The sequence below is a fragment of the Flavobacterium akiainvivens genome (assembly GCF_001278115.1).
Lineage (GTDB): Bacteria > Bacteroidota > Bacteroidia > Flavobacteriales > Flavobacteriaceae > Flavobacterium > Flavobacterium akiainvivens.
Genome location: NZ_LIYD01000005.1, coordinates 1 through 57,671, shown reverse-complemented (window position 1 = coordinate 57,671; position 57,671 = coordinate 1). Strand labels below are relative to the sequence as shown.

Sequence of the window (57,671 nt, the reverse complement as noted above, 5' to 3'; positions counted from 1 at the left end):
GCTTCATACTCGCCGTTTACCTTAATGTAGGTATCCTTGATTTTAGATGCGCTCCATTTTTCAATTTCCTTCATTTGCTTTTCCTGTAGGGCGAGGTCTTTAATCTTGGTATAATCACGGGCATAGTCTGCCGGGTGCTCTTCATAACGGTTAGTAACCGTCATTAGCTTGAAGCTAAGGCCATAGCGCGGGTCATCGCTTTCAATAGGCTTAGACACCTCATTATCTTTAAGGTTAGAAACGTCGTTATAAATAGACGGGTCCATTTTAGTAAGCTCAAAACGCGTATCAAGCGTATAAGGGTTTATAAGCTGGCCACCACTTTGCCTGGTTTCTTTTTCCATACTCTCGTTCCTTGCAGCTTCGGCAAAGCTAATTTCGCCGCTAACAATTCTTTGCCTTATCAGTGCTATTTTTTCCAAAGCCTTACGTTTTGCATCATCGCTAACGCGTGGCTTAAGCAGTATGTGCCTTACATCAAGCTCCTGGCCCCTTACCTTTTCTACATATATAATATGGAAACCGTATTCTGTTTCAAACGGCTCAGATATTTCGCCCTCAGATGTACTAAATGCCGCCTCCTTAAATTCCTTAACCAGCTTGCTCTTGCGGTTTACCGGTATATAACCACCACTTGAACCGGAGCCACGGTCTTCGCTATACAGTACCGCCTTGCTGTAAAAGCTTGAGCCTGCCTGTACATCTTTCTTTATCTGCCTCAGGCGCTCGCGGGTTTCTTCCTTAGCTGCGTCAGAAATTTCGGGCTTTATAACAATTTGTGCCACCTCCATCTCAGCACCAAATACCGGCCTTTCCTCGGGCTTGAATTTTGTATAAAACTGCCTTACCTCCTCCGGGGTAATTTCTACCTCTTCTACAATCTTTTTACGCATCCTTTCGGTAAGCTGCTGCATTTTAAAGATATCAAAAAGGTCGGCCTTCAGGGTTTCAAGGTCGCGTTTTTTAAAGTATTCCACTACTTTCTTTTCGCTGCCCAGCCTTTCCACAAAGAAATCCATCCTGCTGGCTACCTCTGCATTAATTTCAGCATCTGTTACAATAATACTGTCCTGAATGGCGTGGTGGGCATACATCCTGTCTTCCATAAGCTTGCCCAAAATCTGGCAACGGGTAATTTCTGCCGTAGGGATACCCTGCTGCTGTAGTTCGATAAGCGAGAAATCTATATCGCTTTCCAGCACTACAAAATCACCTACTACCGATACTACACCGTCTATCTTAAAACGGCCCGTTTGCGGCAGCTTTGGCTTTACCGAATCCTGTTGTTTAACGGGTTCGGTTATAATTTCCTGGGCCATGGCAGGCTTGCCAAAAACTACCAGTAACAGCACAAGGGCTGCCTTATTTATAAACTTCATACTTCTTGTCTTTAGTAGCGTCATCTGTAATTTCCTTTTGAAACTTCTTAATTAACTCCAGTTTCCTGTTATTTATTATAAGCTGTTTTATAGTAGGCTTAATATAATCATACGGGGCGGCCTGGCTGGGGCCCATAACCTGCACTACCTTAACCAGGTACACATCTGTACTGTCAGGATATTGGTAGGTTATACCACCCGAAACATACTTATCGCGGTTTTCGGGGGTTATAAACGGCAGCTTTTGGTACACATCATTCATACTGGTCCAAACGCTGTCGTTAAAGGCATAGCTTTTAAACTGAAGTGCCATATCAGTAAGGGCTTTTATATTCTTTTTGCCCCCGCCGGTAAACTTCTGGTTAACGGCACTAAACCTAGGGTGCCCTTTTTCCATACGGATGTAACGCAGCTTTACCAGCGTTTCGGGCGTACGGAAGTTGGCCTTGTTTGCCTTATAATAGTCTTCAATCTCTTTTTCTGTAACCAGCGTGTCTACACTTTGCTTTACCATTTCTTCAAGGTAAGCTTTGGTATACAGGTCGGTCTTATACTGCTCTATAAGATGCTCCAGCTCCTGTTGCTTTTCATCGCCTATGTTTACAAGGGCGGCATCATACAACAGCCTTTGCGATGCCCAGCGGTCTATATAGGCTTTTATAATGGCAAGGCTGTCTTGTTTAGATGTGCCTGCCGGTACAATACCCGTTAGCTCCTGCTTATCAAGGTAGGCACTGTTTACCCGGGCAGCAGCCGTTTCCGGCCCCGCCTGTTCTTTACCCCCGCATGCAGCAAGTGTAAAGGCAAACAGCAACAATACCCAGGTTTTAGCCATTATTTTTGGTTAAGCTCTTTTTTTACTTTTTCAAAAACAGCCTGGTTTACCTTAACGGCACTTTCTTTTTTAAGGTCTTCTACCCACGTGCTTTCAAGATACTGCTGGTAGTCGTTTATAACGCGGCCTTTTGCTTCATCAAGCGTTTTGGCGCCGGCAGGCAGCAGCTTGTTTATTTTAACCACATAGTAGTAGTTACCGTCTTTTACCACGTCGCTAACACCTTCTTTCCAAACAACCGCTTTAGGTATAGCATTGCTGTCCTGCTCATAAACGCCGGTTTTTTCCATAACGCTTACTTTTTGTTTGGTATTCAGTTTTTCTTTTATGGCAGCAACATCCTGGCCTTTTAGCAGCATTTCGCGTGCCTGCTTAACATCGGCTTCTGCGGTAGATGAAAACACCTCAGCATCTGCCCTGTTTTTCCATTGGTAATCTGCCTTGTGGGCATCATAAAACTTTTGTAGCCCTATAGTATCATTTTTAGATTTATCCCATATTTCCTTTTGCATAAGGTCATACAACAAAAGGCCGTCGCGGTACTCATCCATTGTATAGCCAAACTCAGGGTACAACTGCTCAAGGTGAGCATCATAATACTCTGTAAGCTGTTCTTTTTCAAACTTATCATAAAATGCAGCAGCGGCAGCAGCAACCGGCTTGGCCGTTTGTGCGGCAACACGTTGCTGGGCATTTACATAAGTAAGGAACGTTTTAGCCGTAACCTGCTTATCGTTATTAATAGTAAGCAACGTCTTATTGTTATACTCTTCAATATTTTCAGGAAGCGACCATTTACCGGTATACACACTGTCAGTAAGCGTGGCTACAGCCTCGTCATATACCTTTTTGTCTTTTTTAGACTTGTATTTCTTTCTGATTTTTTCGGTTACAGATGTTTCAATAAGCCTTGAGCGCTCATCGCGTTTTACCCTGTTTTCATAATCGGCTTTTACCTGTGCAAATGCCGGCACCGGGAATTTTTCAACCAGCTTTACAATGTGCCATCCAAAAGAAGACTCAAACGGCTCTGTAATGTCCCCCGGGTTTTTAAGGGCAAAAGCCTGGTCTTCAAACTCGGTAGATGTAAGTTCGCCTGAGCTGAATTTATTTAGTTTACCGCCGCTGTTTGCGCTCGACTTGTCATCGCTAAACTGCTTGGCAAGCTCTGCAAAGTCTTCACCCTGCTGTAGCTTTTTATAAATGTCGTTTATTTTAGCCTTGGCTTTAGCAGCCTCTTCGGCATTTTCTTTTTTAGGCTTCATAACCATAATGTGTGCCACAGTTATATCGCCACGGTTATCCCTAACATCGGTTACTTTAATAATATGGTAACCAAAACGGCTGCGCACCGGCTGGCTTATCTCGCCTTTAGGGGTATTAAACGCACCACTTTCAAACGGGTACACCATCCTGAATACCGAAAAATAGCCCAAATCGCCACCGTTTTGCTTTGCAGACGGGTCTTGTGAAGCCTCTCCGGCAAGCTTGGCAAAATCTTCGCCGGCTACTGCCCTTTTGCGCACCTCAACGGCTTTATTATACGCCTTTAACGTATCGGCCGGCAGCGCGTTTTCATCAACGGTAAATAGTATGTGGCTGGCACGTATTTCTTTTAATGAACGGTCATAAGCCTCTTTTACAAGCTCATCGGTCACTACGGTATCGGTCATGTAGTTTTTGGCATACTGGCTGCGGTAGCTTTTAAACTCACCCTGGTAGCGCTTGTTTTCGTTAAGGCCCAGCTTGTAAGCCTTGTTTACTTTAAGCTTGTAGCCCACAAAAAGGTCAAGGTAATTGTCAAGGTCTTTTTGCGATTCGTCTTTTACAAGGTTAAGGTTCTTTTTATATACCCTTACAAACTCATCTGTATAATACGGTTTGTCATCTATAGTAAAAAGTACGTCTTTTTTAACAGCTGCATCCTGAGATGATTTGCAGCCCGAAAGTACTACGGCCGTAAGCAACAGGCCTGAAAGGACTTTATTTAACTTCATTATTTGGGTTGTTTATAATGCAATAATACCGTTAGTAAACGCCATGCGGCACAAAAAATTATGGGTGCTGGCTTTTTGCAACCCACAAAAGTAAAAAAATGGCAGTATTGTGCAAGGATATATTTAAAGTTTTCGGTTGGCGGCTCAAAACGCAACAGGAATAATTGCAAAAGCCAAAGTACTGGCATCTAAATTTTTCTAACTTTAGACTTTATTCTTTGTTTAAACGTTAGTAGTAAAATCCCAACCAACCTCCATGCCTCAAAACGTTAGCCAAACTTGCAAAGGCGGCTTACTAAAACCAATTACTATGAAAAACGTATTACCTTTACTATTTACTTTTTACCAGGCTATTGCCTATGGCCAACCCGACAGCTTAAAACTCCAACAACCCCTATATTTTATTGGGCCCGACCATCTGCAAACTGTTTTTCCTAAAGATGACGGATTAACTTACAACCAATTTCTTGGGGAAACAATTGCCGGCCATAACCTTGCAGATGGCTGGAGAACAGACACCCTAAATGGCGGATTCAATAAAGGAATTTACGATAACCCTTACATTGAGTCTAATGGAGAATATATTTGTTTAAAAAAAGAAAATAAATCCTTTGTATTGTATAAATACAATAATGGTAAAAAGTTTAACGGTAAAATTGTTGATACTTTGATGCTTGACTACACTCCTCCTGTTATTCGCGGCATATTGTACGGAAACCCTTATTATGAGAGCAGTACTATAAAAGTTATATTTCAAGCTGATTGCACAGAAGGCTTATTACAAGGAAAGGCAATCATTACTTATTTAAATGGAAAAGAAATAATTGCAGAATGTTATTTTGAAGATGGCGAAATCGTAGGAAAATCTGTAAGTAAAGGACTTTATTCAAATAATATTTACACGGTAAGTTATGAAAAAGGAAATGGAAAACCGTTAAACCAAAAAGAAACAGATAAAGACGGCCATGAAGTTATTTATAAAAACCCAAAAGATGAGTTTACCCTAAAATCAGCATATCTCAGGCTGTCTGAGCCAAATCAATCAGATATCCTGTCAATAATTAATAGTTCATCACTTAAAAACCCATTAACAATTGCCTTACACCATATTTTCTATGCAAATACCCTAAAAGAGGCTAAAGAATACCAAACAGAGCATTTTGAAATCAGGGAGGTAGTATATCAAGACCTCAAAATTGTTTATCATAAGTTTAAACATAGCACTAAAGAGGATCCTGCCGCTATAACAGAGTGCTATGACAAAAACAAAAATATAGTCTTTATTTTATATGAAAATGTTTTATTGGATGAAATAAAGAGTTTAAACTACCGTGAGTATAACGGTTTTTTTGGCCAGTTTATAAATTTTAACCAGTACTACAATGATGAAGTTTATGGAACTTTTTTACTGGCTTTTAAATTTGACAATAAGGGCGCTTTAACCAAGGCGTCAAAGTTTGGTTATTTTTCCCGATCCTATGTAAATGGAAGTACGCAAGGCTGGACGTATAATGACTTTACCGATAAAGTTAAATTAAATTCAAAAAAACATCCTTTTAGTATTTCTAAAACCGATTGAAATAAATGGCAGTATTGTGCAAGGATATATCTTTAAAAACAACTGCTTACAAACTATTTAAAGGGTAGTTTACACTGTTTTGAGAGCGAATGGATTTTTAAAACGCTAACATACACGTTTACAAACCTATAAAAAAAATTAAAATAACTTAATATTTGGCCGCGCAACCCTTTTTGGTTTATACCATCTTTGATAAAAAAACCATTAATTACAATGAAAAAGATTGCACTTTTTATGGCTGTTGCAGCCACCATTCTTGCATCATGCAGCGATGATGACTCAACACCTACACCAACTATTGAAAAAGCATTTTTTGCCGGCGCCTGGAACGAAACAGCCCCTGATGCCAACCACCGCACCTTAAACTTTGTGGGAGACAGCGTTACCCTTGCCCGCGAAGACGGTCTTAACTTTAAAGACAAGTACACCCTGACAGGAAACTCCCTTAATTTTGGTGCTGCACCTAACAACAACCACATTGTTCAGGTTATAGACAGCGTTACTATAAAGCTAAGCCACATTTACATTGCTGCACCTAACGAAAACGGAACTCCACAAACTGTTACGTTTAAAAAGGTTGTAGCAGCTCCACAAGATTAACCCCCTTGCCCCTATTTACAACTAAGGCATCCTGTAACGGGATGCCTTTTTTATTGTTTTATATTTTTACTTATTTCTTTACTATGATAAAATCACTGCGGCGGTTAAGCTGATGTTCCTCTTCAGTACACTCCACCCCGTTGCTGCATTTATTGAGCAGGCGGGTTTCGCCATAGCCGTGTACGCTTTCAATGCGTTTGGGGTCTATACCTTTGCTTACAATATAGCTGTACGTGCTTTTAGCGCGGTCATCACTCAGGCGCAGGTTGTAGTCGTCTTTGCCCCGGCTGTCGGTATGGCTTTCAATTTTAATGATTACGTTAGGGAAGTTTTCCATTACAAACACCACCTTATCAAGTTCGGCAGCAGCCTGTGGGGTAATGTAATACTTATCGAAATCAAAATATATAGGGTTTATGTCTATCAGTTCTACATCGCCGCGCTGTTTCACCAGGTCCTGGTAGGCAATCAACTCAACATCTTTGCTTTTACCGTCAAGCGGAATTGTACCGGGCACATAACCGGGCTTTACAGCCTCTAACACACTTATCTGCGCATTACACGGAATAGTAATGCTGTAGCTGCCGTCGGTTTTACTGATATCCTGGTAGGTTTTGCCATCGGCCTGGGCTTTTATCTCCACCCCTTCAACCGGTTGCCCGCTCTTGGGATTGGTTACTTTACCGGCAATGAGCCTGCCGCATTGTTCGTCTTTCTCAAAATAATAAATATCGTCATCGCCCTTGCCCCCTGGCCTGTTGCTTGAAAGATAGCCGTATTTGGCATCTGCCGAAAGGATATAGGCAAAATCATCGCGGTTGCTGTTTATAGGCCTGCCCAGGTTTTGCGGCAGGGTAAAAGTTTCACCTGTAGCCTTTTCAGGATGGGTAAATGCATCTGCATCCATAACACTTACAAAAACATCGAGCCCACCAAGGCCATAATGGCCGTTACTGCTAAAATAAAGCGCATTGGCCGCAGCAAACGGAAACATCTCGTCTCCCTTTGTGTTTATGGTTTCGCCCAGGTTTATGGGTTTGCCAACCCTGCCATCGTTAAAAATAGGCGCCCTGTAAATATCGGTACCGCCATAACCCCCGGGCATATCGCTCACAAAAAACAGCCAGTTTCCGTCAGTGCTCACCGCCGGTTGCCCCACATTATAATCCGGGCTGTTAAACGGTGCCAGCTTTTTATTGATAAGGGTTTCGGCCTCGATAGTGCCATATACCAGCTGAATGGTATTTGAGCCGTCTTTGCTGTTTTTAAGCTTATCGTTTTTGCCTACATTGTTTACACTTACAAACACCATCTTATTGTTGGGCGAAAACGCCACAGCCGCATTGTGGTAGCCCGTTTGGGCACGGGAAAGAAATTTCTTCTCGTTTTTGAATGAACCATCGGCATTACGGTCGGCTACATACAGCTCGAGGTAGGGCTGCTCGTTCCATGCGTATGTTTTGGCACCATCGCGCACGCTGTCTTTGGCAGAGGCATATACTATCTTATCTTTATAGAATACCGTACCAAAATCGGCCACAACGGTATTGCTGTCCAGGTTGGTGACTTTAAATTTTGGTTCGGTTTTGTTGAGGCTGTCGAGATGTTTTTTTTGATTACGAAGTTTTAAATCCCTGTCTTCATCAAACCTGTAATGGATAAACAGTACAAAATCTGCTTTATCTTCATACCCTTCTATACGCAGTGCATCGGCATAATGCAATTCAGCTACTGGAATAGGACCCGTTGGTGCTGTATCAATATACTTTTCATACCATTTTATAGTAGCAGCCGTATTGCCTATATGATAATTGGCCTCAGCCGCTCTTAGCAAAACCTCTCTATCAGGGTTTTCCTTATCAGATAAATACTTTTCATATTCGGCAGCAGCCTCAGTATAGGCAAGGGCTTCATACAGCCTGTCAGCCTTTTTTAAAACCGACTGCCCCACGGCGCTACCGAAACATACTATAAGGAGTAAGGATAAATATCTCTTCATAAGATGGTTTTAAAAGAAACGTGGTGAATGTATGCGTGTTGCCTTGGGCGCAAGCGTAAACCGTACTATGATTTCGTGCGAGCCGTTGTTGTACTTATTAAGGTCGGTTACCGAATAATCATAGCTATAGCCCGCAAAAATGTTTTGGGTAATCTGCACGCCGGCCAGCGCACTAACCGAATCGTCCCACCTGTAGGAAGCACCCAGCGTTACGGTTTCCTGCAACAAAAAGTTAGCCGAGGCATCTACCGTAATGGGTGCTCCGTTAACAATTTTGCCTAATACGGCAGGCTTAAACTTTACATTGTCTGACAGGTTAAACACGTAGCCGCCCATAACATAATAGTGCAGCCTGTCGGCCATCATGCTTTCCTGCACATCATTATAATAATCGTTACGGATAAAATTGGGCACGCTTACACCGGCATACCACCTGTTAGTATAGTAGTATATACCTGCACCTATATTAGGATTTAGGCGGTTGTTAATATTACCATTAAGCAGCGGGTCGCCCGGCTGGTAGTAGCGCCCCTTGCTCCAGTCTATACTCAGCGAGCGCAGGCCTGCCTTAAGGCCAAATGCCAGGCGGCTCTCATCGGTTATTTGCAGGGCATAACTAAAGTTGGCATCTACATATATCTCATTGCTTGGCCCCAGGTTATCGTTAACCACGCTAAGGCCAACGCCTATATTATCATAATCCTGAGACCACGGGCTGTGCAAGGTAAATGCCTGAGTGGTGGGTGCTCCATCTATGCCCACCCACTGGCTGCGGTGTTGCAATGTGGCTTCAAGATAGCCGGGCGAACCCGTATAGCCCGGGTTTACCGTAAGGGTGTTATACATATATTGTGTATACTGCGGCTCTTGCTGGGCATACAGCCCTCCTGCGGCCATTAGTAACAATACACTATATATTTTATAGAATGCAGTAGTGCACTTCATTAGCTGGTTGTTGGGTAAGATTTGTAAAAATAGTGTTTTTTATTTAGATGCAAATACTGTTGGGAGTTGCGTGTTTAGGGTTGTCTTTAAAGTTTCAATATAAGCTCAGTACGAAAGCGCATATTAACTTTAAAAAACAACTCCCAACCCACAACATGCAACTTTAAACTAAAACCCTATCTTTGCACCCTCAAACAAACAATAGCAATGAGTTTTATAGACGAGATAGAAAAAAGGCGTACGTTTGGCATTATATCGCACCCCGATGCCGGTAAAACAACACTAACTGAAAAGCTCCTGCTTTTTGGTGGTGCCATACAGGAAGCAGGTGCAGTAAAAAGCAACAAGATTAAAAAAGGCGCTACGAGCGACTTTATGGAGATTGAGCGCCAACGTGGTATATCGGTAGCTACATCGGTACTTGCATTTAACTATAAAGGTAAAAAGATAAACATTCTTGATACGCCCGGCCACAAAGATTTTGCCGAAGATACCTTCCGCACGCTTACGGCCGTAGACAGCGTTATTGTAGTGATAGACGTTGCCAAAGGTGTTGAGGAACAAACTGAAAAACTGGTGGAAGTATGCCGCATGCGCAGTATACCCATGCTGGTATTCATCAACAAGCTTGACCGCGAAGGTAAAGATGCGTTTGACCTGATGGACGAGGTTGAGCAAAAGCTGGGCCTTACCGTTACACCGCTGAGTTTCCCTATAGGTATGGGGTATGATTTTCAGGGTATATACAACATTTGGGAGAAAAACATTAACCTGTTTAGCGGCGACAGCCGTAAGGATATTGAAGACACCATTGCGTTTGAAGATGTTAACAACCCCGAACTTGATGAAATAATTGGCGAAAAGCCTGCTACCCGCCTGCGTGAGGAACTGGAACTTATAAGCGAGGTATACCCTGCGTTTGATCGCCAGGCCTATCTTGACGGTAAGCTGCAACCGGTATTTTTTGGTTCGGCATTGAATAACTTTGGTGTACGCGAACTTTTGGACTGCTTTATACAAATAGCCCCTACCCCGCGCCCTAAAGAAAGCGACACACGCCTTGTAAAGCCCGACGAGAAAAAATTCAGTGGGTTTGTATTTAAAATACACGCCAACATGGACCCCAAGCACCGTGACCGCCTGGCGTTTGTTAAAATTGTATCGGGTACGTTTGAGCGTAACAAGCCGTATTTGCACGTGCGCCACAACAAAAACCTGAAATTCAGCAGCCCGAATGCGTTTTTTGCTGAAAAGAAAGAAATTGTAGACATATCATACCCCGGAGATATTGTGGGGCTTCACGATACGGGTAACTTTAAAATAGGCGATACCCTTACCGAAGGCGAAAACATGAGCTTTAAGGGTATACCAAGCTTTAGCCCTGAGCATTTCCGCTACATAAACAACGCCGACCCAATGAAGGCCAAGCAGCTTGAAAAAGGCATTGACCAGCTTATGGACGAAGGTGTGGCACAGCTCTTTACCCTTGAAATGAACAACCGTAAGGTTATAGGCACCGTAGGAGCACTACAATATGAAGTTATACAATACCGCCTTGAGCATGAGTATGGCGCCAAGTGTAGCTATGAGCAATTCCCTGCTTATAAAGCGTGTTGGGTAAAGCCCGATGACCCTAAAAGTGAGGAATTTGCCGAATTCTGCCGTATAAAACAGAAGTTTATGGCCCGCGATAAGTTTGGCCAGCTGGTATTTTTAGCCGATTCTGAGTTTTCTATACAAATGGCACAGCAAAAATACCCGAGCGTAAAACTCTTCTACACATCTGAATTTGAATAAGTTACAATCCCGCGAAAGCGGGATTTTTTATTTACAATTATTGTTCGTTTAAAAAATAGGGTTTCCCCTACTTTATTTGTCACATAAAGTTGTAATTTTAACTATACCGTTGTAGTAACCGTCCCCTAACGATTTAAGACACGTAGAAACTGAATATTAACTAATGAAACGCTTATGAAAAAATAGATATAACACTACTCCCCCCATGTTTAAACACATCCTTATCGTTGAAAGCCTCGACAGTATACTGCTTGGGCTCACAACAGCATTGCAAAATAATTTTGCAGCGCAAATTGACACCGCCCTGAATGGTGATGCCGGTATTGAAAAAATAAAAAAGGCTGTACATGAAAATGGCTATGACCTTATTATTACCGGCCTGGATTATGCAAATCCGGAAACCGTAGAAAGCGGAGAAGCATTTATAGATGCAGCGCGGGCAGTATTGCCGGGCGTTAAGGCTATGGTATATTCTAACGATACCAGGCCGTACCGCATTCATAAACTATTTCATAACCACAAAGTTAATGCTTTTGTGGCCCACAGCCCCGATAGTATGCCACAGGTTATTGATGCGCTAAAGATGATATCAAAATCTGAAGTGATTTTTGTATCTCCGCGCTATTTGCCATTTCATGAAAACAATCTGGGTATAGAACTTTCTGATTTTGATATACGCCTGCTCAGGCATCTTTCTGCCGGTAAAAGCCAACCCGAAATAAGCCGCATTTTTACTGATGAAGGTATTGCCCATGCCAGTGTAAGCACCATAGAAAAACGCATTAATAAACTGCGTTATCAGCTTGATGCCAAAAACACCATCCACCTTATTACTATAGCCAAAGAAGCGGGTGTTATTTGAACATTTGTTAAATTTAACTTGTGTTTAACAATTTTGTTACGGAATTCCACAATCTTAAAAAAATAATTATTATTAATTTTATACTACACTTAAACGACAAAATCACACTTTTATCGATTTATTACTGAAGTAATTTAAATTTTGAATTTATTTGATGTCAAATTAAGGACAAGTACGATTTAACAAATTTAATCTCTAATCCCCTATGAGATATGTGATTGTGAAAGGTGGAAAGAGCTCCGGAAAAGCTACCACCATAAACGAAGTGTGCAGGCGGCTTGCGCCTGAAAAGGTTACTAAGGTTATTCATGACGAAAACGGAAGTACCAGGTTATCTCCCGTATCCTCTCTTGAAGACCTTACAGACGGTAATTACATTATACGTGTAAAGAACAAGAACATCCTGGTTGTATCAGGTGCCCCTACCCAGCAAAAACAAAGCATAACTACCATTATTGAATCGGTACAAAAGCTTGAATTTGAGCCGGAGTTTGCCCTCGTTGCTATGAGCGGACTGGAAAAATTTAAAAACTTTAAAACGGCAGAAGAATTACAAAAATTTGGTAAATGCATCCATGAAACTAAAATATGGCGCATACCATCGCACAATTTTATCAACACAGATGAATGGAAAAAGCGCATTGCTTACCTAACTGCAATAACGCTGCATAACATCTAACAGCACATCAACAACAAAATCAATCACCTTGCTTAAAAAGATAAAGGCCCCGCAATTGCAGGGCCTTTATTTATTTTGTAATGGGCTTATTCTTTTACCACTTTAAGCGTTTGCATGCCGTTTTGTGTAAAAGCTTTTACAATATAGTTGCCCGCAGCAAGCTGAGACATATCTATACTAAACTCAGTGGCATTTGGCAACTGGCTTATTACAGCCTGGCCCAGCAGGTTATAAACTTCAACCGATGTTATATCGGCAGTGCCTTTAAAGTAAAGTACATCTTTAAGCGGGTTAGGATATACCACAATATTGTTTTTTACTGCAACACCGGCGCTTAGCACTTCATTTACAGTTATGGCAAGAACCTCGCTGTTGCAGTCTCCGTTAACCGCTACTACATAATAAGTAGTTTCATCTTCAAGCTCAGTATCAGCAGGCAGCTCATCAGTTAAATCTTCATCGGCATACCAAACAAGGCCTGTACCGGTTACATCAAGGTCGGCCAGCGTATCGCCTTCCTCAAAATCCTGTGTAGCATTACCCACAGGGGCAGTTGGTGTATTGGTAACGGTAACGTTAACCTCAGCACGTGCGCTTTCGCAGCCGTTTACCGTTTGAGATACAAAATAAACACCTGTAGAAACAGCAGCATCAGCAGCAAGGGCTGTACCGCCTGTTTGGGCTACATACCATTGCAGGGCAGTACCTGTGGTAACTGTAAGGTCGGCCACGGTAGCGCTTCCACAAAAAGAAAGGTTGGCAGCAGTAGGTGCCGCAGGAAGTGTATTTACCGTAACCGCAACAGCAGTACGGGCACTCTCGCAGCCGTTTACGGTTTGCGATGCATAGTAAGTACCTGAAGTAAGGGCAGCAGTACCTGCAAGGGCTGTGCCACCGGTTTGGGCAGCATACCATTGTACAGAAGTGCCTGTAGTAACAACAAGGTTAGCCACAGTACCGCTTCCGCAGAAAGATTGTGCAGCAGCTGCAGGCGCAGCAGGAAGTGTATTTACGGTAACCGCAACAGCCGTACGTGCACTCTCGCAGCCGTTTACGGTTTGCGATGCATAATACGTACCTGAAGTAAGGGCAGCAGTACCTGCAAGCGCTGTACCACCGGTTTGTGTAGCATACCATTGCACAGCAGTACCTGTAGTAACAACAAGGTTAGATATGGTACCGCTTCCGCAGAAAGCCTGGGCAGCAGCTGTAGGCGCAGCAGGGATTGCATTTACCGTAACCGCAACGGCAGTACGTGTACTCTCGCAGCCGTTTACGGTTTGCGATGCATAGTAAGTACCTGTAGCAAGGGCAGCAGTGCCTGCAAGGGCTGTACCACCGGTTTGGGCAGCATACCATTGTACAGAAGTGCCTGTGGTAACAACAAGGTTAGATACGGTACCGCTTTCGCAGAAGGCCTGTGCAGCAGCCATAGGTGCAGCCGGGATTGCATTTACGGTAACCGCAACGGCAGTACGTGTACTCTCGCAGCCGTTTACGGTTTGCGATGCATAGTAAGTACCTGTAGCAAGGGCTTCGGTAGCGTCAAGGGCTGTGCCACCGGTTTCGTTAGCATACCAAAATACGCCCGTACCTGTAGTAACAACAAGGTTAGCCACAGTACCGCTTCCGCAGAAAGATTGTGCAGCAGCCGTAGGCGCAGCCGGGATTGTATTTACCGTAACTGCAACGGCAATGCGTGCGCTCTCGCAACCGGTTACGGTTTGCGATGCATAATAAGTACCTGTAGCAAGGGCGATGGTGCCTGCAAGTGCTGTACCACCGGTTTCGGCAGCATACCATTGTATAGTTGTACCTGTGGTTACTGTAAGGTCGGCAACAGTGCCGCTACCACAAAAAGTTTGTGCAATTGCGGTGGGTGTAGCAGGAAGATCATCTATTGTAACGGCAACGGCAATACGGGTACTTTCGCAGCCGTTTACCGTTTGCGATGCAAAATAAGAACCTGTTGTAAGGGCCGTAGTGCCTGCAAGGGCTGTACCCCCGGTTTCGTTGGCATACCATTGTATGCCGGTACCTGTTGTAACAACAAGGTTAGCCACTGTACCGCTTCCGCAGAAAGACTGGCTAACGGCTGTTGGCGCAGCAGGAATTGTATTTACCGTAACTGCAACGGCCGTACGTGCACTCTCGCAACCGTTTACAGTTTGAGAAACATAGTAAGTGCCTGTAGAAAGGGCTGTAGTACCGGCAAGGGCTGTACCACCTGTTTCGGCAGCATACCATTGCACGGCAGTACCTGTAGTTACTGTAAGCTGGCTTACTGTAGCGTTTCCGCAAAAGGCCTGGGCAGCAGCTGTAGGCAATGCCACAGGTGCACAAGGCACAGATACAGTACCGTTAAAAACAAAGTCGTTTATACTAAACGTACCGGCATCGCCACTACCGCCCCATCCATAAATGCGGAACGTAATGGCCGATGTTACACCCTGAAAAGCAGCACCCGAAAGGTCTACCTCAAGATCAAAGTTATTTCCTTCCGGAGAGAACGTATATACACTTGCCACATAATTATCAAGGCTTGACCTTACAGCAAACGAAACAGGCCCTGTGTTTGACTTTTGTGCCGTAAACTGGGCACCGGTAAAATTAAGGGCGTAACCTGTAGCTGGAGTTATGGTAAAGGTAAAATAATCGTTGGCATCTAAAGCAGTAAGGCTCCAGTCGCGGGCATTGTAGCGGTTATTGGCATTGTTGCCGTTTATACCCGTGCCACGGCCTATACCCGTAGCGGTAGCGTTAGCCGCAACCACCTGCCCTGATGTGTAAGGATTATCGGTATTGGGGTTTGTACCGGTAATTTCATTAGAAAAAATGGTTTGGGCATAAAACGCTACAGGCAGCGCCAAAGCCATAAACACAGTAAGGAAAAGTTTTTGTGTAAAATTCTTCATGTGCAATTTGTATTTAGTTAGTATTTGGTTGGCAAGTATCAATCGTTAAAACAAATAATAAAACTGTCAGAGCCATAAAAAATGCCTCCAAAGTTATGATTATGAACCGTCTGCCGGGGCTTATCCCTATAAACAAAACATTAACAATTTGTAAACCTATAAATATTCTTTTCTGTAACTACAGTACTTTCCATACCTGTATGCCATAAGCAGGCATATTTATACTCCTGCCGCCACGCATAAAGGTAACCTTTTCATTACCCGAAAGCAGCCTGAGTTTCCTGAAGTTAACTATATCATTGCCTTCAAGCAAAACGGCTTCGTCTTTACCCGAAAGGTTTATTACCACCAGCACCTGCCCTATTTTAGAAGTCCGCACAAAAGACAGTACATTCTCACTTCTGTTAGGCACATTTTCATAACGTCCGTTAATGAGGGCTTCTTCTGTACGGCGCAGGTACAGCAGCTTTTTGTAATAATTGTAAAGCGAGTTAGGGTCGGCTTCAGCTTCTTCTAAAGATATGCCATCATTAGGCTTCATATTGCGCTTGTCCCACCATTCGCCGGTATTTTTATACCACAATGCCATGCCCGGGCCTTCGCCTGCAGCATACCATTCAAACCCCTCACGAATTGGTATATCGTTACCATCGGTCTTGCCGTCGAGCCTGGTGCCTTTCATACCTAATTCCTGACCGTAATAAATAGAAGGCACCCCGCCAATAAGCAGGTTGAGTGCTGCGGCAATTTTAAGTTTGGGCAGCTCCACACCAGGCTCACTCGCAAAACGGTTGGTATCGTGGTTTTCTATAAACACAAACGGCAGCTTATGCTCCGGCAGGTAGTTAAATGTGCTGTCGGCAGCTGCAATAATACTCTCTTTATCAAAAGTGCCTATGGCCTGCTTAAGCCTGAAAGCAAAAATGCGGTCTACGCTGCCTTTGGTAAGGTAGTCATAGCCATAAGAGCCCCAGTCTGCCTGTTCGGCTACAATTTTAAGGTTGGGGTTTACCTTTTTAACCTCAGCCAGAACCGGTGTCCAGAAATCTTTAAACAGGTTGGTTAGCTTATTGGCATTATCAAGGTTATCCATCATGTGGTCCAGCCTGTAGCCGTCTACCCCATCGGTAAACTTACCGTCGCCATTTGGGTCGGCCCAGTATTTCAGCATTTTAACGGTATAGTCTTTAACTTTCTGGTCTTTCATGTTTACCACAATAATCTGCTCTTTGCGGTTATTGTAGGTAGTAAATTCTGGCACATCATAAAAGTAGCCCGGCTTTTCATTCTTTGCATCGTTATACATAAGGTACTTGCTGTATGCAGATGCCGGGTTTTTATAAGAATCTTTAAACCAGGGGTGTGTGCCTGCCACATACTGCATTTCTACATCCTGGTAAATTTTCATTTTGCGTTTGTGCACCTCCTCTACAAGGGTGGTGTATTCGGCCAGAGTGCCATATTCGGGGTCTATCGTCTCAAAGTCAGAAGCAAAATAGTTGTGGTAAAAATCGCTGGCATACAGCGGTGTGAGTAAAATACTTGTAGCCCCAAGTTTTTGAATGTAATCCAGCTTTTGGCGTATGCCTTCCAGGTCGCCATGGCCATCGCCGTTGCTGTCAAAAAAGCTGCGCTGAAAAACATGGTAAATTACTTCGTTGTTGGGGTTGCCCTGCGCAGAAAGGGCATTAAAGGCCAAAAGGCCGGTTATAGTAAGGATGAGTTTTTTCATAGCTAAATGGTAAGCACCAAAGGTTTGGTTTCCAAATATAACGTTTTTACCCAATTAACACTTAACCCAAATTTTATAAACAGATATAGCCCCATGCTATTGCCACCCGCCTAATATTGCTATTTTTGCAAAAAAATAAAACAGTCAATAATGCTTATTATAGGAATTGCAGGCGGCACCGGTAGCGGTAAAACCACAGTAGTACACCAGATTATGAACCAGCTGCCCCTTACCGAGGTGGGCGTGCTGAGCCAGGACCATTACTACCGCGAAACGCACCACCTGAGCTATGAGGAGCGTGCCAAAATAAACTTTGACCACCCCCGCGCTATAGACTTTGAACTGCTTACCGAGCATCTAAAAGAACTGAAAGCCGGTAATGCCATTGAGCAGCCTGTATATTCGTTTGTAACACACAACCGTACCGAAGACACCATACACACCCACCCGCGCAAGGTTATGATTGTAGAGGGTATCCTGATTTTGGCCGACCCTAAAATACGCGAATTGTTTGACATTAAAATATTTGTACACGCCGACCCCGATGAGCGCCTTATACGCCGCCTTAAGCGCGATATTGCCGAGCGTGGCCGCGATATGGAAGAGGTATTAAGCCGCTACCAAAGCACATTAAAACCCATGCACGAACAGTTTATTGAGCCTACCAAGGCTTATGCCGATATTATTATACCAAACGATAAGTATAATACTGTGGCTATTGACGTGGTGAGGGCGGTAATAAATCAACGTATTTTATAGTTTACAGTCGCAGTCTCAGTTTACAGAAAAAGCCGTAACGTTTAGGCATTCAACAAAATTAGTTTTACATTGCATTGATGAATAAATTCAAGAAAATAACCTCTAAGTACCCTTTCCTTAAATTTATAGGAAACCGCTATGTGCTGGTTATTATTTTTGTGGGTGTGTGGCTACTGTTCCTTGATAATTATTCGTATTTTGAACACCAGCCGCTTAATAAAAAGCTAAAGGAGCTGGAAGATAACCGCGATTACTATATTAACGAAATCAGGAAGGACAGCACCAGTATACAAAACCTTAAAAATGCCGATAAAACCGAGCATTATGCGCGCGAAAAATATTATATGAAGCGCGAAAACGAAGACATTTATATTATTGATTACCCGGGCGACTCAATTGAAAAACAAAAGCGTACGCCGCATTAAGATATGGACGAACAACTGTTTAACGAATTTAACCCTGTGGTTTCCAAACAATGGAAACAGCTTATACAATATGAGCTTAAAGGGGCTGATTATAACGAAACACTGGTATGGCAAAGCCCGGAAGGCATTGGCGTTAAGCCTTTTTACCATGCCGATGAGGCCGCACAGCCGCTTGCCGCTACTGCCACAAAACCCGGCTTTTTTATAGGCCAGGATATTTTTGTGCAGGATGTGGAAAAAAGCGCCAACCGTGCCGCCGGCCTGCTGCAACGCGGTGCCGAAGCCATTCATTTTACCATTGCCGATGCTACTGTTAATGCAGAGGCCCTGGTATCTCAATTGCCTGCTGCTACCCTGGTGTATTTTTATTTGCGTTTCACTTCAATCGATTTCGTAAAAAAACTCAATGCTATTGCACAGGCTAAAGGCTACACGTTTTATGTGCTTCAGGACCCCGTGGGCTACCTGGCTAAAGAGGGCAACTGGGCACAGGGCGGGGATAACTTTGAGGTGCTTACCAAAACAATTGAGGCGTGCCCTGACATAAGTTGCGTGAGTATTGATGGTGCATTATACCAAAACGCTGGTGCTAATATGGTGCAGCATCTGGCCTACATGCTTGCCCATGCCAACGAATATTTCAATCGCATCGCTATACATAAAAAATCACTTGTATTTCAGGTGGCAGTGGGTGGCAACTACTTTTTTGAGATTGCCAAACTAAGGGCGCTACGGGTATTGTATTCGGCTTTAGCCAAAGAATATAGCCTGCCCACTGATTGCCATATTATAGCGCGCCCTACCCGCCGCAATAAAACCCTGTATGATTATAACGTAAACATGCTGCGCACCTCAACCGAGTGTATGGCAGCTGTTTTGGGTGGTGCCAATACGGTTATTAACCTGCCGTATGATGCGCTGTACCACAAAAGCAATGAGTTTGGCGAACGTATAGCCCGCAACCAGCTGCTCATTTTAAAGCACGAAAGCTATTTTGATAAGGTAGCCAACCCGGCAGACGGCGCTTATTATATTGAAGAACTTACCAACCAGCTTGCCGAAAAAGCCCTTGCATTGTTTAAGGAAATAGAAGCCGCCGGTGGTTTTGTGGCCAAGTTAATGGACGGCACCATTCAGCGTAAAATACACGAAAGCGCCGAAAAAGAACAGCTGCTGTTTAATGAAGGTAAGGAAGTGCTGATAGGCACGAACAAATATCCCAATAAGGCCGACCGCATGAGCCACGACCTGGAGCTGTACCCTTTTGTAAAGGCCAAACCCCGCAAAACGCTGATAACGCCTGTAATTGAAAAAAGGCTGGCCGAGAAGGTGGAACAGGAAAGGCTGGACGCTGAAATACAGCCTGCTGCACAATAATTTGAAAGATATGGATAGAGATTTTGAGCTTACAGAGCAGATGAAGCAGATTCTTGATGAAAGGATAAATGAGAGTACAGAAGACTATCTTACCGCTGAAGAGTCTATAAATGAACTGAGAAAAAAATACTTATGGGTAGAGGTGAAGAAAAAATAAATGAATTTCAGATTAATGAGGTTAGGAAAAGAACTGAATTATACTTGAAAAATCCTTCATCAGCCCGTGACTTTGATGAAGCCATAAAAGAAATTGAAAAATCATTAGAGCATTAGTTTTCTGATATGAACAGAAAAAACATCCAACATATAAAACTGTCGCACAACGCGCAACCCGCAGTTCACAATAGCGAAACAGATTTTGTAACTGCCGAGGGCGTTGTTGTTAAACCTGCCTATACCGAAACGGATTTAGAAAACCTGGAGCACGTTGATTTTGCTGCGGGTATAGCACCGTTTCTGCGTGGGCCGTATGCCACTATGTATGTGCGCCGCCCGTGGACCATTCGTCAGTATGCCGGGTTTAGTACGGCTGAGGAAAGTAATGCGTTTTACCGCCGCAACCTCGCCGCCGGGCAAAAAGGCTTATCAGTAGCGTTTGACCTTGCCACGCACCGCGGCTATGATTCAGACCACGAGCGTGTGGTGGGCGATGTAGGCAAAGCCGGTGTGGCTATAGACAGTGTGGAAGACATGAAGGTGCTGTTTGACCAGATTCCCCTAAACGAGATGTCGGTTAGTATGACCATGAACGGTGCCGTGCTGCCCGTTATGGCCTTTTATATTGTAGCGGCAGAGGAACAGGGCGTAAAGGCAGAACTGCTTTCGGGCACCATACAAAATGATATCCTTAAGGAGTTTATGGTGCGCAACACCTACATTTACCCCCCTGCCCCGTCTATGAAAATTATTGCTGATATATTTGATTATACCAGCCGCAATATGCCCAAATTCAACTCCATAAGTATTTCGGGATACCACATGCAGGAAGCCGGTGCCACTGCCGACATTGAACTGGCTTACACCCTTGCCGATGGCCTGGAGTACATACGTACCGGGCTGGCAGCCGGCATGAAAATTGACGATTTTGCCCCGCGCCTGTCGTTTTTCTGGGCCATTGGCATGAACCATTTTATGGAAATTGCCAAAATGCGCGCCGGGCGTATGCTGTGGGCAAAACTTTTAAAACAGTTTGAACCGAAGGATGAAAAATCGCTGGCACTACGCACACACTGCCAAACCAGCGGCTGGAGCTTAACCGAACAGGACCCGTTTAACAACGTTGCCCGTACCTGTATAGAGGCGGCGGCAGCAGCTTTTGGCGGAACGCAATCGCTGCATACTAATGCGCTCGATGAGGCCATTGCATTGCCAACGGACTTCAGCGCACGAATAGCCCGTAACACGCAGCTGTACCTTCAGGAAGAAACCAAAATTACCAAAACGGTAGACCCATGGGCCGGCAGCTATTATGTTGAAAGCCTTACTAATGAAATAGCCCGAAAAGCCTGGGCGCTTATTGAAGAGGTAGAAGAACTGGGTGGCATGACCAAGGCCATTGAGGCGGGCATACCCAAGCTGCGCATTGAAGAAGCCGCAGCTCGCAAGCAGGCACGTATAGACAGCGGACAGGACGTTATTGTAGGCGTAAATAAATACCGCCTTAAAAAGGAAGACCCGCTACACATACTTGAGGTAGACAACCAGACGGTGCGCCGCCAGCAGCTTGAAAAGCTCGATAAAATAAAGGCTACCCGCAACCCTGCCGAGGTAGAATGCTGCCTTACAGCCCTTACCGAAGCGGCTAAAAACGGCGCGGGCAACTTACTGGAACTGGCTGTTGAAGCCGCACGCCACAGGGCCACCCTGGGCGAAATAAGCAGCGCTTTAGAAAGCGTATATGGCAGGTATAAGGCACAAATTAAATCGTTTAGTGGCGTGTATAGCAAAGAGATAAAAAACGACGAAAGCTTTGCAAAAGCAAGGCAGCTGGCCGATGATTTTGCAACATTAGACGGCCGCCGCCCCCGTATTATGATTGCCAAAATGGGCCAGGATGGTCATGACCGCGGCGCCAAGGTGGTAGCTACCGGTTATGCCGATGTGGGCTTTGATGTAGACATTGGCCCGCTGTTTCAAACCCCGGCTGAGGCTGCCAAACAGGCAGTTGAGAACGACGTGCATATACTGGGCGTATCATCTTTAGCGGCAGGGCATAAAACCCTTGTGCCACAGGTTATTGAAGAGCTTAAAAAATACGGCCGCGAAGATATTATGGTTATTGTAGGCGGGGTTATACCGGCGCAGGACTACCAATACCTGTTTGATGCCGGTGCTGTGGCTGTTTTTGGCCCGGGTACCAAAATAAGCGAGGCAGCCATTAAAATACTCGAAATACTGGTTAAAGGGTTTGAATAACCCTTACATCATATACTACAACCCCGCCCTGTGCGGGGTTGTTTGTTTAACGGGTGTCCCAATTATACAATTGCGGTTAAAGGTTGACACCGATATTTGTGGCTCAATTATCACATCATGAAAAAAGCCACAATCCTCTTTTTACTACACGCCGTTTTGGTTTTTGCCCAGGACAAGGAAAAGTATCTTTCGCAACATAAAAATGTGCTTGATGCATCGTATACCCTGCCTGAACCAAAAGCCCGGATTATAGGCTTTGGTGCTTACCACGGTTCGGCGAAGACCGAAGACGCCGAAGTGTTTATACTACAATCGTTATTAAAGCAGCAGGGCGTTGACTATTATTTTGCCGAGACCGATATAAGCATTGCCCATTATTTTAACCTATACCTCAGCACCGGGGATGAAGCGTTGCTTAAAGACCTCATCATCCACTACGGTACCCGTGTGCCACAGGAACGTACTGTTAACGTTTTGGAGAAATGGAAACGCATTAAAGCCCTGAATGACAAACTTCCTAAAAATAAAAAGATTACCGTTTTAGGTCCGGACATTATTGTCAGCTACAAATACACCTACAGGCATTTGCTTTCGCTGATAAAGAATACCAAAAACTGGCCGCTGGCTCAGGAACTTCAAAAAACGGTGGATGTAGATACTACAGATTACTCTGCTAAATACGACAGCTTTTCTGCTAAACAGCTGAAGGATTTTGTGGCGGATTATGAGGCTGACCCGGCTAAATACAACAAACTGATAAAGGACAAAAAGATGTTTGCCTATATTATTTCAAACATTAAAACCCGCCAGCAAAAAGAGTTTAACCGTGAAAAGGAACTGTATGAAAACTACCTGAAACTGCGCGATATGTACAGTATAAAAGGCAAAACCCAGTTTTTCCGCCTGGGGTTTTTCCATATCATGAAGCATAAGGAGGGTAATAATGCATCGTTTTTTTCTATCCTGATAGATAACGGCATTTACAAAAAACAGGAGGTGGTTACGGTTATGGGCTACTTTACAAAATCAGAGGTAATTTGGGATGATATTTTTGACGATAACGGCAAGTACCTGCGCTCTACCACCGAAGGCGATTTTGGTATTGGCGATGCCCCTAACGAGTATTTTAAAGGCATAGAAGCATTGAAAAAGGAGTTGGTAGATGATTGTACCATTTATAGGTTAAACGCGCCCGGGAGCCCTTATAATACGGCAAAATGTACTGATATGATTGAGGTGGTGTATGACCCTCCGCAAAAGGCAGATTATGGTACTGCCTGCACGGCCGATTTTATTGATTATGCGGTTTTGATTGGCAACTCTCCTGCTTCAATTTCGGTTTATACTATAATGCAACCTTAAAAATAAGCTGTTCAGGTAAGATTGTTTTTACTATTTTTGATGAAACAACTTAAAAACTAACAACTATGGATATTAAACAGGTTTTTGAAAATAACAGTACCTGGATTGCCAAGCAGCTTGAAATAGACGATAAGTATTTTGATACTCTGGCTGCAGGCCAAACGCCTGAAATTTTATACATAGGCTGCTCAGACAGCCGCGTTACCGCCGAAGAGCTTATGGGTGTTAAGCCCGGTATGGCCTTTGTGCACCGCAATATTGCCAACATGGTGCCCAATACCGACCTTAACGTAATGTCGGTTATAAACTATGCGGTAAGCCACCTTAAGGTAAACCACGTGGTGGTATGCGGCCACTACAACTGCGGCGGCGTTAAGGCTGCCATGGAACAAAGCGACCTGGGTATACTAAACCCATGGCTACGCAACATTCGCGATGTGTACCGCCTGCACCGCAAAGAGCTTAACAGCATTGAAGACATGGCTAAACGCTATGACCGCCTTGTGGAGCTTAACGTACAGGAGCAGTGTATTAACGTAATTAAAACTGCCGAAGTACAAAAGGCCAAAGATGAAAGGGGCATTACCGTGCACGGCTGGATTTTTGACATACGCAGCGGTAAGCTGGTTGACCTTGAAATTGATTTTGATGAAGTTACCAGCAACATTGTAGATATTTACAAAATTGCGAGCGAGTAATTTGTAACAGTAAATGTATAGAAGCTGCCCCATGAGGCAGCTTTTTTTATATACCATAAACGGAATATTAAGCAACTACAGTATCAATAACTCTAAAGGCAATTAAATATCTTTTTTGGGCATGTGGGCATATACAAATGCTGTGGCCGTATATTTATCTGCAAACGTCATTTTTGCTTCAATTACCATTGGCCCATAATATTGATAAGCTATACAAAAATTAGGATTTGTATCAAAATTTGCTATTTGCTTTTTCTTAAACTTCGGACCTGCTGACCATTCAACTTTAACCAGTTGTTCATCTTGTTTTTGTTCCCAATGTGAAGCTATCCAAGCACGTGCTTCAAAAGCCTGTCCAGGGACAAGAGAAGGAATCAATTCAACAACAGGCATAGAGCCTCGCAATTGCTTATAATATTCAATTCTATCATCACTATCCCAATCAAATGTCTCTACAAATTTAGGCTTCGGCAAATTCATATGAGTTGCAATAGCCTTATCAGTTACATTAACTTCTTTCCATTTCCATAAACTTGGCAGCAATTTACCATTAGGCCCATAATTTTCAAGCCCTCTTGTTTCAACCTTTATTCTTGCCTGTTGGCTTTTTGGATGCCATTTTATTTTTATAATCCCATAAGTATTACACCTTGCCATCCCATTTGGCAACTCGGAACTCCCACAACTGCCTCCTGATACAACCAATTGAGGTATGTTATTTTTGCTCTTTCCCCATAAAGGTAATGGATCATAAGAAAAGATCTGAGGATAATGTTTATGTCCGTGAAGTATTATATGAAAGCCATAATCACTTAAAACTTCCAAAAGATAATTTGCATTCATAATTGAGTCAACTCCTCTACCCGGCTCAATAAATGAAGGCAATAAAACCACATGGTGATGAATCATTGCTATTTTTATATGATCGTCAAAATCAGATTCTTTACTATAATTCTCCAAAACTTCCTTTAGTTTTGTTATAGCATCAATTCCAACTTGCCCCCGACTTTTATCAACGGTATCATTTTGCACATACATGCAACAATTAATCTCTGCAAACAAAATCTTATTGCCATCCTTATTCAGCTTGTGAACTTGAGTTAGAGACAAAGATTCATTTGGTCCAATATTCTCTCTAAACCCTTTGTAAAATTTATTGTAAAAATTACAATAAGGCTGAAATCTTTCTTCAGCATGTGAGCTATTGAAAACCACATCGTGGTTTCCCGGAACCATAAAAACATCTGATTTATTTAGTTTTTCAAAAGTTTTTGATGATAGCACTTTATTAAGAAAATCATCTGCCTGAACAAACTCTTTATATTGACAGGCTTGAGTAAAGTCGCCCGAAACAGCAATAATTACAGGAGAATCTTTCACTTCATTTTGCAAATCGTTTGATACCAATTCCCCTAAGCTGGGAATACCATCATTATGTGCAGTTGGATCATCGGGATTACAAATATGATATTTACCAAAATGTAGATCTGAAAAATGATAAATAGTAATTTGGTTTATATAATCAGTTTCCATATTAAATTCTTTCAGCAATTACAAGTACACCAATAGCCGCAAAAGACTCTTCGTTAAAAGTCTTTTTATGAATAGCTGCTCTTATTAAAGAACCAGAAACGATTCTTTCATTACCAGGTCTAAGCTCAAGACTATAATTAGCTTCAGAATTCTCATATCCTCCCCTCTGTTTGCCTTTCCAATTATCCCAAGCCTGAACCTTAATAGCAGCTGGACCCGCATTAAATATAAGTACCTGTGTTTTAATACTACCTTCAACTACAATAGGATTGTAATCATCTGAAACTGGAATAACTGTATGATACATAAATTTGAGATTAATTGGTTGATTAATACAAATTTAAAAAAATTAATACAATTTTTCTGTAATTACTTAACAAAAAAGCCCCACAAAAGTGAGGCTTTCTATCAATATAAAAGTCTAAAAATTAAAAGTCGCGCTTAGGGTCAAACGCTTCAAGATATTCGGCAACGCGTTTTACGAAAGAGCCACCCAGTGCGCCGTCTACCACACGGTGGTCGTAGCTGTGCGACAGGAACATTTTTTGGCGTATGCCTATAAAATCGCCATCAGGAGTCTCTATAACAGCAGGCACTTTGCGTATGGCGCCAAGGGCTAAAATACCCACCTGCGGCTGGTTGATGATAGGCGTACCAAACACACTGCCAAACGTACCCACGTTGGTAACGGTATACGTACCGCCCTGTGTATCATCGGGTTTTAGCTTACCGGCCTTAGCACGGTTGCCAAGGTCGTTTACGGCTTTGGCCATACCTACCAGGTTAAGCTGGTCGGCATTTTTAATTACGGGCACTATAAGGTTTCCGTTAGGCAGGGCTGCCGCCATACCCAGGTTGATGTTTTTCTTTTTAATGATGTATTCGCCGTCTACACTAATGTTCATACCCGGGAAGTCTTTAAGCGCCTTGGCTACGGCTTCCATAAATATAGGGGTAAACGTAAGCTTTTCGCCCTCACGCTTTTCAAAGGCTGTTTTAACCTTATCGCGCCATTTTACAATATTGGTAACGTCTACCTCTATAAACGACTGTACGTGGGCCGAGGTTTGCACACTCTGCACCATGTAGCCCGAAATAAGCTTACGCATACGGTCCATCTCTACAATCTCGTCCTGGCCGTTAACCGAAGGCGCTGCCTTCGGTGTTTGTGGTTGCGGGTTGAGAGTTGCGGGTTGAGAGTTGGCGGCTACAGTTTGTGATTTGGCATTTGGATTTTGTGATTTTTCTTTCACATACCCCAGTATATCATCTTTGGTAACACGGCCGTCTTTGCCGGTGCCGTTTATGCTTTCAAGCTCGGCAAGGGTAACGCCTTCTTCTTTGGCTATATTTTTAACCAGCGGTGAGAAGAATTTTTCAGAGCCCGAGAAATCTTCGGGTGTAGCCACGGCTTCTTTAGCTGCGGTAACCGTTTTTTCTATGGCCTGTATGTTTTCTGTAACGGCTGGTGTAGCTTCAGACGGGGCATCTACCACCACGCCGCCTTCGGTTTCTATATGGGCAATGGTTTGGCCCACCTGAACCACATCATTTTCTTTAAAAAATATTTCGGTAAGGGTGCCGCTCACTTCGCTGGGCACTTCAGAGTCTACCTTATCGGTTGCTATTTCCAGTACGGCTTCGTCGGCCGCTATGTGGTCGCCCACTTTTTTAAGCCAGTTGGTAATAGTTGCCTCTGCAACGCTTTCCCCCATTTTCGGAAGCTTGAGTTCGAATTTTGCCATATTGTTAACCTAAAGGTAAAATAAGTATTTATACTTGCGAAAATAATAAAAAAATAGTTCTATAAAAGCATTTTGTGTAAAATAAAACTACAAAACAGCCTCAGCAGTGCTTTTTTGCAACAGGATTACCTCTCCCCTGTCGTTACTGCTGTTGCTGCCCAGCATAAAGTCGCTGCCAGCGGGCTTTATCTTAAAAGTAAAGCCTTTGTGGGTAAAGCGCTCCATGGCGGCAATTATATCTCCAAAGGTAAGCAATTCGTTATCGAATATTATCTCTGTATGCGCACTTTCTGCATCAGGGATTGAGGCCAGTGTAGCATCAGCATATGTTTCATACTGTTTTACATCATGGTTAAACTGTTGCGAAACAAGCGTTTTCAGGCCGGCATTGGCACTAAAAAGTATGTAGTGGTGCGGTTTTTCAACAGCGCCATCGGTAATTTTTTTGGTTTTGGAAAAGAACAGCGTACCGGCATCCATCATTAAATCAAATAAAGGCGACCTGCGGAAATGCTTTTGGTAAAAACGCTGCATACCCTGCTTAAAGCGCACCATGTAAGTACCGTCTTTAACGGTGCTCTCCCCTTTATAATGTATAACCGACGTGACAGGCAGATAATAGTTGCTGCACCCGGTTTTGAGTATGGTGTACGACAGGTCGAAATCTTCTATATACATAAAAAACTCCTCATCAAAACCGCCAACACTGTTGTAAAGGCTGCGTTCCATAAACATAAATGCACCTACCACAATACCCACCTTGCCGGCCTCATGGGGCTGCAGGTGCATGGCATAGTAACGGTTAACCAGCCTCCACTTAGGGAATATTTTGTACAGGCCTAAAATTTTGGTTGCAGCCACCCATGGTGTGGGTATGCCCATTTTGCTTTCGGGTAAAAAACGCCCCCTGCCGTCTACCAGCTTAACGGTAGCAATACCCATATCGGACTTATGAGGAGCAAGGGCCAGCAGTTTGGTAAACGTATCGTTAGACACTACAGTATCAGGGTTTAGTATGCAAATGTATTTGCCCTTAGCCACCGCCACACCTATGTTATTCCCTTTTGGGAAACCGGTGTTTTCTTTATTTTCAATCAGGGTAATGTGCGGGAAACGCGTACGCATCATGACACAACTGTCGTCGGGCGAATTATTATCAACCACAATAACCTCTGCCTCAATACCTTTAAGGGCTTCCTGTACACTAAGCACGCACTGCTCTAAAAAATAGCGTACATTATAGTTAAGTATGATGACCGACAACTGCATGCGCAAATATATAATTTTAGTAAAAATTACCCCAATAAAAAAGCGCCCCCGTGCTACGGAGACGCTTTTCAACTAACTAAACTCAATCATTATGAAATTACAATCTGCCTTTTTTCTTTAGGCTGCTCTTCTTCTTTTTTAGGCAGTGTAAGGGTAAGTATACCATCGGCATATACTGCATTTATATCTTCTTCATTAACCGTTTCAGGTAGTGTAAACGCCCTTTTAAACGAGGTGCTTACAAACTCCCTGCGGGTAAACTTACCCTCTTCCTGCCCTGTATTTTGGGTAGATGCCGTGTGCGAAATGGTTAGCACGCCTTTATCTACCTCTATATTAAAATCTTCTTTTTTAAGGCCCGGGGCTACCAGCGCTACGCTGTAAGCCGCATTGGTTTCCTTAATATTTACCGGCGGAACCCTGTGCGCCACCTGGCTGCCACCCGCCCAGTCTTTAAAAAATTCGTCTATAAAAAAATTCCTTGGGTTACGTTTTACTGCATTCATGATTTTATGTTTTTTGATTTTAAGATTATTACTCATTTGCTATGTATAAGGCAACAAATATTCCAAACCTTAAAATAATGACAAAATGACGCTTTTGCAGACAAAAAGACAGCTTAAGCAATTCAGGGTTCATTGTTCAGGGTTCATTGTTAGCGCTCAACACCGAACAATGAACCCTGAAACCACGAACAACAACCTTGTTAACAATTTTATAAAATACTTAAAATGGTCACAATTATATTAAACTATTCTTAATGAATGTATACTTAGTTTTTTTATATCGCAAAATGTTTAGAAATTCGTTCTACTAAAAAGTAACAAAAAATCCATAACAACCATGAAAAATCTAAAAGTAATGCTGGGTGCTGCTGTTGTAGCCGTTGCCCTTACCTCTTGTAAAGATGAGGCCAAAATGACTGCCGAAAAGAACGTTGATACCTATGTAGTATATGTAGATTCGGTTAATAACCTTGATGCCGCTACCAAAGCCAAAGACTGGGAAGCCATACAGGCCGGATATGAAGCGCGCCTTGCCGAAGCCGAAGCCGCCCTTGCTACCCTGGAAAATGAAGCTAAGGCCAAAGAAAGGATAGACGACAGCAAAGTGAAATACGACGGTGTTAAAGCCCAGGCTGAAGCTGAAGCTGCTAAACAAAAACAAACTGAGGCTGCCGCAAGTGGCAATGCATTGGCCGACTCGCTTTTTGGCGCCGGTACTGTAGTAGGTAACGATATGACGTTTGCATGGGTAAACAAAGACAACATCCTTTCGGTTTACCAAAACTTCTACGAAACGTTTAAAACTAACAAAGATTCTTACAGCCGCCAGGACCTTGATAAAATCAAGGCATGGTATGAAGCCCTTGACTCACGTAAGAATACGGTAGAGAAAGAAGGCCTTACCAGCTCTGACAACAACAAGATTGCAGGCCTTAAACTTAAATTTGCCCCATCATTTAAATGGGAGCGTATGACCGCTAAAAGCGAAGAAAATAAAGACGCCAAAGAAAAGGCGAACTAAGGATTTTAGAAATTATAAAGGTTTTTACATACATTCTGCTGAAAGGGGCACGCCACATGGTGTGCCTCTTTTTTTTAGCGTTTGCTTAAGGGTTTTTAACCCGCGGTTAACGGGTGTTCAAAACACTGATGCTTAACTTTATAACAGTAATTATTTTAAATTCCCCCGCAGCCGCATGCTTACAGTATGCCTGTGGGGTTTTTAAAGGATGGTTGGATTTTTGGATTATTCGATGGTTCGATGGTTCGATTGTTCAATTATCAGGAATTTTAGAAATCAAAAAAAAATAAAATTATGCCGGGAAGAAAATCACCGGGCCCGCAGGTTAAGGATAAAGACCAGTATGAGGCCCTTCGCGACAAAGGCTACAGCAAAGAAAAAAGTGCGCGTATAGCCAACAGTAAAGGTGCTGAGCACCGCGGCGGAAAAGCCGAAAAATATGAAGGACGCACCAAACAAAGCCTGTATGACGAGGCTAAAAAGGTAGGTATTGAAGGCCGCAGCAAAATGACTAAGGCGGAGTTAGCGCATGCGCTACGGAATAATTAGGTTATTCGATAGTTCGATTATTGGATTATTCGATGGTTCGATGGCTTGGTTAATTGAGTGCAGTCGAAAAATCCAAAAATCCAAAAATCGAATAATCCAAAAATCAAATTCTAAAAAAGCCCCCATAAATTCTTAGCCCCTAATAAAGCATCACGCAGAACCCGTTTATCGGGGCGCACCGCAAAATGCTGGTTGGCCTGCCCTTTCCTGAAGAACACAAGCCCCACATGATAGGTATCTATGGTAACGGTAACGTTAGGCGCGTTTTTAATCTGTGCCCATGCTGCTTCCATAAACGGCGTTGTATGGATGTTTGGCACTGCAACTATGGTATTGTTATTACTGTCCTGATGGGCACGCTGTAGCTGCTCTAAAAGGCTCTCAGCGCCCTTACCGGTAAGTATTGCCATATCAAGCCCACCGGGCACCGACGCGAGTTCACTAAAAAACCATACCTGCCCGTTTTCCTGCCCTGCTACTTCGCGTATGGCTTCAGTTACCGCAGGGGCTTCATTGCCCAGCACCAGCAGCTTAAACGCCTTACGGTTGGTTATTACCTTGTACAGGGTTTCGAGTGCGTGGCGGTCAAGGCCTGCGGCGGCTTTTACATTTTTGGGCTTTCTGCCTTCATAAAAAGTGCTGCTTACAAATGAGTATACAAACGGCGAATGCAACCCGTGGTCACTAACGGAGTTCCAGAGAAATGAATTGTAGGTTTGTGGTTTCATATTGGCCTCACCCCCACCCCCTCTCCAAAGGAGAGGGGAGGGAGCTTCACTCGTAGTTTAATTTAGTAATGCCTTAGTAATATCCATCATTATGTCAACAGTCCGAATTCCCCCTTTGGGGGTTAGGGGGCTTATTCCATCTTCGCGCTAAGCTCAAACCAGCGTTCGGTTTTGGTGTCTATATCGGTTAGTATGCGTTGCAGTTCATCAGCTTTTTTAGAGATGTCGGCTTCAGCAATGGTACCGTCGCTAAACTGCTGCTCTATAGCCTCTTTATTGCGCTCCAGGTCTTTTATTTCCTTTTCTATCTTGTCGTATTCCTTTTGCTCGTTAAAGGTAAGGCCTGCCTTAACGTTGCCCTGCTTCCAGTTCGATTTTACGTTTTTAGCATCTTCACCTCCCCCTTTGGGGGCTGGGGGGCTACTGTCTTCATAGGTACGCCAGTCGCTATAGTTACCGGGGAAATCTTCAACCTCGCCCTCACCACGGAACACAAACAGGTGGTCTACAATCTTATCCATAAAATAACGGTCGTGGCTTACTACCAAAAGGCAACCGGGATAGTCTAAAAGGAACTGTTCCAAAACGTTTAGCGTTACAATATCAAGGTCGTTAGTGGGTTCATCGAGAATCAGGAAGTTGGGGTTCTGTATCAACACCGTACACAGGTACAGGCGCTTAAGCTCGCCACCGCTTAGCTTTTCTACAAAATCGTACTGCTTTTTACGGTCAAATAAAAAGCGCTCCAACAGCTGGCTCGCACTAATTATACGACCTTTTGCAAGGGGGATAAACTCGCCAAACTCCTTTATGATGTCTATAACCTTTTGCTCCGGCTTGGGGTTAATGCCCGCCTGGGTGTAGTAGCCCAGCTTTATGGTTTCGCCCACCACCACCTTGCCGCTATCTACCGGCAGGGTTTGCGTAAGCAGGTTGAGGAATGTTGACTTACCCGTTCCGTTCTTGCCGATGATACCTATGCGCTCGCCACGCTTAAAGTTGTAGTTAAAGTTGTCGAGTATCTTTTTGTTACCAAAGGTCTTAGATATATTATGCAGCTCCACCACTTTGCTGCCCATACGCTCCATGTTGATTTCGAGCTCAACCTGGTGCTCTTTACGGCGGCTGTGGGCTTTTTCCTGTATTACATAAAAATCGTCCTGGCGGCTCTTGCTCTTTGTGGTACGCGCCTTGGGCTGGCGGCGCATCCAGTCGAGTTCTTTAACATACAGGTTCTTGGCCTTGTCTATACTGGCGTTTTCGGCAGCAATGCGCTCTTCCTTCTTTTGCAGGTAGTAGCTGTAGTTGCCTTTGTACTGGTACAGTTTGCCGTTATCGAGCTCTATAATCTCGTTACACACGCGCTCCAGGAAGAAACGGTCGTGCGTAACCATAAACAGGGTCATGTTTTCTTTAGCGAAGTAATTTTCCAGCCACTCAATCATTTCCAGGTCAAGGTGGTTGGTAGGCTCATCGAGTATCAGCAAATCAGGCCTGCTGATAAGGATGATGGCCAGTGCAAGGCGTTTTTTTTGCCCGCCACTCAGGTTTTTAACCTTCAGTTTCAGGTCCTCCAGCTTTAGTTTAAACAGGATTTGCTTGTACTGGGTTTCAAAATCCCACGCGTTGTGCAGCTCCATACGCTCAAATGCCTTTTGGTAGGCTTCCTCGTTCTCGGGGTTTTCAAGCGCTTTTTCGTACTGCTCAATCACCTTCAGGATTTCGTTATCGCTGGCAAAGATGCTCTCCTCAATGGTAAGTTCAGGCTGCAGGTTGGGCTCCTGGCTCAAAAACGCCATTTTTATCTCCTTACGGATAACCACCTGGCCGGTATCGGGCTGGTCTTCGCCGGTTATAATTTTAAGGATGCTGGTTTTGCCCGTGCCGTTCTTGGCCACAAAGGCTATTTTCTGGTCTTTGTTGATGCCGAAAGAAATGCCCTCAAACAGGGTACGCTCGCCAAAGGACTTTGATATGTTTTCTACTGAAAGGTAATTCACTGCGTGGTTTTTTGCAAAAGTAGGATTTTAATTTTTTTGAGCCACGAATTTCACGAATTTGGACAAATCAATTTCATGAAATTTGTGGCTCAACTATTTTTATACTTCACACCGTGAAAATGAATTCCGAAAGTGAAAAATTAGCGTTAAAATCGTGTTAAATTGAAAGAATTTTCTGTAACCGTTAAATATAGCTGAGCCACCACTTTTTGTGCGTTGATTTATAGTTGTTATACCACCTCGACGGAAAATAACAAAGTACAAGCACCAACACCCAAAGCAGGTAGGTAGCCGCTAACGAAACCCCGAAACTTTCCCTCGGCCGGAAGGCAAAAGTAACGAAGTTTTCCCTGAAATTATCTTGAAAATCAAAGCCTTGCATATAAAACATAACTACGGTAAGCAGGTGGATAACGTATATGTGCAGCACATAATAGAAGAACGGCACCCTACCAAACACATTGAAAATGTTGGTTATACGGTTTTGCATCCCCTCTATTGCGGCAAGCACTAACAGGCTCGGCCCCAGCGTCATACAGGCATACATAAGCGATGGCGGGTACTTGGTTACATTAAGGAATGCTATAATGGTTTTGGTGGCGGTGTCGCGGGGTATCCATGGAGAAGGGTCACCATAACTATTTGAAAATCTTAACAATACAAACAAAGTACACAGCAAAAGCCCAAAGCTGACCAGTACTTTTTTGCGATGCTGTGGTGTTACAAGCCTGGTATTGAACCATCTACCCACAGCAAAGCCCAGGAGCATAATGCCCGTCCACGGCAGGATGGCGTAGCCAAACATAACTCCCGAAGAACCAACAACATACACCTTATGATTGGTCATAATCAGGGCATTGGCAGCCATTTCGGCGGTTGGGTTAGTTATAGGGATATAGTCTACAGCATTATGGCCCAGGGTAATAGCAACACCCAATGCAGCCAGTACCCAGTACGGGCAAAGCACTAATACTGAAAGGATTATCATACTCCACCCTATGGCCCAGATAACCTGCAGGAAGAAAAACCGGAACATATAATCAAAGCTCCACCCGAAGCCCACAATGGTAAGTTCTGCCAAAACAAGCCATAAACCACGCGTTAACAAAAAGAAAGCCAGCTCTTTAGGTGTTTTACGCAGGCTTTGCAGATAAATACTCGTACCCGATAAGAACACAAACGTTGGCGCACAAAAATGGGTTATCCACCTGGTAAAGAACAACATAGGTGTTGTGGTTTCAGCATCTAAAGGGTCGGCCGTCATGGCTGAAACGTGGAAGAAATCACGGCTGTGATCCAGTGCCATAATAGCCATAATAATGCCCCGGAGCACATCAATACTCTGGATTCGCTTGGTAATGGTATCCATAAAAGGTTGGTTTTCAGCCGTAAATATAGCAAAAGTTTGCTACTGCCAATATTTCAACAAGAGATTTCTCAACTCCGCTAAAGCGCTGTTCGAAATGACAAATCAGCCGTAACTAATTAATACTTAAGCCATTTGAATATCTCTTTGTAAGTAGGCTTCTTGCCATACATAAGGATACCTATGCGGTATATTTTGGCGGCAAACCATACTACGCCAAAAAACGTAGCGTAAAGTATTGTTAACGAAGCTAATACCTCCCATATTGAAACCCCAAACGGTATACGCATCATCATTACAATGGGAGAGGTAAGCGGTATATAGCTGAAAATCACGGCTACAGTACCGTGCGGGTCGGTTACTACAGAGAAGAAACCTACGTAAACCGCTAGCATTAAAGGCATTATGATAGGCAACAGGAATTGCTGGCTGTCGGTTTCGCTGTCAACGGCTGCGCCAATGGCGGCATAAAGTGAGCTGTACAGAAAGAAACCACCTATAAAATACACTAAGAATGAGATCATTATACTTAAAAGCGGTAGTTTAGACAGTTCAGTAAAAATAACCTGAATGCCCTCTGCGCCCTCCTGTGCTGCCTGCGCCTGAACCTGGCCTGCTGCACCGCCCATCTGCATACCTAAAAACAAGCCCAACACCATAAATAGCGCGATACCCAGTACACACCAGATGGTAAACTGCAATACACCAGCCAGTGATGTACCCACAATCTTGCCCATCATAAGCTTAAATGGCTTAACAGACGATACAATTATCTCGATAATACGGTTGGTTTTTTCTTCTATAACACTGCGCATCACCATGTTACCGTAAATAATTACAAACATCATGATAAGGTAGCCTGAGCCTGCACCAATAATAATACGTATTAGTGTTGCCTTTTTATTGGTCTCTTCACCGTCAAATTTGCTCAGCTTTACTGTAGCCTCAGCCTGGGCCTTTTCTATTTTATCGTAGTCAAAATTCAGGGCCTTAAGGTTGGCACGGGTTACTTTATCACCAATAACCCCCTCTAAACCAGACACAAAGTCCATATTTGGGCTGTCTGCCGATATGTATTGCACCTTGCTTTTCAGCTCAGTAATATCTTTTAGTTCAGGCACATATATCAGGCCGGCATAGTCTTTTGAAGCCACTTCGCGGGCTTTATCAAAAGGCATGGCACTCAGGTCAGTATACTTAGTTTTGGCATCGCTCTTTAAGTCGCCCGAAAGTTGTTTAAACTGGTCATAAACAGCCACTTTAACCTCTTCATCGTTATTTACACTTACCAGGTAGCCTATCAGAGCCGCCATTGCCACAATAAGTATAGGGCTAAGGAACGTCATGACAATGAACGACTTATTGCGCACTTTGGCAATAAATTCCCTTTTTATAATCAATGATAAGCTCATGTTATTTCTTTTGGCTAACGGTTTGAATAAATATGTCGTTTACGCTGGGGATTTTCTCCACAAAGTAGGTAACTTCCCCGTGCTGAAGCAAATACTGCATCAGTTCGCGCGGTGCGTGGCCCTGCGGCAGGTCTACCTCCAGCTTCAGTTCGTCGTCTAATGTCTTGAAATTAGCCTGACGCGTGGTAAATTTGGTACTGATATCGGCCAGCAGCCCCTGAAAGTTATGGGGCGCTATACCCACCTGGAAAGTATTGGTGCGGTATTGCTTTTTAACCTCATTAAGGCCTCCCTCAATAAGCTTGTTGCTCTTGTGTATCAGCGCAATATAGTCGCACATATCTTCTACGGTTTCCATCCTGTGGGTAGAAAATATTACGGTAGTACCCTTGTCGCGCAGCTCAAGTATCTCATCTTTAATAAGATTGGCGTTAACAGGGTCAAAACCACTGAAAGGCTCATCAAGTATCAGTAGCTTAGGGCGGTGCAGCACCGTTACCACAAACTGAATTTTTTGGGCCATACCCTTGCTCAGCTCCTGTATTTTTTTGTTCCACCAGCCTGTAATCTCCAGTTTTTCAAACCAATAGTCAAGCTGCTCTTTGGCCTCTTTTTTGCTAAGCCCTTTTAATTGAGCCAGATATAATGCCTGCTCACCCACTTTCATGGTTTTGTACAGGCCACGCTCTTCGGGCATATAGCCAATATGACCTACGTGGCCGGGATTTAACCTCTCGCCGTCAAGCAGTATCTCGCCGCTATCGGGCATGGTTATCTGGTTAATGATGCGTATAAGGGATGTCTTTCCGGCACCGTTGGGGCCCAAAAGCCCGTAAATGCTGCCTTGCGGCACAGAAAGAGAAACATTGTTAAGCGCCGTATAATTGCCATACTGCTTAACTACGTTTTTTACTTCAAGTATTGGTTTCATGCTGTTTTATTGCGGAGCGTAAAGATACATATTTTAGTTTCAGGTTTAAAGTTTCAAGTTCAAAGTTGCTAACTCAACCTGCCAAAAATAAAAAACCCACCCTTATTTGCATAGGGGTGGGAAAAATTGCTATGAAAAAGAAAAATTCACTAGTTACCTAGTGAATTTCAAATGTATAAATATTTCTTAAATTATGAAAACATATCTTTAACTTTTTCAAAAAAAGATTTTTCGGTCTTTTCCGGCTTTGGTGTAAAGTTGTCTTCTGTAAGGGCTTTCTCAAAAAACTGGCGCTGTTCTTTGGTCAAATTCTTTGGCGTCCAAACGTTTATGTGTACTAAAAGGTCACCCGTACCGTAGCTGTTTATGCTTGGCAAACCCTTGCCTTTAAGCCTTAAAATCTTGCCGCTTTGTATGCCCTCTTCCAGTTTTATACGTGCCTTTCCGCCTACAGTTGTAATATCCTTAGACGTACCCAGCGCTGCTTCGGCCACGCTTATGTATAAATCAAGGTGCAGGTTTTCACCTTCACGCTTAAGTGATTCGTGCTCAACTTCTTCAATAGCCACAATAAGGTCGCCCGGAATACTGTTGCTGCCCGGGGCGTCATTACCCTTTCCGCTTACTTTAAGCTGCATGCCATCGGCCACACCGGCAGGTATTTTTATGCTTACGGTTTCATCTTCCATTACCATACCCTGAGCATCCGCGTGGTTAGGCTTACCGTCTATAATCTGGCCTGTACCGCCACACGTATGGCAGGTGCTGGCAGTTTGCATACGGCCCAAAATGGTGTTTGTAACCTTCATTACCTGGCCCGCACCATTACAGGTTGGGCAGGTCTTGTAGCTTACACCCTTAGCCTGTATTTTACGCTTAACCTTAACCTTTTTCTCAACACCGTTGGCAACTTCTTCAAGGGTAAGCTTTACTTTTATACGAAGGTTGCTGCCTTTCATGCGGCGCTGGCCTGCGCCGCCGCCAAATCCGCCGAAACCGCCACCGCCAAAGGCACTGCCAAAGATATCGCCAAACTGGCTGAAAATGTCATCCATATTCATACCGCCACCGCCGTGGAAACCACCGCCGCCGTCAAACGCCTGGTGGCCAAACTGGTCATAACGCGCCTTTTTATCGGCATCGCTAAGCACCTCATAAGCTTCGGCTGCTTCTTTAAATTTTTCCTCAGCAGCCTTGTCTCCCGGGTTTTTATCAGGGTGAAACTCAACAGCTTTCTTGCGGTATGCTTTTTTTATTTGCTCAGGCGATGCGCTTTTATCAATGCCCAATATTTCATAATAATCTTTCTTTGCCATCTTTGCCCGTTGTATTAGTTGCCAATAACCACTTTAGGGAAACGTATAATCTTGTCTCCCAGCTTGTAACCTTTTTCAATAACATCTACAATCTTGCCTTTAAGGTCTTCGGTAGGTGCCGGTATTTGGGTGATAGCCTCTGCAAAATCGGCATTAAAGGCATCACCGGCCTTAATTTCTACCTGCTCAAGGCCTTTGCCTGTAAGGGTGTCTTTCAGTTTATTGTGTATAAGCTCAACACCTTTAAGCAGCACCTCATCTTCAGATTTTGCAATTTGTGCCATAGCCCTGTCAAAATCGTCCATTACAGGCAGCATAGCCTGTAAAACCTCCTGGTTGGCAGTCTTAAACAGCTCTACTCTTTCTTTAGATGTACGCTTTTTATAGTTTTCAAACTCGGCAAAAAGACGCAGGAATTTGTCTTTTTCATTAGCCAGCTCTTCCCTAAGCTTTTCTTCTTCGGTAAGGGCTTCAGCGCTTGCAATTCCTTCGGCAGCAGCCTCGTTTTCAGCCGTTTCAGCTTCGTTGATAATTTCTTGGTTCTTTAAGTCCTTTTCAGCGTTTTCAGCTTTATCGTGGCTCATATTTTTAAATATTTTCTTAAACATTATTAGTGGTGTTCGCTAAAGCGAATTGCAAAAGTATTGCCAAAATGCGTAAAATGTCAAATTGGCAGAAATAAAAAAGCCGCCCTGACGCAGGCAGCTTTATACTATATGTTGTTCTGGTTAAGAATGTAAAGCGTTTTTAATGGCTTTTTCAAGCGAAAGAAATTTGAACTGGTAGCCTTCGCCAATGATTTTCTTGGCGCTCACATTTTGGCTGGTTACCAGCAATGTATTCATTTCGCCTAATGCAGCCTCTATGATAAACTTAGGAATATTTGGCATAAAATAAGGCTTATCCATAACTTTTGCCACCGTTTTAACCAGTGTGTCCTGATCTACAGGATATGGCGCTACGGCATTAAAAACACCTTCAAGTGTATGTGCCAGCACAAAATGGTAAATACCCACCAAATCGCGGATGTGAATCCACGACTGCATTTGCTTACCGGTACCAAAAGCTGAGCCTACACCAAACTTTACAGGCCCTGAAAGCTCTTTAAGCATACCCCCTTTGCCCGAAAGCACTAAGCCGGTACGAATTTTAGCTACTTTAATCCCCTCTATTTTGGCTATCTGGTCTGCTGCGTCTTCCCATTTTTGCACCACGTGGCCCAGGAAAGAATTATCCCTGTCTGTACTGTCTTCGTTGTATATAGCTTCCTGGCTGTCAGGATAAACACCTATGGCCGAAGCACATATAAACTGCTGTACTTTATTGGGCTTATTTTTAAGGAGGCGTTGCAACACCTGTGTGCTTACTATACGGCTATCGAGTATTTCTTCTTTGTAAGAGGGTGTCCAGCGCTTTGATATTGAGGCCCCTGAAAGATGTATTACGGCATCTACATCATCAATACAATTACCGTCTATTTCGCCGGTATGCGGGTTCCAAAGGTAACCTTTGTACTTTTCTTCGTTTTGTATTTTATCTTCAGATGTGGTAAGATAGTTAATATACACGCCATTTTTAAGCAGCAGCGATACCAACTCTGACCCCACAAGTCCTGTAGCGCCGGTAATTAACACTTTCATTTTAGCCTATTTTGCTGTAAAAATACCCACTAAACAGCAGGTTGTTATTAATTTTATAAGTGTTTAACTAATATTTAATAGTTAGAAGAGGTGCTGAGGGGCTGAGGTACTGAGGTGCTTAGATAAAAACTCAGAACCTAAGAACCTAAGAGCCTAAGTATCTTGTTTCACCTTCACACTCCACTCAAAATCCAGTTCGCTTACCCGGTCGCCTTTTTCATCTGTGCCGATAGATTTCATCCAGATGGTTTGCCCCTCGCCCGTTGCTATAGCCTGCTCTATAGCAGCCTGTATCAATTGGCCATCAATGCAGGTAAAGGTTATCCTGCCACGGGCTTTCTTGCTAAAGTTGCTCTTGTTATTAGCCACAAGCATAGATACTTTTTTACCACTTTGGGCTATATAATACATTACCAGTGCCCCTGTGGTAAGCTCTGCCGCCATAGCCTGTACGGCAAAATACATTGAGTTGAACGGATTTTGGTTAATCCAGCGGTGCTTAACGGTAGCCACACATTTTTCGGGCGATATTTCTTTAACCCTCACCCCGCAAAAAAAGGCCGAAGGCAGCTTAAACAGGAGGAATGTATTGAGTTTAGAAGGTGTAAATTTCATTACAGGTTTGATTTTAAGCTAATATACAGGTTTTAAACAGGACTTCAAAATGTTAATATTTTGTTAAATTAAACTACTATGCAATACAAACTACCTGCCTTTAGATATATATTTGCATAGAATATTAACTGATATACCCATATACTATGGAAACCACAGAAAACAAAACCACAGCAATGCTCTTACAATTAAGCGCTTATGCACAGTACATTTTTCCGTTTGGCAACTTTATACTGCCTGTAGTTATATGGAGTGCTAAAAAAGACCAGTCTAAATTTATAGATTATAACGGCAAGCAGGCCATTAATTTTCAACTGAGTCTGCTTATATATACTGTTGTGCTGATAATAATAGCCGCGCCAATTTTTGCCTACACCATTTTTAACGATATAGATTTTAGCATATCGCTTACCGGCAGGTGGCATTTTGACACAGAGAGCATTAGGCATGCCAAAATAAGCGGGCTGGTTATGCTGGGCATTGTGGCGATGGTAATGACCTTTGTATTAAAAGTGGCAGAGTTTATCATAATCTTAATCGCAGCCATAAAAAACGGCAACGGCGAAAACTATAATTTTCCATTAACCATTAAATTTTTAAAGTAGTACCGAGTTCAATCATCATCAATCATCAATCATCAATCATCAATCATCAATCATCAATCATCAATCATCAATCATCAATCATCAATCATCAATCAAAAAACGAAACAGTAATGAAACATTTAATCATCCTGGCCATTATAATGCTCAAGGGCACAGTGGCACAATCACAGGTAACAGAGGTGCGCAAGGCACAAACGGCTGAAAAGCTGGAAGTAACTAACGGCATAGAGGTAATTATTACAAAAGCCGATACAGCAGCCCTTAAAATAGAGGCATCATCGTGGGAAATGGCTAAAAAAGTGGTTACAAAATATAAGGGCAACACACTAAAAGTGTACCTTGAAAAGCCTGACAGCGCAGGCGAATATGGCGCTATCAGGGTGTTTGTATCGCAAAATGCCTTTCCGGAAATCAAGGCCACGGCAGGTGCTGTAATAAAGGCAGACGGAAAATGGCAAATGCAGGATGCACGCATAAGCCTTGCAATAGGTGCAACTTTTAACGGAGACCTTAGTGTTGATGGTGTTTGTAATGTCAGCGCTGCTTCGGGCTCAGGATTTAGGGGTATATTGCATGCCGGTACGCTTAAAGCCAGTGTTACAGGCGGTGCTTTTGCAAAGGTTATAGGCACGGTGCAGTTTGCTGATGTGTATTGCAACAGCGGTTCTTTACAAGGTGGCAAATTAGTGTGCGAAAAAGCCGAGGTAACAGCACAAAATGCATCGGCAGTAAGCATACAGGCAAAAGATAAAATTAAGGCAGATACAGATACTTCTTCGGCCATAACGTGCTATGGCAAGCCGGGTGAAACCGAAACTGGTGAAAACACATATGCCGTTAAGAGGTACATTGACAGCCAAAGCCTTAATTAATAGTAAAAATAAAACAATGGAGACTTATGAATATTGAGAACACCAAAGCCCAGATGCGCAAGGGCGTTTTGGAATTCTGTATACTGTCTGTACTAAAAGGCAGGGATGCTTATACATCTGAAATACTGGATACCTTAAAAAACGCTAAGCTGCTTGTGGTTGAAGGCACGGTTTATCCGTTGCTGACAAGGCTTAAAAACGATGGCCTGCTCAGCTACCGCTGGGAAGAATCAACATCGGGCCCACCGCGCAAATACTATGGCCTTACACCAGAAGGCGAAGAATTTTTAAAAGAACTTAACATAACCTGGAACGAACTTTCGGGGGCAGTAGAAACAATAACCGGCCAAAACACAGAGTCATGAACAAAACAGTAAGTATTAATTTAGGAGGTTTTTTCTTTCATATAGATGAAGATGCCTATAGAAAACTGAACCATTACCTTGATGCTATACGGCGCTCGCTATCGCCCGATGGCAAAGACGAGATAATGGCAGACATTGAGGGTAGGATTGCTGAGCTGCTTTCTGAAAAAATTAAAAATGACAAGCAGGTTGTTGGCAATAAAGAAATTGAAGAGGTTATAGCCGTTATGGGCCAGCCCGAAGATTATAAAATAGACGAAGACGAGCCTAAATCGGCTAACAGCAGCAGTACAAATTCGGCATATAACCCGTATTATGCACCTAAAAAGCTGTTTCGCGATGCCGATAAAAACATAATAGCCGGTGTATGCGCAGGCCTTGGGCACTATGTAAGGATAGACCCTATATGGATAAGGATATTGTTTATAGTATCGCCCTTTGTAACCTTTGGTACCAGCCTGTTTATTTATGTGCTGCTTTGGGTATTGATACCTAAAGCTATAACCACTACAGAAAAGCTACAGATGAAGGGCGAACCCATAAACATTTCTAATATCGAGAAAAAGGTAAAGGAAGAGTTTACCATCCTTCAGGACAAACTGCATAGTGTTGATTATGATAAGATCGGCAGCAATGTAAAAACCGGTGCCGAAAGGCTGGGCAATGGCATTAGCACAGTAGTTTTAGGCATACTAAAAGCCTTTGCCAAAATACTGGGTGCGCTTATAACCGTATTTAGCGCCCTTGGCCTTGGCGGTGTGGTTGTACTACTTATCATGTTCCTGTTTACCAGCACACTGGTGCACCAGTCATGGTACCCGCATGTTGAAGGATGGAATTTTACCGAAACCCCTCTATGGCTGTTAACGCTTGTTACGTTCTTTGCTATTGCAATACCGTTGTTTGCATTCTTTATACTTGGCCTTCGCATACTTGTAGACACCATGAAACCCGTTAGCAACCTGGTTACCTATACCCTGCTGGCTATATGGATTGTGTGTATAAGTGCCTGTATTTACCTGGGGCTTTATCAGGCTGCACAGCTTGGTACAGAGGGGCGTACGTTTGTAAAGAAAGAATTTGCCATTAAAAAGAATGATACACTACAGGTTATTTTTAAGAATAATGAATACTTTACAAAGTATAACGATTACAACCACGATACAGAGATAAAACAGGATTCCAGCGGCAATGAAGTGCTGTACAGCAATAATGTAAGGTTCTACGTTCGCCGTACCGATGAGCCTGTGGCGTATATTCAGGTTGAGAAAATAGCCCGTGCCAGCAACATACAACAGGCCGGAAAAATTGCCGAAAGGATTAAATATAATTTCAGGGTTAAAGGAAATAGCTTAATTTTAGACAATTATTTGATTTCAGACCTGAGTTCTAAATTCAGGGCGCAAAGGGTCGAGATTTTCCTTTACCTTCCGGAAGGCACCTATTTTAAGCCTGATGCCAATGTTCAGAAGTATGATGACAGCGACGATGCTTTCTTTAACCTGTACTGGGATAATGCCACCCATGTCTATCAAATGAAGAAGAGCAGGGTAGAATGCCTTACCTGCCCTCCTGACGATATGGGCATACCTGAAGGAGAAGTATATGAAGGTGAAACGCCGGTAGGACTATCTGAAGAAGAACAAAAGATAATTATGCAGGACCAGGCAAAAGAAATGGAACATTCTGCCGAAGAGATGAGGAAAAGTGCCGAAGAGCTTAAAGAGCAGGCTAAACAAATGGAGCAGGACGCTAAACAACTACGTAACAATAATAAATAAACCCAACCGAAAAACCAATTATTATGATTAAGGTTATTGTACATATTGCAAAAGCTATTATAACTATTGCAACCGCCATGCTCTTTTTTTCCTGTGGATTTGAATCTGTAGACGGAAACGGCAATGTAACCACGCAGTCAAGAGATACTGCCGCAGGCTTTACAGAAATTGATGTCTCAGGAGGTATAGAAGTTTATATTGCCCAGGGGCCATCTGCCAGTATTAAAGTTGAGGCCGATTCTAACCTGCAGGAACTTATCACCACAAAAATAAGCGGCAGTACACTTACCATAAAAACCGAGAAAAGTATTGGCAATGCTACTTCTAAAAAAGTAACCATAACAGTACCTAAAATCACATCAATTGAATCTGCCGCAGGTGTATCATTAAAAACTACTACCGTTATTAATGCCGAAAGCCTGTCGCTTACAAGCAGCAGCGGCAGTAACTTTGAAGCAACAGTAGTTGCTAAAAAAGTTAAGGCAGACGCAAGCAGTGGCAGTACATTAACTGTTAGCGGCAAAACAACCAATGCCGAAACCAGCAGTAGCAGCGGCAGTACGCTAAATGCCTCAGCCCTTGCAGCTGATGCGGTAGTAGCCGATGCCTCAAGCGGCAGTAACACAACTGTTAACCCTATAAAAAGCCTTAAGGCATCTGCCTCAAGCGGAAGCCATGTGGCCTACACCAAAACACCCGATAAGCTGACGAAAGATGAATCTTCAGGCGGTTCGGTATCACAAGATTAAATAATTATCCCTGTTTTATACAGGGATTTTTTTTGCTTCCTGTAAAAGATTTTATTCTTAGTTTCTTTTGACTTATTTACAGTATTACTATATTTGCTTTAACCAATAATACTTATGCGCCATGAAAAAAGCTTTACTTTTAACAGTCCTGTTGTGTACTGCATTAACTTTTGCACAGAAAAAAGAAAAAATTAAAGGCAGTAAAAACGTAACAGTTACCCAAAAAGACCTGGCTGCCTTTACAACCGTTGAAGTTGAAGATAATATTGAACTTTACCTGGTAAAAGGCACAGAACAAAACCTTGAAATTGAGGCCGATGACAATCTGCACGATGTAATTACTGCCGATGTAAACGGTAATAACCTCAGGATATATACCGCAAAAGAAGTAAGCGGCGCCAAAAAACTGGTAGTAAGGCTTACCTATACCGGAGCGTTAACCACAGTTACCGCCAAGCATGAAGTATTGCTTTATGCCCTGGCCGACCTTGAGCTGGAAGACATTACCATTAAAAATCTTGATTTTTCGAAGTCTTTCCTTAACGTAAAGGCCACGAACTTTAGCCTGGTAATGAACGATAAAACCACTGCTGAACTAAACCTTAAGAGCGATAACGCAACAATAGAACTAAACAAAAATGCTGTACTTAAAGCACTTATTGCCAGCCAGAGCGTAAAGTTTGATATGTACCAAAAAACAACCGCCACCATTGAGGGCGATGCTGCCAATGTACAGTTGCGTGCCGATAACAATGCCAGCTTTAACGGCAAAAAGTTTACAACTAAAAACATGGAGCTCCTTGCCGAAAGTGCCTCTAAATGCAGCATACTGGCAACTGAGGGCTTAACGGTAGGCGCATCGGGCAAAACAGAAATTGAAATTTATGGCAGCCCTACAAAGCTGGGCATGACAAAACTTGCCGATAGTGCAACAATATATAAAAAAGAATAAGGGGCTTAAAACCCCTTATTCTTTTCCGTTATAAGCTTCCTGTAGCTTAGCTATATCCAGCTTATGCATTTGCATCATGGCTGCTACAGCACGCTGCGATTTTTCGGGTTCTGTGCTGTCCCATAACAATTTTACAAGTCCTTTTGGTATTATTTGCCATGACAGGCCGTATTTATCCTTCAGCCAGCCACACATGCTTTCTTCTCCACCATCTGCTGTAAGCTTATCCCAGTAATAATCAATTTCCTGCTGATCCTCGCATTCCACAAAAAAGGAAGTGGCCTCGGTAAACTTAAATTGAGGTCCGCCGTTAAGTGCCATAAACTCCTGCCCTTCCAGCACAAATACTGCTGTAAAGGCTTTTCCGTCAGGCCCATTTATAACTTCTTTAATTTCAGCGTTTTTAAACACTGAAGTATAAAAGGCAATGGCCTCATCTACAGTGCCATTAAACCATAAAAACGGGGTGATCTTTTGTTGCATAACTGTTGTTTTTTGTTTGTATTACAAATGTAAAGTATACCATAATACAACAGCAGGTGCATTTATGACAGCCTATGAGGTAATTTGAGACAAAGTTAACCCAATATACCATCAACTGTTTTTCGCAGTGCTTCAGCGGCAAGCTTAACGGTTTCCGGCCAATCGGTAGCGGCGGCACCATCGGCACCATCACTAATATACTTAAGGCATAAAAAGGGTATTTCTTCCTGCATGGCCACCCATGCCAGCGGAAATGCTTCCATATCTATAACATCATAATCATCGCAGTTATGATTGGTAACAAAACTGTCGCCCGTACCACAAATACCCTGCGCCAGCCCTTCAACTTCAAGGCCATAATAAATAACCGGCGGGTGCAGAGAGAACGGTGTTTTGTATTTCTCAAAACCAAGCGGCGTAACATCCATATCACGCTGTACAAAACGGGTACAACATACTACTTCTCCCCGGTTGTGTGTAGTGCTGCCAGCCGAACCAAGGTTTATAATAATGCTTGGCTTTTGCTGCGTTATGCGCTTCATAAGGCTGTACATGGCATTTAATTTGCCTACGCCTACAAATAGTGGTTCGGTATGCTCAAAGTGTCCTACAGCCTCGCTTTGCAGTGCAAAAACGTAAAGCGGGTTTTTCATTAAAGTCTTTATATCAGCCATAAAAAAACAAATCCCCTCCTTTTCAGGAAGGGACTATCTATAAAATTATTGATTCTTAATGTTCAACCGTAGCAAGGTAGCGCTCGGCATCAAGAGCTGCCATACAGCCTGTACCCGCAGCTGTAATAGCCTGGCGGTAAATATTGTCCTGAACATCTCCGGCAGCAAATACCCCCGGAATGTTAGTTCTTGTAGAACCCGGTTCTGTAATCAGGTAGCCGGTTTCTTCCATATCAAGCTGGCCTTTAAAGATGTCGGTATTTGGTTTATGGCCAATAGCTACAAATAAACCGGTAATGGCTATTTCTTCTTTAGCACCGGTTTGGTTGTTTACTATACGAAGGCCTTCTACCACCTGGTCGCCCAGTACCTCATCAACCTCACTGTTATAAAGCACTTTAAGGTTAGGTGTATTTTCTACCCTGTGCTGCATGGCTTTAGAAGCACGCATAAAATCTTTACGTACAAGCATGGTTACACTTTTACAAATGTTGGCAAGGTAAGTAGCTTCTTCAGCAGCGGTATCTCCGGCACCTACAATAGCCACATCCTGCCCGCGATAGAAGAAACCATCGCACACGGCACACGCCGAAACGCCACCGCCTCTAAGGCGTTGTTCGCTTGGCAGGCCAAGGTATTTTGCAGTAGCACCGGTACAAATAATCACGGTATGGGCTAAAACTTCTTTATTTCCATCAATGGTAACTTTGTGCCAGCCACCTTGCTCTTTGCTAAATTCAACAGCAGTAGCCATGCCTATGCGCACCTGGGTGCCAAAACGCTCAGCCTGTTGCTGTAGCTGTACCATCATGGTTGGGCCGTCTACACCGTTAGGATATCCAGGGAAGTTATCAACCTCGGTAGTAGTAGTTAGCTGTCCGCCCGGTTCCATACCTGTGTAAAGTACCGGGTTCATGTCAGCCCTTGCGGCATATATAGCGGCTGTATATCCGGCCGGTCCGGAGCCTATAATAAGGCATTTTATCTTTTCAATAGTATCAGACATAATGTGTTTGCTTGCTTATTTTTATAAACTATGCAAATGTAAATTATTCGACAGGAAATAACTACTAATAAATATCAGTTTTGGTTATAGAAAAATAAAAGCTATTGATGTTGTTATTATAAATAATAATTATATATTTGCACCCGCATAACCGCAATCGGGGTGTAGCGTAGCCCGGTCATCGCGCCTGGTTTGGGACCAGGAGGTCGCAGGTTCGAATCCTGCCACCCCGACTGAAAAGCCTTCAATGGCAGTCAAAAACCCCTTAAATCGTATGATTTAAGGGGTTTTTCTATTATTCCACGCTATATAGTATTAATACCAAAATTTGTGGGATTTGGTTTTAAGCGTATAAATTAATTAGCCCGAATTAGGAAGAATTTTATACCCCAGCCCTCTCTGTACTACTTGTGAAACTTTTGAAAATGGTAAACCTTACCTTTTTGCATTGACTTCCTAAAGTCTCATTATCCAGCTTTAAAAAGCATTTTTAATAAAGTGGAATGCCGTGCTGCTTTTACTGGAAATAATTAAACCTATATATTTTGAGCATTGCCTATCTCAACTTCTAAAGAAAAATTATCTGTTTGCCATAATTTTTCGGTTACAAAAAAGATCATTTATCTTTTAAAAACACTTTAAAGAAATAATTATCTGATTTAAATCTAAATCGTATTTATTTCATCCTTTATTTTAAAATTTGCAAGACAAAACAACTGATATAAATTGATATTAGCGGTTATCGGTCATACTAAAAGATTCGACAATAAACGAAAAGAAATACATGGAAAACACCCGGAATACCATCAAAGATAATTTCACGTTCACACTAAAGAGCACTTGTTTAGATGAAAACTATCACCCCTCAAGTCAAACGCGTTTAACAACTAATTTTGCAAACTTAGCCAGAGGAGCTAATCGTCAACAAAACTTACGTAATGCCTTAAATATGATTAACAATCGATTTAATGCATTGGCGCATCTGGATAATCCAAAAGGCGATCGTTACCGTGTAGAACTTGAAATCATCACCGTAACGATGCGTATTGATGATAAGGATGGTGTTAACGATCTGCCGATGATTGAAGTATTGAAGACGAATATTTTTGACCATAAGACCGGCCGGCATATTGAAGGTGTTGCCGGCAATAATTTCTCTTCTTATGTGCGTGATTACGATTTCAGTGTTTTATTGATCGAGTACAATAAGGATAAACCTGAATTTACGGTTCCTGAAAATTTTGGTGATTTGCACGGAAAACTTTATAAGTGTTTTGTGAATTCAACGACTTATAAAGAGTACTTTAAGATGTCACCTATCATTTGCCTAAGTGTATCGAGCAACAAAACGTATACCCGCACTGAGTATCAGCATCCGGTTTTGGGTTTTGAGTATGTGCAGGATCAGTATTCTCTTACTGATGAATATTTCTCAAAAATGGGCTTAAAAGTGCGTTTTTTCATGCCTTCAAACAGTGTGGCTCCAATGGCTTTTTATCATTCCGGAGATCTGCTTGCTGATTATACTGATCTTGGACTAATCAGTTCCATCAGCACAATGGAGACTTTCCAGAAGATTTATCGCCCGGAAATTTATAATGCAAATTCAGTGGCTGCAAAAATTTATCAACCCAGCCTTAAACACGAAGATTATTCATTGACCCGAGTGGATTATGACCGCGAAGAGCGCAGCCGACTGGCTGTTGAACAAGGTAAATATGCTGAACAGTATTTCATTAAACCTTATCAGGATATTCTTGAGCAGTGGTCTGCCAATTTCGCCCTTTAACAACACAACTCATTAAAAATATTTTATGACGAAGAAATTATTACTGCCCACCTCAATTGTAGGAAGTTTACCCAAACCCGCCTGGCTTGCACCACCCGAAAAACTATGGTCTCCATGGAAATTAGAAGGTGACCAGCTACTTGAAGGAAAACAGGACGCTTTACGTATCTCTTTGCAGGAGCAGCAATTGGCAGGGTTGGATATCATTTGTGATGGCGAGCAAACACGCCAGCATTTTGTAACTACTTTTATCGAACATTTGACCGGTGTAGATTTTGAAAATCGTAAAATCGTAAAAATCCGTGACCGTTATGATGCAAGTGTCCCTATGGTTGTAGGTGATGTTGCACGCCAAAAAGCAGTTTTTGTTGAAGATGCTAAATTTTTACGCAAACAGACTGATAAACCTATTAAGTGGGCTTTGCCTGGACCGCTGACCATGGTAGACACCTTGTATGACGGCCATTACAAAAGCCGTGAAAAACTGGCATGGGAATTTGCAAAAGCACTCAATGAAGAAGCAAGGGAATTGCAGGATGCGGGTGTAGATATTATCCAGTTTGATGAACCTGCATTTAATGTATTTTTTGATGAAGTAAACGACTGGGGAATGGCAGCATTAGAAAGGGCTATTGAAGGCTTACACTGCCAAACTGCGGTACATATTTGCTATGGTTACGGCATTCAAGCTAATACTGACTGGAAAAAGACATTGGGCTCAGAGTGGCGCCAATACGAAGAAATTTTCCCTAAAATTCAAAAATCTAAAATTGATGTGGTGTCATTAGAATGTCATAACTCAAATGTGCCTTTGGATTTAATGGAACTTGTTCGTGGTAAAAAAGTAATGGTAGGTGCCATTGATGTGGCAACCAACACCATTGAAACAGCTGAAGAAGTTGCTAATACCTTGCGTAAAGCCCTTGAGTTTGTTGATATAGAAAACCTGTACCCTTCTACAAACTGTGGCATGGCTCCGTTATCGCGAAACGTAGCAAGGGGTAAGCTACACGCTTTAAGCGCTGGAGCAGAAATTATACGCAAAGAATTTGCAGTTTAGTTTCAATGTATTAATCAATACATAATTTTGGCCCAACGGAGCAACATAATAAAAGTACATTGAAGAAGTTATTAGCAGTATTAAATAAAGCAGGTTTAGACGGTTTCCTGTTAATGATAGGCACCATGATTCTGCTGGCCTATTTTTTGCCGCAGCCCGGCATGGTAAAAGAACCTGTTTCGCTGGAGGAGATTGCCAATGTAGGCGTATCATTTATTTTCTTGTTTTATGGCTTGCGGCTGAGTGTTGAAAAACTAAAAGCCGGGCTTGCCAACTGGAAAATGCACATTGTTGTCCAGTTGACAACCTTTTTGTTTTTTCCGCTCATTGTTTTGGCATCACGACCTTTGTTCGCTGGCACCGACTTCGAGCTGCTTTGGTTGGGTGTATTCTTTCTGGCGGCATTACCTTCTACAGTTTCTTCTTCCGTGGTCATGGTTTCTATCGCGAGGGGCAACATTCCTGCAGCCATTTTCAATGCGAGCATTTCCAGTTTAATAGGAGTAGTGGTTACCCCACTATGGGTTGGGCTGTTCATCGCTTCTGCAACGGGAGATTTTGATGTAACGGATATCGTGATTAAGTTGGCTCTTCAGGTCTTGTTACCTGTCATCATTGGCATTAGTCTTAACTCCCGTTTTGGCAAAATTGCCGAAAAATATAAGAAACAGCTCAAATATTTTGACCAGGCAATCATCCTCACCATTATTTACACCTCGTTTTGCAAGTCATTCTCCGAACATCTTTTTGAAGGTTTCACCGCCCTTGAACTTGCCGGACTCGCCGCAGGGATGATGGCCTTATTTTTCGCCGTATTCTTTTTTGTAGGGCTACTGAGCCGCTTTTTTGGCTTTTCCGACGAAGATCGCATCACTGTATTATTTTGTGGGTCTAAAAAGTCATTGGTACACGGCACCGTAATGTCAAAAGTGCTCTTTCAGCACAGTACCATTACCGGTATTGTATTGTTGCCACTTATGCTTTACCATGCCTTGCAACTGATTGCCGCGAGCATCATTGCCAAACGCATGGCCAAACGACAAGAACAAGTACAAATACCATAAAAGAATTTGTAAATCAGGTTTAGCTGCCCGTCTTTGGCCAACAATAACTATTAGAAAGCGCTATGAAACTTTTAGAAAAAACACAGTTAGGCAATGTCAGCTTAAAAAACAGAATTGTCATGGCAGCTATGACCAGGGGCCGTACAGACATAAATGGCTTGGTGGGTGATATGACAGTAGCATACTATAGCCAAAGAGCAAGCGCAGGTTTGCTGTTTACCGAAGCTATAAGGATTAGCGAAGAAGCTACCGGCAGCCCGCTCACTCCGGGTATTTTTACAGACCAGCAAATAGAAGCATGGAAAAAGGTTACAACGGCGGTACACGATAAAGACGGTGTTATTATAGCCCAGCTTTGGCATACCGGCCGCATAGGGCATTCTGCAGACAGGAACGGTAAGCTTCCTTTTGCGCCATCACCCTTGCCTATCCGGGGAATGAAGCATTATACATCCCAGGGCATGAAAGATTATGAGATACCCCAGGAAATGACAGTCCAGGATATCAGGCAAACTATAATGGATTTTGGTAAAGCTGCAAAAAACGCCATAGCGGCTGGGTTTGACGGGGTTCAGCTTCATGCTGCCAATGGCTACCTGCCCAGCCAGTTTTTAGCTGAAAGTGCCAATCAAAGGACGGATCCTTACGGCGGCAGCATTGCTAACAAAGCCCGCTTTATACTGGAGGTAATGCAGGAATTAATCAGTGTGGTGGGAAGTGAAAAAGTGGGTATTAAAATATCCCCTTTCCATCCCTATGGTGATATAATACTGGATGACCCTGCCGGTACCTACACCTACCTGATTGAAGAACTGAACAAACTGGATTTTGCCCATGTGGAACTCATGAGGCGCAGCCCTCATTTCCCTTCACCTGAGCATTATACCGTTGAAAACGAGATTGAATTCTTTGGCAGTAAGATTCGTCAGGCAGTTATTGCTAATGCAGGATATGACAAGGTTTCTGCCGAAGCAGAACTTGAAAAAGGCATTGCAAAGCTTATTTCATTTGGCACCCTATACATTGCAAACCCTGACCTGACTGAACGGTTTGAAAAGAATGCCACACTTAATACGCCGGACAGGGCAACCATGTTTGGGGGCGGTAAACAGGGTTACATTGATTATCCGCTTTTGAACGAATAAAATTACACTCAAATACACTAATGAAAGTAACACACAGGTTTTTTATATTACATAAATTAAAAGAATAAGATTATTTAACCTAAATTCGTCTTTAATACCAAACAAAAAACTTCATAAAAAGTTAAGGGCATTAAGATGAAAGAAATTTATTCTGTAAACGGTGTAGACAATATTGATTTACAACTGCTGAACATACTGCACAACAACTCAAATTATACCACAAAGGAGCTTGCACAGATGGTAAACCTATCGGCTTCGCCGGTATTTGAGCGGGTAAAGCGCCTGGAAAAAAACGGTTACATAAAAAAATACATTGCCATACTTGATGGCGAAAAGCTGAACCAGGGCTTTACGGTATTTTGTAATATCAAACTAAAACAGCACGACCGCAGCATAGGCCATAAATTTGTAACGGATATAATGGATATTGACGAGATTATAGAATGCTATAACATTTCAGGCGATTATGATTTCCTACTAAAAGTAACCGTACGCGATATGAAGCACTACCAGGATTTTGTGTTTAATAAGCTTGGGTCGGTAGACAGTATAGGCAGCACGCACAGCACGTTTGTAATGGCCGAAATAAAAAATACTTTCGGGGCTGCAGTAAGGGAAGAATAAAACTACCCTTCCTCTTTGCCGTAGTACATAGTACCCAATTTAATACGCTCCCTGCCGTTTTCAACCCGCCATTTATTCGTGTCCCTAAGAGAGTAAGCACAGCCGCAATATTCCTGCATATAGAACTGTTCATCTTTACTGATTTCCAACATACGGGCTGATCCGCCTTTTTTACGCCAATTGTATGTCCAGTATGTAATCCCCTCATAATGTGACGCTGCTGTTACACCACTGTTATTAATTTGCTCCATGTTTTTCCATCTTGATATACCCAGCGAACTGCTGATTACATCAAAACCATTTTCAGCAGCATAAAGTGCGGTTCGCTCAAAACGCATATCAAAACACATAGTACAACGTATTCCTTTTTCGGGTTCCCATTCCATGCCTTTTGCCCGTTCAAACCAGTTGTCTACATCATAATCGGCATCTATAAACGGTATGTTGTGCTTTTCGGCAAAGCGGATGTTTTCATCCTTGCGCAGCTCATATTCCTTTTTAGGATGGATGTTCGGGTTATAAAAGAAAATCGAAAACTCAATTCCTGAAGCCATAATAGCCTCCATCACTTCACCCGAACATGGTGCACAGCAAGAGTGCAGCAGTAGCTTTTTACCGTTATCAGGCAATACCAGTTTTTCCCTTACAAAAGCATGATTTTCCATAAATGTATATTTTGCTCTAAAAAGTATTACTTAATAATAGCAACCGGCTCTTTATTTTCGTCAATTGCAACAAAGGTAAAATCGCCCATAATGGCTTTTTCCCGGCTTTCAGAATACATATCTTCAACAAATATTTCTACATGTACCTTGAGGCTTGTATTACCTACATGCGTAACCCTGCCAATAAGCTCTGCAAAAGTGCCGCCGGGAATAGGTTTTTTAAAATCTATACGGTCGCTGCTTACCGTTACCACGCGCTGCCTGCTGAAACGTGTGGCTGCAATAAAAGCAACTTCATCCATAAGCTGCATGGCTGTCCCGCCAAAAAGTGTATCGTAATGGTTTGTGGTGTTAGGAAATACCGCTTTAAAAATGCGTGTTTCAGAATTGTTTATTCTGTCTTCTATTGTCATATCTACGTCATTAATTACCTTATAGTAAGGATATCTGGTAATGCTTAATGGTAAGTAATAGATGCAACAGGGCACAAGTACCCCATAGATATGCAAACCAATAGCTTCAACCGCGAAAGCATTGTCAAGTAAGTAGTGGCAGGTCTCCTGGCTTATGACATTTTTACCGCCCTTCCCATTCGCCATAGCGAACAGTGGGCAACATGGGTAAAAACTTTAAAGTCAATTACAGTTGCGCGACAGCCCGTGATTTAAACACGGTTCCCTTTTAATTTCGGTTCTCACCGAAAACCAGTACTGTTTGAAATAAAATATCCTAAGAACTTTTGGCAAAGATAGGCTATTTAAAAATCTTTTCATAAACAAGTACCGGCCTTGTTTTACATTTAAAAACACCACCAATAGACAAACTAAAATTAATTGAACAAGCAACTCCAAATATGTTTTAAACAATATGCTTTTACTAACATAGGGAATAAAAAAAGCCGAACATTTCTGTTCGCTTTTTTTTATTTCTTGCTGTTTACCTCTTTTTCCTTTTCCATAATCTGCTTATAATATGCCTGCATTATATAAAAAGCTTTTTTCCTTTCGCCATTCTTACTAATAAGCCCCTTAGTATTCCACCCTTCCTGATAGGTTGGGTTATTGCGTCGCGGCGACCTGAAATCGGCCAGAATCCAGGGAGAAATACCGCTGAAACTATCCGGGAAACTACGTTTAAACATTGCTATCTGCTCATTATAGTACCATTCCTGGTATTCTTCGCTAAAACGTGCTGTCTTATCTGCATGGAAGCCAAAGTTACCCTCTGCCCCTGTTTCACTAATAAAGAACGGCTTATTATAGGCCACAGTCCACCTGGCAGTGCGGCATTGGTCGGGTGTACTGCCATACCAGCCCAGGTATTCGTTTAACGAAACAATATCGGTATACTGCCCCAAAGGATCATCAACATGGTTCACACCATCTTTATGGCTAACCTCGAGTGCAGCGCTTACAAGCCTTGACGGGTCAAGCTTTTTTGCTGTAAGGGCAAGGTTACTCATAAACGTCGTCCTGGCATCGCTAACCGGGGTTTCATTACCAACCGACCATATAATTACACTGGCACGGTTGCGGTCACGCGTTATCATTTCTGTAAGCTGGTTCTTGGCTTTAGCCAATACTTCCTTACTTTTAAAATCGATGGTCCAATACACCGGTATTTCACTCCATACTAAAATTCCCAGTGAATCGGCCACGCGCACCATGTGTTCGTTGTGCGGATAGTGTGCCAGGCGCACCATATTTGCATTAAGCTCTTTAGCCCAACCCAATAGCTGAAGTGCATCGGCATTACTGTGTGCACGCCTTACCTGCTGCGGAATTTCTTCATGAATGCAAATCCCTCTCAGGAACACCTTTTTTTCGTTAAGCACAATATCCTTTCCTTTAACCTCTATCTTCCTGAAACCTATTTTATCAGTAACCGTTTCATTACCATAGGTAAAAGTTACTTCATAAAGTTTAGGATTTTCGGGCGACCACAAGCTTATTTTTTTAGCCTCAAACTCAAAATGTAAACTATCTCCCTTTATATCAAACTGCTGTTTAACCTTAAGTTCGGGAATTGCAACCGTTACTTTTCCTGAACCGGCTACGTTGAGCTTTACAGTACCTTTAAGTTTATATTTTCCTTTTTTTTGTGAATCAACAATATCCTGTACCGGGTCAAGCTGAATAGTATATTGTTGCATAAACTGCTTTGGAACCATAACTAATTTTACATCGCGGGTAATGCCGCCATAATTCCACCAGTCGGTATTTAGCGTAGGCACTTCATCGGCATGTCGGTTATTGTTAACCCTCACAACCAGAAAATTACCTTTATCTTTCAGTAATTCTTTAGGAATTTTAAAATTAAACGGTGTAAAACCTCCTTTATGGCTACCTAAATCTTTACCGTTTAAAAATACATTGGCTTCATAGTTTACAGCACCAAAGTACAGGTACACCTCCTCATTTTCACTTATAGAAGGTTTGTCAAATTCACGTTGATACCAAACGGTACCTTCATAATATACAAACATTCTGTCCTGGCTGTTCCAGTCACCGGGTACCTGAATATCATACGGCGATTTATAGCCGTGCTCTGTCCATTGCGTAGCATCTTGGGATTCGCTGTTATTCCAATAAGCGCCACCGTCATTTTCCGGGCGCTGCTTAAAACGATAATCATAAAAACCGGTATCATAAGGGTCTACAATATAATGCCACGTGCCATTTAAGGATATATTTTTCCGGCTGTCAACATTTATAATCTGGTTATTTTGAGCATAGCAAAATGTTGTAACAAGTATTATTGATGCCCACAGAAGTAATTTGTTCATAAGATGTTTTTGGTTTGTTATAGCATTGTAAAGATAGAAGTTTGGAAATTAATAACATATCTTTTC

52 protein-coding genes, 1 tRNA gene and 1 riboswitch (1 of these 54 running past the window's edge) are annotated in these 57,671 nt (G+C 42.8%); of the genes, 26 read left to right on the top strand and 27 right to left on the bottom strand.

The window, feature by feature from the left end; genetic code table 11:
* The 3 genes in view from AM279_RS00305 to AM279_RS00295 are tightly spaced (each overlapping or abutting the next) and all read right to left on the bottom strand, a layout consistent with a single transcriptional unit that may run on beyond the window.
* Window positions 1–1,379, bottom strand: partial view of a peptidylprolyl isomerase gene (locus tag AM279_RS00305; RefSeq protein WP_082344150.1) — the 5' portion only. It extends 43 nt beyond the left edge of the window; only the first 1,379 of its 1,422 coding nucleotides appear in the window; the start codon lies at window positions 1,377–1,379; the stop codon falls past the left edge of the window.
* Window positions 1,363–2,214: a peptidylprolyl isomerase gene (locus tag AM279_RS00300; RefSeq protein WP_054405650.1), complete on the bottom strand. Its 852-nt coding sequence runs from the start codon at window positions 2,212–2,214 to the stop codon at window positions 1,363–1,365. The genes AM279_RS00305 and AM279_RS00300 overlap by 17 nt, the downstream gene beginning before the upstream one ends.
* Window positions 2,214–4,211 carry a peptidylprolyl isomerase gene (locus AM279_RS00295; RefSeq protein ID WP_054405648.1) on the bottom strand — a complete coding sequence of 666 codons (1,998 nt, stop codon included), beginning with the start codon at window positions 4,209–4,211 and terminating at the stop codon, window positions 2,214–2,216. Before AM279_RS00295 ends, AM279_RS00300 begins: the two co-directional genes overlap by 1 nt.
* A gap of 310 nt (window positions 4,212–4,521) precedes the next feature.
* Between AM279_RS00295 and AM279_RS00285 the strand changes: the two genes are divergently transcribed.
* Complete coding sequence (locus AM279_RS00285) at window positions 4,522–5,790, top strand: hypothetical protein (protein ID WP_143090414.1); 1,269 nt, start codon at window positions 4,522–4,524, stop codon at window positions 5,788–5,790.
* Window positions 5,791–6,003: 213 nt separating this feature from the next.
* The gene (locus tag AM279_RS00280) at window positions 6,004–6,390 is read left to right on the top strand and encodes a hypothetical protein (RefSeq protein ID WP_054405641.1); all 387 of its coding nucleotides are present in this window, start codon (window positions 6,004–6,006) and stop codon (window positions 6,388–6,390) included.
* 70 nt (window positions 6,391–6,460) lie between these two features.
* Here the strand turns inward: AM279_RS00280 and AM279_RS00275 are convergent, their stop codons facing one another.
* Window positions 6,461–8,389 carry an OmpA family protein gene (locus tag AM279_RS00275; RefSeq protein ID WP_074961620.1) on the bottom strand — a complete coding sequence of 643 codons (1,929 nt, stop codon included), beginning with the start codon at window positions 8,387–8,389 and terminating at the stop codon, window positions 6,461–6,463.
* A gap of 9 nt (window positions 8,390–8,398) precedes the next feature.
* A complete protein-coding gene (locus tag AM279_RS00270; protein WP_054405638.1) occupies window positions 8,399–9,334 on the bottom strand; it encodes a PorP/SprF family type IX secretion system membrane protein in 936 nt (311 codons plus the stop codon).
* 207 nt (window positions 9,335–9,541) lie between these two features.
* On the opposite strand from AM279_RS00270, the gene AM279_RS00265 reads away from it, so the two are divergent.
* The 3 genes from AM279_RS00265 (at window position 9,542) to AM279_RS00255 (ending at window position 12,672) form a co-directional block, all read left to right on the top strand.
* On the top strand, window positions 9,542–11,131 hold the full coding sequence (locus AM279_RS00265; protein WP_054405637.1) for a peptide chain release factor 3: 1,590 nt from the start codon (window positions 9,542–9,544) through the stop codon (window positions 11,129–11,131).
* Window positions 11,132–11,336: 205 nt separating this feature from the next.
* Window positions 11,337–11,993, top strand: a complete 657-nt coding sequence (locus tag AM279_RS00260; RefSeq protein ID WP_054405635.1) for a helix-turn-helix transcriptional regulator — start codon at window positions 11,337–11,339, stop codon at window positions 11,991–11,993.
* Window positions 11,994–12,198: 205 nt separating this feature from the next.
* Complete coding sequence (locus AM279_RS00255; protein WP_054405633.1) at window positions 12,199–12,672, top strand: hypothetical protein; 474 nt, start codon at window positions 12,199–12,201, stop codon at window positions 12,670–12,672.
* 86 nt (window positions 12,673–12,758) lie between these two features.
* On the opposite strand, the gene AM279_RS00250 is transcribed toward AM279_RS00255, so the two are convergent.
* The gene (locus tag AM279_RS00250; protein ID WP_054405630.1) at window positions 12,759–15,587 is read right to left on the bottom strand and encodes an Ig-like domain-containing protein; all 2,829 of its coding nucleotides are present in this window, start codon (window positions 15,585–15,587) and stop codon (window positions 12,759–12,761) included.
* A 178-nt stretch (window positions 15,588–15,765) separates the two neighbouring features.
* Window positions 15,766–17,319: an alpha-amylase family glycosyl hydrolase gene (locus AM279_RS00245; protein ID WP_054405628.1), complete on the bottom strand. Its 1,554-nt coding sequence runs from the start codon at window positions 17,317–17,319 to the stop codon at window positions 15,766–15,768.
* Window positions 17,320–17,469: 150 nt separating this feature from the next.
* On the opposite strand from AM279_RS00245, the gene udk reads away from it, so the two are divergent.
* The 7 genes from udk (at window position 17,470) to AM279_RS00215 (ending at window position 24,355) form a co-directional block, all read left to right on the top strand.
* A complete protein-coding gene (gene udk / locus AM279_RS00240; RefSeq protein ID WP_054405626.1) occupies window positions 17,470–18,078 on the top strand; it encodes a uridine kinase in 609 nt (202 codons plus the stop codon).
* 77 nt (window positions 18,079–18,155) lie between these two features.
* The gene (locus tag AM279_RS00235; RefSeq protein WP_054405624.1) at window positions 18,156–18,503 is read left to right on the top strand and encodes an FtsB family cell division protein; all 348 of its coding nucleotides are present in this window, start codon (window positions 18,156–18,158) and stop codon (window positions 18,501–18,503) included.
* 3 nt (window positions 18,504–18,506) lie between these two features.
* Window positions 18,507–19,880, top strand: coding sequence for a methylmalonyl-CoA mutase subunit beta (locus AM279_RS00230; RefSeq protein ID WP_054405622.1), 1,374 nt, complete (start codon window positions 18,507–18,509; stop codon window positions 19,878–19,880).
* A 10-nt stretch (window positions 19,881–19,890) separates the two neighbouring features.
* The gene (locus AM279_RS20555) at window positions 19,891–20,037 is read left to right on the top strand and encodes a hypothetical protein (protein WP_160316409.1); all 147 of its coding nucleotides are present in this window, start codon (window positions 19,891–19,893) and stop codon (window positions 20,035–20,037) included.
* 125 nt (window positions 20,038–20,162) lie between these two features.
* Window positions 20,163–22,295 carry a methylmalonyl-CoA mutase gene (gene scpA, locus AM279_RS00225; protein ID WP_054405620.1) on the top strand — a complete coding sequence of 711 codons (2,133 nt, stop codon included), beginning with the start codon at window positions 20,163–20,165 and terminating at the stop codon, window positions 22,293–22,295.
* A gap of 117 nt (window positions 22,296–22,412) precedes the next feature.
* On the top strand, window positions 22,413–23,657 hold the full coding sequence (locus AM279_RS00220) for a hypothetical protein (RefSeq protein WP_054405619.1): 1,245 nt from the start codon (window positions 22,413–22,415) through the stop codon (window positions 23,655–23,657).
* 65 nt (window positions 23,658–23,722) lie between these two features.
* Complete coding sequence (locus AM279_RS00215; protein WP_054405617.1) at window positions 23,723–24,355, top strand: carbonic anhydrase; 633 nt, start codon at window positions 23,723–23,725, stop codon at window positions 24,353–24,355.
* Window positions 24,356–24,457: 102 nt separating this feature from the next.
* On the opposite strand, the gene AM279_RS00210 is transcribed toward AM279_RS00215, so the two are convergent.
* The 5 genes from AM279_RS00210 to AM279_RS00190 form a co-directional block, all read right to left on the bottom strand.
* Entirely contained in the window at window positions 24,458–25,888 is a 1,431-nt protein-coding gene (locus tag AM279_RS00210) for a metallophosphoesterase family protein (protein WP_143090415.1), read from the bottom strand.
* Between the two features lies 1 nt (window position 25,889).
* The gene (locus tag AM279_RS00205) at window positions 25,890–26,195 is read right to left on the bottom strand and encodes a hypothetical protein (RefSeq protein WP_054405614.1); all 306 of its coding nucleotides are present in this window, start codon (window positions 26,193–26,195) and stop codon (window positions 25,890–25,892) included.
* A 121-nt stretch (window positions 26,196–26,316) separates the two neighbouring features.
* Window positions 26,317–27,633, bottom strand: a complete 1,317-nt coding sequence (locus AM279_RS00200) for a dihydrolipoamide acetyltransferase family protein (protein ID WP_054405612.1) — start codon at window positions 27,631–27,633, stop codon at window positions 26,317–26,319.
* Window positions 27,634–27,720: 87 nt separating this feature from the next.
* Window positions 27,721–28,902: a glycosyltransferase family 2 protein gene (locus AM279_RS00195; protein ID WP_054405610.1), complete on the bottom strand. Its 1,182-nt coding sequence runs from the start codon at window positions 28,900–28,902 to the stop codon at window positions 27,721–27,723.
* Between the two features lie 89 nt (window positions 28,903–28,991).
* On the bottom strand, window positions 28,992–29,408 hold the full coding sequence (locus AM279_RS00190; RefSeq protein WP_054410013.1) for an Hsp20/alpha crystallin family protein: 417 nt from the start codon (window positions 29,406–29,408) through the stop codon (window positions 28,992–28,994).
* 337 nt (window positions 29,409–29,745) lie between these two features.
* Between AM279_RS00190 and AM279_RS00185 the strand changes: the two genes are divergently transcribed.
* Both AM279_RS00185 and AM279_RS00180 read left to right on the top strand, forming a co-directional pair.
* Window positions 29,746–30,429 (top strand): hypothetical protein, encoded by a 684-nt coding sequence (locus tag AM279_RS00185; protein WP_054405608.1) that lies wholly within the window; start codon window positions 29,746–29,748, stop codon window positions 30,427–30,429.
* Between the two features lie 294 nt (window positions 30,430–30,723).
* Complete coding sequence (locus AM279_RS00180; protein WP_054405606.1) at window positions 30,724–30,978, top strand: DUF7218 family protein; 255 nt, start codon at window positions 30,724–30,726, stop codon at window positions 30,976–30,978.
* 110 nt (window positions 30,979–31,088) lie between these two features.
* Here the strand turns inward: AM279_RS00180 and AM279_RS00175 are convergent, their stop codons facing one another.
* The 9 genes from AM279_RS00175 to AM279_RS00135 all read right to left on the bottom strand — a co-directional run bounded on the left by AM279_RS00175 (window position 31,089) and on the right by AM279_RS00135 (window position 40,986).
* Window positions 31,089–31,706, bottom strand: a complete 618-nt coding sequence (locus tag AM279_RS00175) for a hypothetical protein (RefSeq protein ID WP_054405604.1) — start codon at window positions 31,704–31,706, stop codon at window positions 31,089–31,091.
* 131 nt (window positions 31,707–31,837) lie between these two features.
* Window positions 31,838–33,706 carry an ABC-F family ATP-binding cassette domain-containing protein gene (locus AM279_RS00170; protein ID WP_054405602.1) on the bottom strand — a complete coding sequence of 623 codons (1,869 nt, stop codon included), beginning with the start codon at window positions 33,704–33,706 and terminating at the stop codon, window positions 31,838–31,840.
* Window positions 33,707–33,890: 184 nt separating this feature from the next.
* Complete coding sequence (locus tag AM279_RS00165) at window positions 33,891–35,075, bottom strand: DUF1624 domain-containing protein (protein ID WP_054405600.1); 1,185 nt, start codon at window positions 35,073–35,075, stop codon at window positions 33,891–33,893.
* A gap of 116 nt (window positions 35,076–35,191) precedes the next feature.
* Window positions 35,192–36,484, bottom strand: a complete 1,293-nt coding sequence (locus AM279_RS00160) for an ABC transporter permease (protein WP_054405598.1) — start codon at window positions 36,482–36,484, stop codon at window positions 35,192–35,194.
* Window position 36,485: 1 nt separating this feature from the next.
* Window positions 36,486–37,415 (bottom strand): ABC transporter ATP-binding protein, encoded by a 930-nt coding sequence (locus tag AM279_RS00155; protein ID WP_054405596.1) that lies wholly within the window; start codon window positions 37,413–37,415, stop codon window positions 36,486–36,488.
* Between the two features lie 191 nt (window positions 37,416–37,606).
* Window positions 37,607–38,731 (bottom strand): molecular chaperone DnaJ, encoded by a 1,125-nt coding sequence (gene dnaJ, locus AM279_RS00150; RefSeq protein ID WP_054405595.1) that lies wholly within the window; start codon window positions 38,729–38,731, stop codon window positions 37,607–37,609.
* Between the two features lie 14 nt (window positions 38,732–38,745).
* Window positions 38,746–39,339 (bottom strand): nucleotide exchange factor GrpE, encoded by a 594-nt coding sequence (locus AM279_RS00145; protein WP_173571675.1) that lies wholly within the window; start codon window positions 39,337–39,339, stop codon window positions 38,746–38,748.
* Between the two features lie 120 nt (window positions 39,340–39,459).
* Entirely contained in the window at window positions 39,460–40,371 is a 912-nt protein-coding gene (locus AM279_RS00140) for a TIGR01777 family oxidoreductase (RefSeq protein ID WP_054405591.1), read from the bottom strand.
* Between the two features lie 153 nt (window positions 40,372–40,524).
* Complete coding sequence (locus tag AM279_RS00135) at window positions 40,525–40,986, bottom strand: DUF4442 domain-containing protein (protein WP_054405590.1); 462 nt, start codon at window positions 40,984–40,986, stop codon at window positions 40,525–40,527.
* A gap of 146 nt (window positions 40,987–41,132) precedes the next feature.
* Between AM279_RS00135 and AM279_RS00130 the strand changes: the two genes are divergently transcribed.
* From AM279_RS00130 to AM279_RS00105, 6 genes are all read left to right on the top strand, one after another.
* Complete coding sequence (locus tag AM279_RS00130) at window positions 41,133–41,591, top strand: DUF4870 domain-containing protein (protein ID WP_054405588.1); 459 nt, start codon at window positions 41,133–41,135, stop codon at window positions 41,589–41,591.
* 110 nt (window positions 41,592–41,701) lie between these two features.
* The gene (locus tag AM279_RS00125) at window positions 41,702–42,463 is read left to right on the top strand and encodes a GIN domain-containing protein (protein ID WP_082344149.1); all 762 of its coding nucleotides are present in this window, start codon (window positions 41,702–41,704) and stop codon (window positions 42,461–42,463) included.
* Between the two features lie 26 nt (window positions 42,464–42,489).
* Window positions 42,490–42,828, top strand: a complete 339-nt coding sequence (locus AM279_RS00120) for a PadR family transcriptional regulator (protein WP_054405585.1) — start codon at window positions 42,490–42,492, stop codon at window positions 42,826–42,828.
* Window positions 42,825–44,609 (top strand): PspC domain-containing protein, encoded by a 1,785-nt coding sequence (locus tag AM279_RS00115; RefSeq protein ID WP_054405583.1) that lies wholly within the window; start codon window positions 42,825–42,827, stop codon window positions 44,607–44,609. The genes AM279_RS00120 and AM279_RS00115 overlap by 4 nt, the downstream gene beginning before the upstream one ends.
* Window positions 44,610–44,632: 23 nt before the next feature.
* The gene (locus AM279_RS00110) at window positions 44,633–45,358 is read left to right on the top strand and encodes a head GIN domain-containing protein (protein ID WP_054405581.1); all 726 of its coding nucleotides are present in this window, start codon (window positions 44,633–44,635) and stop codon (window positions 45,356–45,358) included.
* Between the two features lie 121 nt (window positions 45,359–45,479).
* Window positions 45,480–46,310 carry a GIN domain-containing protein gene (locus AM279_RS00105; RefSeq protein ID WP_054405579.1) on the top strand — a complete coding sequence of 277 codons (831 nt, stop codon included), beginning with the start codon at window positions 45,480–45,482 and terminating at the stop codon, window positions 46,308–46,310.
* Between the two features lie 15 nt (window positions 46,311–46,325).
* Here AM279_RS00105 and AM279_RS00100 read toward each other — a convergent pair whose 3' ends face one another.
* The 3 genes from AM279_RS00100 to trxB all read right to left on the bottom strand — a co-directional run bounded on the left by AM279_RS00100 (window position 46,326) and on the right by trxB (window position 48,473).
* Entirely contained in the window at window positions 46,326–46,793 is a 468-nt protein-coding gene (locus AM279_RS00100) for a VOC family protein (protein ID WP_054405577.1), read from the bottom strand.
* A gap of 95 nt (window positions 46,794–46,888) precedes the next feature.
* Entirely contained in the window at window positions 46,889–47,446 is a 558-nt protein-coding gene (locus tag AM279_RS00095) for a 5'-methylthioadenosine/S-adenosylhomocysteine nucleosidase family protein (protein WP_236688473.1), read from the bottom strand.
* A 76-nt stretch (window positions 47,447–47,522) separates the two neighbouring features.
* On the bottom strand, window positions 47,523–48,473 hold the full coding sequence (gene trxB, locus AM279_RS00090) for a thioredoxin-disulfide reductase (RefSeq protein ID WP_054405573.1): 951 nt from the start codon (window positions 48,471–48,473) through the stop codon (window positions 47,523–47,525).
* 158 nt (window positions 48,474–48,631) lie between these two features.
* Here trxB and AM279_RS00085 point away from each other — a divergent pair.
* The 6 genes from AM279_RS00085 to AM279_RS00060 all read left to right on the top strand — a co-directional run bounded on the left by AM279_RS00085 (window position 48,632) and on the right by AM279_RS00060 (window position 54,155).
* Window positions 48,632–48,706 (top strand) — tRNA-Pro (locus AM279_RS00085).
* Between the two features lie 551 nt (window positions 48,707–49,257).
* Window positions 49,258–50,262 carry a DUF1852 domain-containing protein gene (locus AM279_RS00080; RefSeq protein ID WP_054405570.1) on the top strand — a complete coding sequence of 335 codons (1,005 nt, stop codon included), beginning with the start codon at window positions 49,258–49,260 and terminating at the stop codon, window positions 50,260–50,262.
* A 25-nt stretch (window positions 50,263–50,287) separates the two neighbouring features.
* Entirely contained in the window at window positions 50,288–51,322 is a 1,035-nt protein-coding gene (locus AM279_RS00075) for a methionine synthase (RefSeq protein ID WP_054405568.1), read from the top strand.
* 59 nt (window positions 51,323–51,381) lie between these two features.
* Window positions 51,382–52,386: a bile acid:sodium symporter family protein gene (locus AM279_RS00070; RefSeq protein ID WP_054405566.1), complete on the top strand. Its 1,005-nt coding sequence runs from the start codon at window positions 51,382–51,384 to the stop codon at window positions 52,384–52,386.
* A gap of 62 nt (window positions 52,387–52,448) precedes the next feature.
* Window positions 52,449–53,531: an alkene reductase gene (locus AM279_RS00065; protein ID WP_054405565.1), complete on the top strand. Its 1,083-nt coding sequence runs from the start codon at window positions 52,449–52,451 to the stop codon at window positions 53,529–53,531.
* 135 nt (window positions 53,532–53,666) lie between these two features.
* Window positions 53,667–54,155: an Lrp/AsnC family transcriptional regulator gene (locus AM279_RS00060; RefSeq protein WP_054405563.1), complete on the top strand. Its 489-nt coding sequence runs from the start codon at window positions 53,667–53,669 to the stop codon at window positions 54,153–54,155.
* Between the two features lie 2 nt (window positions 54,156–54,157).
* Here AM279_RS00060 and AM279_RS00055 read toward each other — a convergent pair whose 3' ends face one another.
* From AM279_RS00055 to AM279_RS00045, 3 genes are all read right to left on the bottom strand, one after another.
* Complete coding sequence (locus AM279_RS00055; protein ID WP_054405561.1) at window positions 54,158–54,820, bottom strand: epoxyqueuosine reductase QueH; 663 nt, start codon at window positions 54,818–54,820, stop codon at window positions 54,158–54,160.
* A gap of 26 nt (window positions 54,821–54,846) precedes the next feature.
* A complete protein-coding gene (locus AM279_RS00050; protein ID WP_054410011.1) occupies window positions 54,847–55,233 on the bottom strand; it encodes an acyl-CoA thioesterase in 387 nt (128 codons plus the stop codon).
* Window positions 55,234–55,353: 120 nt separating this feature from the next.
* Window positions 55,354–55,544, bottom strand: a riboswitch (cobalamin riboswitch).
* Window positions 55,545–55,742: 198 nt separating this feature from the next.
* The gene (locus AM279_RS00045; protein ID WP_054405558.1) at window positions 55,743–57,605 is read right to left on the bottom strand and encodes a glycoside hydrolase family 2 protein; all 1,863 of its coding nucleotides are present in this window, start codon (window positions 57,603–57,605) and stop codon (window positions 55,743–55,745) included.
* Window positions 57,606–57,671 lie beyond the last annotated feature (66 nt).

Bases quoted from the DNA above. Each gene is read 5' to 3' on its own strand.
- scpA (WP_054405620.1), top strand. From the start codon at position 20,163: ATGAACAGAAAAAACATCCAACATATAAAACTGTCGCACAACGCGCAA.
- AM279_RS00050 (WP_054410011.1), bottom strand. From the start codon at position 55,233: ATGACAATAGAAGACAGAATAAACAATTCTGAAACACGCATTTTTAAA.
- AM279_RS00080 (WP_054405570.1), top strand. From the start codon at position 49,258: ATGGAAAACACCCGGAATACCATCAAAGATAATTTCACGTTCACACTA.
- AM279_RS00230 (WP_054405622.1), top strand. From the start codon at position 18,507: ATGGACGAACAACTGTTTAACGAATTTAACCCTGTGGTTTCCAAACAA.
- AM279_RS00130 (WP_054405588.1), top strand. From the start codon at position 41,133: ATGGAAACCACAGAAAACAAAACCACAGCAATGCTCTTACAATTAAGC.
- AM279_RS00260 (WP_054405635.1), top strand. From the start codon at position 11,337: ATGTTTAAACACATCCTTATCGTTGAAAGCCTCGACAGTATACTGCTT.
- AM279_RS00200 (WP_054405612.1), bottom strand. From the start codon at position 27,633: ATGGCAAAATTCGAACTCAAGCTTCCGAAAATGGGGGAAAGCGTTGCA.
- AM279_RS20555 (WP_160316409.1), top strand. From the start codon at position 19,891: ATGGATAGAGATTTTGAGCTTACAGAGCAGATGAAGCAGATTCTTGAT.
- AM279_RS00115 (WP_054405583.1), top strand. From the start codon at position 42,825: ATGAACAAAACAGTAAGTATTAATTTAGGAGGTTTTTTCTTTCATATA.
- dnaJ (WP_054405595.1), bottom strand. From the start codon at position 38,731: ATGGCAAAGAAAGATTATTATGAAATATTGGGCATTGATAAAAGCGCA.
- AM279_RS00295 (WP_054405648.1), bottom strand. From the start codon at position 4,211: ATGAAGTTAAATAAAGTCCTTTCAGGCCTGTTGCTTACGGCCGTAGTA.
- AM279_RS00180 (WP_054405606.1), top strand. From the start codon at position 30,724: ATGCCGGGAAGAAAATCACCGGGCCCGCAGGTTAAGGATAAAGACCAG.
- AM279_RS00195 (WP_054405610.1), bottom strand. From the start codon at position 28,902: ATGCAGTTGTCGGTCATCATACTTAACTATAATGTACGCTATTTTTTA.
- AM279_RS00255 (WP_054405633.1), top strand. From the start codon at position 12,199: ATGAGATATGTGATTGTGAAAGGTGGAAAGAGCTCCGGAAAAGCTACC.
- AM279_RS00165 (WP_054405600.1), bottom strand. From the start codon at position 35,075: ATGGATACCATTACCAAGCGAATCCAGAGTATTGATGTGCTCCGGGGC.
- AM279_RS00065 (WP_054405565.1), top strand. From the start codon at position 52,449: ATGAAACTTTTAGAAAAAACACAGTTAGGCAATGTCAGCTTAAAAAAC.
- AM279_RS00135 (WP_054405590.1), bottom strand. From the start codon at position 40,986: ATGAAATTTACACCTTCTAAACTCAATACATTCCTCCTGTTTAAGCTG.
- AM279_RS00175 (WP_054405604.1), bottom strand. From the start codon at position 31,706: ATGAAACCACAAACCTACAATTCATTTCTCTGGAACTCCGTTAGTGAC.
- AM279_RS00280 (WP_054405641.1), top strand. From the start codon at position 6,004: ATGAAAAAGATTGCACTTTTTATGGCTGTTGCAGCCACCATTCTTGCA.
- AM279_RS00275 (WP_074961620.1), bottom strand. From the start codon at position 8,389: ATGAAGAGATATTTATCCTTACTCCTTATAGTATGTTTCGGTAGCGCC.
- AM279_RS00220 (WP_054405619.1), top strand. From the start codon at position 22,413: ATGAAAAAAGCCACAATCCTCTTTTTACTACACGCCGTTTTGGTTTTT.
- AM279_RS00185 (WP_054405608.1), top strand. From the start codon at position 29,746: ATGAAAAATCTAAAAGTAATGCTGGGTGCTGCTGTTGTAGCCGTTGCC.
- AM279_RS00265 (WP_054405637.1), top strand. From the start codon at position 9,542: ATGAGTTTTATAGACGAGATAGAAAAAAGGCGTACGTTTGGCATTATA.
- AM279_RS00125 (WP_082344149.1), top strand. From the start codon at position 41,702: ATGAAACATTTAATCATCCTGGCCATTATAATGCTCAAGGGCACAGTG.
- AM279_RS00045 (WP_054405558.1), bottom strand. From the start codon at position 57,605: ATGAACAAATTACTTCTGTGGGCATCAATAATACTTGTTACAACATTT.
- AM279_RS00190 (WP_054410013.1), bottom strand. From the start codon at position 29,408: ATGAATGCAGTAAAACGTAACCCAAGGAATTTTTTTATAGACGAATTT.
- AM279_RS00245 (WP_054405628.1), bottom strand. From the start codon at position 17,319: ATGAAAAAACTCATCCTTACTATAACCGGCCTTTTGGCCTTTAATGCC.
- AM279_RS00235 (WP_054405624.1), top strand. From the start codon at position 18,156: ATGAATAAATTCAAGAAAATAACCTCTAAGTACCCTTTCCTTAAATTT.
- AM279_RS00060 (WP_054405563.1), top strand. From the start codon at position 53,667: ATGAAAGAAATTTATTCTGTAAACGGTGTAGACAATATTGATTTACAA.
- AM279_RS00110 (WP_054405581.1), top strand. From the start codon at position 44,633: ATGATTAAGGTTATTGTACATATTGCAAAAGCTATTATAACTATTGCA.
- AM279_RS00210 (WP_143090415.1), bottom strand. From the start codon at position 25,888: ATGGAAACTGATTATATAAACCAAATTACTATTTATCATTTTTCAGAT.
- AM279_RS00120 (WP_054405585.1), top strand. From the start codon at position 42,490: ATGAATATTGAGAACACCAAAGCCCAGATGCGCAAGGGCGTTTTGGAA.
- AM279_RS00250 (WP_054405630.1), bottom strand. From the start codon at position 15,587: ATGAAGAATTTTACACAAAAACTTTTCCTTACTGTGTTTATGGCTTTG.
- AM279_RS00075 (WP_054405568.1), top strand. From the start codon at position 50,288: ATGACGAAGAAATTATTACTGCCCACCTCAATTGTAGGAAGTTTACCC.
- AM279_RS00100 (WP_054405577.1), bottom strand. From the start codon at position 46,793: ATGCAACAAAAGATCACCCCGTTTTTATGGTTTAATGGCACTGTAGAT.
- AM279_RS00155 (WP_054405596.1), bottom strand. From the start codon at position 37,415: ATGAAACCAATACTTGAAGTAAAAAACGTAGTTAAGCAGTATGGCAAT.
- AM279_RS00160 (WP_054405598.1), bottom strand. From the start codon at position 36,484: ATGAGCTTATCATTGATTATAAAAAGGGAATTTATTGCCAAAGTGCGC.
- AM279_RS00215 (WP_054405617.1), top strand. From the start codon at position 23,723: ATGGATATTAAACAGGTTTTTGAAAATAACAGTACCTGGATTGCCAAG.
- udk (WP_054405626.1), top strand. From the start codon at position 17,470: ATGCTTATTATAGGAATTGCAGGCGGCACCGGTAGCGGTAAAACCACA.
- AM279_RS00105 (WP_054405579.1), top strand. From the start codon at position 45,480: ATGAAAAAAGCTTTACTTTTAACAGTCCTGTTGTGTACTGCATTAACT.
- trxB (WP_054405573.1), bottom strand. From the start codon at position 48,473: ATGTCTGATACTATTGAAAAGATAAAATGCCTTATTATAGGCTCCGGA.
- AM279_RS00140 (WP_054405591.1), bottom strand. From the start codon at position 40,371: ATGAAAGTGTTAATTACCGGCGCTACAGGACTTGTGGGGTCAGAGTTG.
- AM279_RS00145 (WP_173571675.1), bottom strand. From the start codon at position 39,339: ATGTTTAAGAAAATATTTAAAAATATGAGCCACGATAAAGCTGAAAAC.
- AM279_RS00270 (WP_054405638.1), bottom strand. From the start codon at position 9,334: ATGAAGTGCACTACTGCATTCTATAAAATATATAGTGTATTGTTACTA.
- AM279_RS00095 (WP_236688473.1), bottom strand. From the start codon at position 47,446: ATGAAAAACCCGCTTTACGTTTTTGCACTGCAAAGCGAGGCTGTAGGA.
- AM279_RS00205 (WP_054405614.1), bottom strand. From the start codon at position 26,195: ATGTATCATACAGTTATTCCAGTTTCAGATGATTACAATCCTATTGTA.
- AM279_RS00285 (WP_143090414.1), top strand. From the start codon at position 4,522: ATGAAAAACGTATTACCTTTACTATTTACTTTTTACCAGGCTATTGCC.
- AM279_RS00300 (WP_054405650.1), bottom strand. From the start codon at position 2,214: ATGGCTAAAACCTGGGTATTGTTGCTGTTTGCCTTTACACTTGCTGCA.
- AM279_RS00055 (WP_054405561.1), bottom strand. From the start codon at position 54,820: ATGGAAAATCATGCTTTTGTAAGGGAAAAACTGGTATTGCCTGATAAC.